We start from the raw sequence: 57,671 nt of genomic DNA, 5'->3' as shown, positions 1-57,671 counted from the left end.
TCCTGCTTGGGGTGGCCTCCCTCTGGGTGGTGGTCGAGGCTCTGGGGCGGTGGCGAGAGCCCCCGGAGATCCGGGGGGGCTGGATGCTGACGGTTGCGGCCGGAGGCCTCCTAGTGAATCTCGTCGCCGCCTGGGTGCTCTCGCAAGGCCACGACAGCAACGAGAACACGCGCGCCGCCCTCGCCCACGTCCTCTCCGATGTGGCGGGCTCGGTCGCGGCCATGGTGGCCGCGGGGCTCGTCCTCTTCCAGGACTGGCGGCGTGCCGATCCCATTATCTCGCTCCTGCTGGCCCTTATGATCCTCTGGAGCGCCTGGAAGCTGGTGTCCCACACGCTCGACGTCCTCATGGAGGGCGCACCCGCGGGGCTGGTGCCGGGAGAACTGGAACGCACGATCCGGGGGACCTCCGGCGTGGCCGACCTCCACGACTTGCATGCCTGGACCATCTCCCAGGGCTTCGACGTGGTAACGGTTCACGTGATCCTGGATGGCACCCGACACGGTACAGACGTGTCCCAGGAGGTGTGTGAGCGCATCCGGGCTGCCCACGGTATCGACCACGTGACGGTTCAGGCGGAGGCCCCTTCCTCCCCGATCTACTACCAGCCCCTCTCGGAGATCGGTCGGAAACGGCGATAGGCCGTCCACCCCTCTCCTTGCCGTTCCCGTCTGCCCCCGACCGGGATCAGCGGGGCGGTCCCGGAGGAACCGGACGGAGAAGTCGTCGGCAGAGATAGACGCTCACCGCAATCTCCTCCCGGCCGCCGCGAAAGAGGGGAACGGTGCCAATGGCCGTGATGTGCTCGAAGTAGGGTGCGTAGCTCACCATCGGCTCCTGCCCGGCCCGGCGACTAGCCAGGAGGAGAACATCCTGACCGAGAAGCGAGCCCTGGCCGGTTTGATAGCGAAAACCACGCGGGTCCGTGCCCACGCAAGACACGGGGATCTGCGGGCCCAGGGCGTAAGCCGCCTTCGCCACATCGGACCAGCTGGCGGCGGCAATGGCGAGCCCGGGCTTGGGATACCCCCATTCCCGGAGTCGCGGGGGGAGCTGACTCCATTGGAGGAGGTCACGGGTAGGGTCTCCTTTGGAGAACAAGCCCGGCACGGCACGGGCCAGCCAGCCGGTCGAGACGTGGGTCACAATCAAGAGGAGGACCAAGAGCAGCCCCGCGAAGGAAGCCCAAAGCCATTGACGTGTCCTCCGGTCCCCGCGCTCGAGGCGCGCGGCGATGGAGGCGCCCAAGAGGGGTAGGAGCATGAAGTATCCGGGGGCCTCCCAGTGGGGGAGCCCCCGGCTGCCCACGGCGGTCAGGAGCGTGAAGAACGCGATGGGGCCGAGGGCGATGCACGCCAGTAGCCAGCGCGGCGGATCCCGGGGCCCCGCCCGCAGGGCTCCGAACAGCACGCCCAGGAGGGGGACCCAGAGCCAAGGCAGCATCCACGCTGCCTGGCCAATGATGGTGTCGAGGAAGGGGGTGCCTTGCGCTTCCTCGACGGGGATGGCGCGGGAACCCTGAAATCGGAAAGAGGCCCACTCATGGTCGGCGTTCCAAATGAGCACGGGAAGAAAGACGGCCAGCGCTAGGAGCAGAGCGGCGTAGGGCCCGGGCCGCCGGAGCCACACCCGGTGACGTGGAGAGGTCACCAAGAACAACCCGCACCCCACGAGCAGGAACGCGCCGTGGTATTTGGAAAGGAGGGCGAGGCCCGTGAAGAGACCGAAGCCGAGCCAGGAGCCGATGCGAGAGGGGGGGGGAGCCGGCGCTCCTCCTCCGGCCCCCCCTCCTTCTGGGTTGGGCGCGGTAAAGAGGGTCGCGCGAACTACAAACCACGTCGCGGCGGTGCTAAAGAGAAGCAATGGCCCGTCCGGGAGAACCCAGCTCGCCGCGTTGACGGTGAAGAACAAGCCTAAGTTGAGGGCGACCGCCGCCCAGAGCCCGGCGCGCTCACCGAAGAGCAGCCCGCCCAGGCGGTAGACCAGCCAGGTGGTGGCCATGAACATGAGGATGAAAGGAAGCCGAACCACGATGCGGTGCTCGCTCCCGGTCAGGCGAGCCGCAACACCGGGAATCCAGAAAAGCAGAGGGGGATGGTCGTAGTAGCTCAGGGCCAGATGCCGCGACATCACCACCGCATACGATTCGTCGACACTGAGACCGATGGGAACGGCCAGCCCCGTGCGGACGACGGCTCCCGCCACAACGAGGGCAAGAACGAGACGTGCCGAGCGTCCCAATCCCGCCTCCTTTCCCACGACCGGCTCTTGGGTGGATGGCCCGGCTCGAGGGGATAGGCTCTCCGTCATGGGCGGACCCTCCTCCGAGGTGCGCGGTCATCCATCACGATTCGGCTTGATCCGCGACACGGAGCGCAAGACACAGGAGTCGAGCGCTGGCGGCCGCTCGCCCGCAGAGCCTATTGCGCGTGGCACTCGGGATCAACTGAGAGACACCGGGCACGCGGGGCTTGAGGGGAGGGCTTCCCGAGGCGCCCACGCCTCGGTGCTAGACTGCTCCGACTGATGCCGGACCTCCCGTCGATCTCTCCTTCCGGCGCTTGGCGCAAGTGGTCCCGGGGTGGTGCCCTTCTTCTCGCCGCCTTCGCTTTCCGGCTGGCTTTCGGCTTGGCCTCTGAGTTCTGGTCCGAGGACGAGACGCAAATCTACCTCCTGGGCCTGCGCTACTTCTCGACTAGGGCTTGGCCTTATTTTGGGCCGGACGTCGTCTGGACGGGGACCCAGATCCCGGGCGCGCTGCAAGGGCTCTTGGTGGGGCTCCCGCTGCGCCTTCTCTCCATCCCCGAAGCGCCCTTCATTCTGTTGAACCTAATCTCGCTAGCCACGATCAGCCTCCTGGCCGTTTTCGTGCGCCGGCGCCTCCCGAATCTGCCGGGATGGTTTGTGTGGGGGTCGTTGTTGACCCTGCCCTGGACGCTAGAGTTCTCCACCCATATCGTCAATCCGTCATATGTTCTGGCCGGCAGCATCGTGTTTTTCGTGGGCGCGTTCGAGGCCCTCCCGTCCCTTCGGCGAGAGTTCCTATCCTTGACCGCGGCCCATTTCATGATGGGATTCGGCCTTCTTTGGGTCGCGCAGCTGCATCTCTCCTGGGTGCTCCTGGTCCCGTTCCTTCTCTGGGCGCTTGGAGCCCGGGCCCGGGAAGGAGCACGCAGCCTGCTCATGGCAGCCCTCGGCACGGCCGCGGGGGCCGCCCTCCCCGGCAGCCTGCTCGTGCCCACCTTTGTCCGCTATGGCCTCTTCTGGGGAGGGGGCGGGCTCGAACAGAACGTCCAGCTGCGTCCCCTAGGTCCCTGGTCGCTCCTGAGCATTGCCGCCAAGTTCCTCTCGTTTGCCAGCTTCGAGGTCAATCGCTTCCTGGGGGTCAACGCCGCCCGGCGCCTCATCCTCTTAGCCCAGAATCCCTGGCTGGTTCCTTTGACGCTGGTGGTGGGTCTGGTGGGGGTCGTTCAGCCCCTCCTCATGGTTTGGCTGGGATTCCGGGGCCGGTCGTCCTATCCAGAGTGGACCTCACTCCGCGTTGTGACCGCGGCCACCCCCGTCCTCGTCTACTTCAGCTACTTCTTTGCCGTGAAGAATCCTTGGGCCCACGCCTTTTACGTGGTCTGCCCGGTCGTGCTGGTCTATTCCTTCTACTGCTGGGACCTCCTCTTGGGTTACCCGTCGTGGCGCCGGGTGGTGGCGGTCCTTCTCTTGACCGAGGTTCTGTTCGAGGTGGGCCTGGTCCTGGCCCGGGCGCCCGAGCGCTCGCTTTACAAGAACCGTCGGGTGGTGGCGGAGGCGATCCGCCACCGGAGCCCGGAGATGCTCGGTCACCGCCGACCCTTCGCGCGGGACGCCGATCCAGGCGCCCCCGGCGCGGTGGTGCGGGCGCCCCCTGACCTCCGGGTCCTGGGCTCGTCCTGGTCGAGAGCGGTCGGGGGCGTAGCTCTCTGGAGAGTGACGGTCCGCAACGAGGGCACAGTTGCCTATCGCGATCTCTGGTTCGTCACCGTCTACCGAGGCGCATCGGGAGAACCGCGGGGCTCGGGCGAGGGGGTGCTGGCGGAGGTGATCCAGCCGGGCGAGTCGCGTACGGTGACGGGGGTGAACGACGGCTTTGTGGCGCCGGAGGCCCAGAGCGGGGAGTTTGCGATCGCGCGCGCGCAGCGCCTGGTCCCCCTTGAGGCCGCCCCCGGCGGGGAGGGGGCGGTCCCGCCTTGAACTGTGGCATCATTCGCCCGTCGCGTCATGAGCAACCCGAGAATGGCTCGGCCGCTGACTGAGCCCCCGCCCATCCGGCTCCGGGCCTATTACCGCACCGCGGGCGCGCTTCTCCGAGAGCTATCCCGCGCCCTCAACCGCGGCCGGACGCTGCTGCGGGCGGAGAGCGGCCTCCCCGTGGGCACGCGCTTGACCCTGGTGATGGTCACCGACGCCCTGAGGGCGCCGATCGAGGTCTCGGGCACGGTCACGACCTGGCGGCGCCGGGGGACGCGCCACGAGATGGCCGTCCGCTACGACTTCGATCCCGCGCTCTTCCGTGGACGGCTGGCCCAGGCCCTGGCCGAACTGAAGCGGGAGACCCGGCCCCCAAGGGTTGCCGCGCGGGTGCCCTTGGCCCTGCCCGTGGATGCGGTCGGCTTGGCACGGACGCTCCGGGCCGTCATCGAGAACGTCAGCCCTGTCGGCTGCCAGCTGGAGCTGCAGGGTCCCCGGGTGCCGAGGCTGGCCGTGGGCAGCCGGCTCGACATGATCCTGAGTGGCAGCGGCGCCGGCCGCCGCTCGCCCCACCGCCTCCTCCTCGACATCCGCTGGGTCGGCCGGCGGCGCCGGACGGCGCGAGGGACTCGCCTGCCCGTAGGGGGTCGTTTCCTGGCTCCGGGCCCGGCGGCCCGCGCTCGGATTCGAGAGATCCTCCGCTTCGACGACCCGAAGCCACGGATCCGGATCCGGGCCGTCCTGCCCCCCGTGGGCAGTCCTCGGCTCCGGGCTGGCCGTGGTAGGTTGAGAAGGGGGCTCCGGGGGGGAAAGTGACGAAGTTCGAAACCTTGACGGACCCGCTGAGGAGGGTGGGCCTGACGGGCCCCTGGCGCACCGGCTTGCAGAGGAGTGCGGTTCGCAGGCGGGACTTCACGCGGATGAGCAGCCGGATCCTCCCCGCCGTGCCTCCCCTTGACCGAGCTGACCTACGAACAGTGACGCGGCTCGCCGCCTCCGAACGCCGCGATCTCCCGCGGACCGGCAACGTCTCCTAGGCAACCCCTGATCCGCGTCCTCTTGGTGGGGGAGGACCCGCTCGCACGCAGCGGCCTTGCCGCTCTCCTGGCCGACCAGCCGGGTCTCGCGGTCGTGGCCCAGATTGCGGTCAGCGAGGACTGGGCCGCGATCCTTGAGGCCTACGATCCGGAGGTCGCGGTCTGGGACGTGGGCCCGGCGGGGTCCTCCGATCGTCCGCCCGACCTCGGGCGCGCGGGCCGGCCCGTCCTGGCCCTGATCACCGACGAGGAACAGGCGGGGGAGGCCCTGGCCGCGGGTGCCCGCGGCGTCCTCTTCCGCGACGCGGGTGGGGAGCGGCTGGCGGCGGCGCTGGCCGCCCTGGCCCACGGGCTCGTAGCCCTAGAGGAGGCGGTGGCGGAGACGTTGCGGCCGCGGGTAACGGTGCCGCCCGCGGAGAGCCTCACCCCTCGCGAGGGGGAAGTCCTGCAGCTTCTCTCCCAGGGGCTGTCGAACAAGCGTATCGCGCAGGCCCTCGGGATTAGCGAGCACACCGTGAAGTTCCATGTGAACGCCATCCTCGGAAAGCTCGGAGTGCAGGGGCGGACGGAAGCGGTGGTGCAGGCCGCCCGGCTCGGCCTCATCACTCTCTGACCCCCCGCCCGGACCTCCCCGATCGGGTAGGTATCGACCTGATCTTTCGGGCGATGTGCGGAGGATCGCGATCCGGTAGCCTGTGTTTGACAAGCGGCGGGGCCGCGAGGAGGCGAGTCGTGAGCGACATTGCGAAGAGCTTGGCCGGGGAGCTGGCCGCGACGGTGGAACGGAGCGGGAGCAGCGTGGTGCGGGTGGCGGGGCGGCGCGTGCCGTCCACCGGGGTCGTCTGGTCGGGGGAGGGCGTGATCGTCACCACCCACCACTCCCTCGAGTGGGACGAGGGGATCGAGGTCGGCCTGGCCGACGGCAGGGTCCTGTCTGCCACCGTTATCGGGCGGGATCCCACAACCGACGTTGCCGCCCTGCGCGTCGCGGCCTCCGGCCTGGCCGCTCCCGCCTGGGCGGATCCGGAGCCGGTCAGAGTCGGGCACCTAGTCCTGGCCGTGAGCCGGCCGGGGCGGAGCGTGCGTGCCAGCCTGGGCATCGTGAGCGTTCGCGCCGAGGCCTGGCGCACGCCGATGGGAGGCCGCCTCGACCACTACCTGCAGACCGACGTCGCGCGCCACCCCGGCTTCTCCGGCAGCCTGCTGGTGACGGCGGGGGGGGAGGCGCTCGGGCTCAACACCTCCGGCCTACTTCGCGGCGCGACGCTGGCGGTCACGGCCTCCACTCTGGGGCGGGTCTTAGCCGCACTCCTCGCCCACGGCCAAGTGCGCCGCGGCTACCTCGGCCTGGGGACGTACCCGGTGCGGTTGCCGGCCGAGCTCGAACGCGCGGTGGGGCAGGCCGCGGCTCTCCTCATCGTTTCCGTGGAGCCCGACACCCCCGCCGCACGTGCGGGGCTGCAGTTGGGTGACGCGCTCGCTCAGTTCGATGGCCACCCCCTACGTCATCCCTCGGACCTCTTGCCCCTCTTGGACGGGGAACGGATCGGGACCGAGGTTCCGGTTCGGATCGTAAGGGCGGGCGAAGTGCGGGACATCCGGGTTACGGTGGGAACGCGGGAAGCTCGGGCCTGAGCCGGAGTCCGGGGCTCCTCCTGTGCGCCGCAGGGTGGACATACGGCGGCTGTCGACCCACACACGATTCACCACCGAGCTCGGCGCGCCCAGAATGGAGGTGGCAAGCGCGCGCCCTGCCCGCTTCTTGGCCGGCATAACAAGGCCATAAAAAGGCTTGACGCCGGGGACGAGGCTGGGGCAAGTTAGCAGCTAGGTGGGTGAGGCGATGAGGCGCAAGAATCGGCCCCAGTCGCACGACGGCAGGTCGAAGGCGGCGCCGCGCTTGCCCTCAATGGAAGAAGCCGGTTCGCGCGAGCGTTCGGCCACCGCGGTGGCGGCGGAGGCTCTCCGTACTGGCGTGCTGCCGGCGGTCGGCCGGCGCCGAGACGAGATCCCGGGCGAGGGGGAAACGATCCGCGTGGGGGATCCGGATGACGACAGCTTAGCCAACGAGTACGTGGGCGAGGAGACGCCGGGGGGCACCACCCCCACCCCCGACCAGAACAGCGTGGATGAGATCGGCCGGGTCTACGGGCTGCAGGAGGAGGATACGGGCGCGCTGCGGAGCGGGGCCGAGGTCCTGGATCGGCGCGACCGGCGTCGGGGAGAACTCCAGCCCCCGCGCAAGCCGTCGTCCTAGATCTCGTGGGCCCCACCCCGGACCCGGCCCCTCATCCGCCCGAGCGACCGTTCCCCGAGAGCCAGTGCCATTCCTGCGCGGCGCCGCCCCGATATGTCACGAGTGATCGGGGCTCGGTGTTCGTTTACTGCCCTATCTTCAAGAAATATCCCGCTCAGCCCGTGCGGGCCTGCCCGTCGTTCGTCCCCGGGGGAGGGTCTTAGAGAGCCCGCCTCCTGCGGTTGGGCCCCATCCTTACCGGAGAGGCAGCGCCGGGCCTCGCCCGCTTAGCCGGTCCGCGGGCGAGGCGAGCAGGCCGGCCAAGGCTCGCGCTCGATGGACGTGCGGGTAGAATCACGAGCTATGCAGTTGAGCCGAGCTCTCGAGGTGGCCCTGGCCGCCGCGCGTGCGGCGGGCCACATACTCGGCGAGGACTTCCACCGTCCGGGCGGCCCGCGCGGGAAAGGCGACAAGGCAGACGCGGACCTCGAGGCCGAGCACGAGATCCGCGGCCGGCTCCAAGCCGCTTTCCCGGAATGGGCGTATCTCGGAGAGGAGACCGGCCGGGGGGACGGAAAGGCGGGAGCCCCCGTCTGGCTCGTGGATCCCAACGACGGGACCCGCGACTACCTCTTGGGTCGGCGCGGGAGCGCGGTGTCGATTGGCCTGCTGGCCGGAGGACGGCCGGTGCTGGGTGTCGTGTTCGCGTTCGTCTACCCCGGCGAGGAAGGAGACCTTTTCGCTTGGGCGGAGGGCTGCGGGCCTCTGCGGCGCAACGGCCTGGACGCGGGCGCGCCGCCCCCCACGCGGCTGCAGGCCTCGGACATCGTCCTCGTGTCCAGCAAGGGAGAAGAGGACCCCGAGGCCAACCTGCGGTGTTCGGAGCCCGCGCGCTTCCGATCCGTGCCCAGCATCGCCCATCGCCTGGCCTTGGTGGCGGCAGGAGAGGGAGCCGCCGCCACCTCCCTTTACGCTCCCGGAGCATGGGACTACGCGGCCGGCCACGCCTTGGTGCGCGCGGTGGGGGGCGTCCTCCTGAACGAGTCGGGCTCCGAGGTGACCTACGACGACCGAGGATCGAGCCAGAGCGAGCGGGCCTTCGCGGGCTCGGCCTCTGTGGCGCGGGAGCTGGCGCGGCGCCCCTGGGAACGGCCGGACAAAGATGGCCGCCGCCCGCCGAGCGACCTCGTCCGGCTCCAGAGGGGAGAGGCGGTCGCGGAGGCCGGGCTGTTGGCACGGGCCCAGGGCTGCCTCCTTGGCCAGATGGCCGGAGACAGCCTGGGCGGCCTCGCCGCGGCTGGGAATGGGGAGGCGGCCGCCCGTTCCCCCCAGGTCCCCCGGCGGCTCGAGGACGGCGGCCGCGGGGGCAGGCTGGCCGGCCAGCCCAGCGCGGACACCGAGCTAGGTCTCGCCCTCGCGCGCTCCATCCTGGCCAAGGGCGAGTACGAGTCGGAGCGGGCTCGGGCGGCCTACGTGGACTGGCTCCGCTCGGAGCCCTTCGACGGGGGGGGCGCGACGGGGGCCGCTCTCGGAGGCGGGCCCGCGACGGAGAGCCCCACCAACGGGGCGCTCCTGCGTGAGAGCTCGCTCGCGGTCTACGCTCAGGCCCTGCCCGCCGCAGGGGCGGTCGAGCTCGCCCAGCGGGACAGCGGCCTCACCCACCCCCATCCGGTGTGCCGCGACGCGGCGGCCGCGTTCGTGATCGCCATTCACCACGCGCTGGGGGCGGGCGACGGTGCGGAGCCTGCGCACCAAGCCGCCCTCTCCTGGGCGACGGCGGCAGGGGCCTGGCCCGTGGTCGAGGCCTTGGAGGCGGCAGCGGCCCGGCCACCCGTCTGCGATGGAGAATCCCCCAGCTCCGTGCTGATTGCGCTCGGCAACGCCTTCTACGAGCTGCTCCACGCTCCCAGCCTGGAGGAGGGGTTGGTGGCCACCGTCCGCCGGGGCGGGGACACTGACCACAACGCCGCCGTCGCGGGAGCCCTGTTGGGAGCGGTCTACGGGCGCGAGGCCGTCCCCGCCCAGTGGCGGCAGATGATCTTGAGCTGCCGGCCTCACCCCCTGCGCACGCCGCGACCCCGTCCGAGGGCCTACTGGCCCGTCGACGTGCAGGAGCTGGCGGAGAGGCTCCTGCTCGCGGGACGGACGCGCTGACCCCCCGCCCCATGTTTCGGGACCCGGGGGCGGAATGGCTGGAGGCGGACGGGCTCGGCGGCTTCGCCTCGGGGACGGTGTCCGGGATTCGGAGCCGGCGCTACCACGCGCTTCTCTTGGCCGCCACACGGCCGCCCGCGGGCAGGATCGTTCTCGTGAACGGCTTCGACGTCTGGGTGGAGACTTCCCGCGGCACCTACCCGATCTCATCGCAGCGCTACGAGGCGGGCGTGGTCCAACCCGACGGGAGTCGGAGGCTGGCCGCCTTCGCGCTCGAGCCCTGGCCGTGCTGGACCTTCGACCTCGGGGACGGCACCCGCCTCGTCCAGGAGCTGTTGGTACGGAGGGGCTCGGCGGCGGTGGCCCTATCCTGGCGGCTCCTGACGCCGGATCCGTCCGCGGTCCTCAGGGTGCGGCCCTTCCTCTCCGGGCGGGACTACCACGCCCTCCACCACGAGAACCCACAATTCCGCTTCGCCGCGGAGACGGTGAAGGGCGGGCTGGCTTGGCGTCCCTACTCCGGCCTGCCCCGGATCCTGGCCCTGACGAACGGGGCCTACACGCCCGAGCCCCACTGGTACCGGAACTTCCTTTATGCGGAGGAGCAGGCCCGGGGGGTCGACTTCCTGGAGGACTTGGCCGCGCCCGGTGTCTTCCGCTGGGACCTCGGGCGGGGCGAAGCCGTCCTGATCCTGGCCGCGGAGGGCGTGGGCTCTCCGCTGCCTTCGCTCCCCCGCGCGGAGGCGCAGCTCGAGGCGTTCCGCTCATCGGAGCGCAGCCGCCGGGAGGCGTTTCCTTCCCGTCTCCACCGCGCCGGCGATGCCTACCTGGTGGCGCGCGGCAGCGGAAAGACGGTCGTGGCCGGCTACCCCTGGTTCCTGGACTGGGGTCGCGATTCCTTCATCTCTCTGCGCGGCCTCTGTCTGGCCACGGGTCGCGTGGACGCGGCGGGCGACATCCTGGAGGAGTGGACGCGCGCGGTCTCGGGGGGGATGCTCCCCAACCGCTTCCCCGATCGAGGGGAAGGGGAGCCGGAGTACAACTCCGTCGATGCCTCGCTCTGGTTCGTGATCGCCGCCCACGAGTATCTCCAGGCGGCGGGCACGAGCGGCCTCCGGGAGGCGCTCCGGCGAACGGTGAGGGCCGTGCTCGAGGGCTACGCCCAGGGGACACGCCACGGCATCCGCTTAGACGCCGACGGCCTGCTCGCCGCAGGCGAGCCCGGCCTGGCCATCACCTGGATGGACGCCCAGATCGCGGAGGGAGCGGTCACGCCGCGCATCGGCAAGCCGGTGGAAGTCCAGGCTCTCTGGCTGAACGCCCTCAAGATCGGGAGCGCGTTCTGGGAGCGGGGGCCAGAGGCGCTCGCGCGGGGCCTAAAGGCGTTCGAGCTTCGGTTCTGGAACGAGGCGCAGGGCTGCCTCTACGATGTGGTGGACGACGGCCATCGGGGGGGGGCGGTGGACCCCGCCTTCCGGCCGAACCAGATCCTTGCCGTGGGCGGCCTGCCCTTCCCCCTGCTCGTGGGTCCGAGGGCGCGCCGACTCGTCGACGCCGTGGAGGAGAGGCTGCTGACGCCCCTGGGACTGCGCTCCCTGGCGCGGGAAGAGCCCGGCTATCGGCCCCGCTACGAGGGTGGCGTCCGGGAGCGAGACGGAGCCTACCACCAGGGGACGGTCTGGCCCTGGCTGCTGGGCCCGTTTGTCGAGGCGTGGGTCCGGGTTCGCGGGAGTACGACCGAAGCGAAGGCGGAGGCGCGTCGGCGCTTCCTGACTCCCCTCCTGCGCCACTTGGACGAGGCCGGGCTCGGCCACGTTTCGGAGCTGGCGGATGGAGACGCGCCCCACCAGCCCCGGGGTTGTCCCTTCCAAGCTTGGTCGGTGGGGGAGGCGCTGCGCCTGGACCGGGTCGTGCTCGGGGAAGGCGCGAGCACTGTCCTCCCGAACCCCACGCCTCCCCCCGAGCCGTGAGGCCCTACCGGAGGGGCGGCTGGGCGAAGCCGCCCTCGCCCCGCTCGCGCTCGCGCAGGCGGTCTGCCTGGTAGAAGGGCCGGGGCAGGACGCCCAGGGCGCGCAGGGTGCTTCCGTACTCGTACCTTAGCGTGACCCGCTCCGATGGGCTCGGCTCGGGATCGAAGCTCACCAGCACGACGGGGTCGTCGGCCCGCTGCCCCCAGCCCGTTCCCGGGAACGAGCGCGGACGCTCAGGGGCGGCGTAGCCTTCGGCCCTCGAGCGCGCGCCCGCGGCCGCATCGGAGGGGCGGTCCTCCGACGGAGACGCCTTGGCCATCGGAGGCGAGGGCTCGGGGAGGGGGCTGGGCGGGGGAGCCTCCGCGCGCGAGGTCTCGTCGCCCTCACGGGGGGAGCGGTTCCAGCCGGGGCCCGCCCCGTCCTTGAGCCAGGGTCGATACACTTCGTGTCGGCGCTCCCGGTAGACCGCGATCTCGATCCAGCCCATCTTGGAATTCGCCTTCCCGGAGCGAGCGGCGTAGGAGGCGCGCTCGTCCACGAACGTGAAACGCCGCACCTCGGCGAGAGACGTCCGCCAGCCCCGGACGGTGGTCTGGTCCCAGGGCCCGAGCACATACATGCGACCGGGGCCGATGTCCGGCTGCCCGCTGATGGCGTTCAGGCCGTCCACCGTGACCACGACCCCCACCCGCTCCCGCGTGCGATTGGCGAGGGTGATGGCGTAGCGGCCTCCCTCCCGCGCCTCCAGATACCAGCGGTCGGAGCCGTCGGGGGCGGGGTAGAGGGGCGAGAAACCGCCGTCCACCTCGACCGAGACGCCGACCATGGTTCCCGGCCGTTCCGGACGATCCCAGGCGGCGGAGACCGGGTAGGCCAACCCTAGGCCCGCCACCGAAACCAGAAGAGTTCGAAGTCCGCTCATGATCCACCCCCACCGATTGGGGCCCGGACAGCCTCGGAGCCGGGGCCGCCCACCGTCGCCCTCTGCCCCTGTCTACAAGGCGGGTGGGAGGTCTATTCCAGAGCGGGCGGGGCCCGGCGGGAGGTGGGACCAAGTCGCGGAACGGGCCTCGGGGAGGCCTTCCTGGGGCTCCTCCGCGAGGGCTAGAGTAAGAGCAGGTTGAGCGTCGAGACCCCCGCCGACGTTGGGCGGGCGCCGCGGGAAGCGTGAACGGCACGTCGAGGACGCCGACGGCGGTCAGGGCTTTCCGACGTGGAGGATCTCCTTGCTGTCGGGCTCGACGACCAAGGGGAGAGGGGCGTGCGTCTGTTGCGCGTCCTTAAGCCGGTCGCGCCACTCCGCGTAGTCAGCGCGCGTCGTTCGCAGAAAGTACATCGAGGGCTCCCGGAGGATGGCGACGCTCAACCGGTCGCCCTCGGGAGCGTTGCCGACACTCTCGATTCGCTTGGGGAGGACGACCAGGATCCGGCGCACGGCCCCGGTGGCAGGGTCCGCCTGCACATAGATCGGGGTGCCGGAGTCCTGCTTGTCTTTGAGCAAGCCAAGCCAGAAGTCGAACCGCTTGTCGCTCCGGAGCAACGTGAAGCGGCTGCCGTCGGCCAGGCGGAGCGTCCCTTCGGAACTGCCCGGTGGGGCCTCGCAGCCGGCCACCTTCCCGATGATCACTTTTTCTTCCATCTCGCCTGCCCTCGCCTGTTGGTGAGTCCCTAACCGGCCCCCCGTTGCCGCTCCTAGGCTGGCCGCGGCCAGGACCAAGCCGCCCGTCACTGGCCATCCGGTCCGGCGAGGAGCGGCCCCCGCTCCACCCGGGAGGCTGCTCCTCATTTCTTCGGACCGGCTTTGTCCTCGAACAACTCCGGGTGGACCTTCTCGCGTTCGTCGCGCCGTTCCGTCATCTCCTTGAGGACTTCCTTGGTGTGCGAGCGGTCGTCGTCCTTGTCCACGTACGGGTTCGTCGCCGGTGTGCCGTCGGCCAGGTTGTCCGGCGTCTTGTAGAACACGTCGCCTCCCGAGAACTCCAGCCGCGACTTGGCGTCGCCCTGCTTCTGCTGCCACTCCTCGGCGGGGATGGGGCCCTTGGCGATGGAGGGATCGATCACCATCTGCTTCGCCCCCCCCGAACCGTCCTGCACCCACACCGAGGGGGCCACATGGTACCGCCAGGTGACTTCGCCGGCGGGATTGTAGGGGGTGGAGACCTTGAGCGTACTCTGGTTGGACTCGAACTGGCTGCCGTAGTTCCAGGCTTTTCCCGCCTCGACGCCGTCGGCCTTCATGGTGAAGTACATCTCGTGGGCCCGGGCGTAGCAGCCGTCGTCGGGGTAATTGAAGGGGACGTTGGGGAGGGCCGCCATCTCCGTAAAGAGGGCCTGGGCCTGGGCCGAAGTGAGCGGGTTGGTCGCGCTGCCGGCCGCCCCCGTCCCGCCGCTCCCGAAGCGCGCGGGCGCGGGCGTGCCCGCGCTCGCGTGCAGCCAGCCCGGATAAGGGATCAGGGGGAGTGGTGCCGGCCCGCCGCTCATCGCACGCCTCCCGGGCGGACCGGACCGCCCCCGCCCGATGCCCGGCGGGGGCACCTCCGCCCCGCGGTCCTCCTGGCGCGAGCGTCCGCCCGAGGATCCATCTACATGTTCACGAACGAGAACTTGGCCAGCAGCTCTCTCACCCGGCCGAGGGCAGCCAGGGCGGTGGTGATCTCGGCGTGGGTCGTGCTCAGACCCTCGTCCAGGGCGTGCTTGCCCTCCTCGCCGATGTCCGCCGTGCACTCTTCGGCCTCGGTGTGCAGGCTTTCCAGGTGACCCTCGAGGGTGGAGAGGAGAGACGAGAGCTGTGCCGCCTCCTCCTGCTCCTCGTGGGTGCACTCCTCCACCGCATAGTTAACGACGTCGCGGGCATGGGCGTGGGCATCCGCAAAGGCGTGCTCCACCATCCCTTCCACTTCCGCGAGCTTCTCCGCCCAGTCGGCGTAGACCTGGTCGAGCCGGGTCTCCTCCTCCGCGATCAAGCTCCGCAGGTGCTCGGAGCGCTCCTTGATCTCCTCCTGCATGTGATGGAGGTCGTTCCCGACCTGGTCCTGCAGGAACTCCCGGGCCTCGCTCAAGGCCTCCTCGAGGGCGGTCTCCGCGGACTGGGCGTGCTCGGCCAGGGCGTGGGCGGTGGAGCTCACCGCCTCCACCATCGACTCCACCCGGGGCTCGATCGAGGCCACGTGCTCGGAGAAGCCGGTCAGGTCGGAGGAGGCCCGCTGCATCGCGGAGTGCGCTTCGCCCTGGGCGGCGTGGGCGGCGGTCGCGACCTCGCCCAGGGAATGGGCGGCGGCTTGGCCCTCCTCGTCCAATGTGCCCTTCTCTTCGTGCACCTTGGCGAGCAGGGCCTGGAGGCGCTCGTCCAGGGTGGCCCAATCGCCGTCCACGTGGCTCGTCACCGTGGAGAGCTGCTCCTCGAGCTCCGCGAGCTCGTGCTGGGCCCGGCTGATCTGGGCCTCCAGCCCCTTGAGCTGGACCAGAAGGTCCGCCGCCGCCGTGTCGAGATCCGCCACCCCTACCTCCCTTACCCCGCTCCCCTCCCGGAGCGGGGCTCACCTCCAGTTGAGGCCCACCTCGTTCGCCGCCTGCTTCACCGATTCCAGCGCCCGGGCGAGCGGGGGCATGGCCTGTTTCAACTCCTCGAACTGCGCATGCACCTCTTCGCGCGCCCGCTCGGAGCTCGCTCGGGCCTCGGCCGCCGCGTGGGAGACCCGGCCCAGCGACTCCATCACCCGGGAGGTGGCCGTCTCGATCCGCGGCCGGAGGTCCGCCTCCGCCTGCTGCCGCAGCTCCTCGATGAGATGGTCCTTCTTGCTGGCCAGATCCGCGGCCGTCTCGCGCACGCTCCCCTCGTGGGCGGTGCGCAGCTCCCGCAGCTTGTCGAGGGTTTGGGCCACCCGTCCCCGGGCCTCCTCGAGGTGGCTCTTCATCCGGTCCCGGAGGCCGCTGAGCTCGCTCGCCACCGCCGTCTGCACCTCCTCCACCGTGTGCTCCAGGGCCTGGGCCTCTTCAGAGACGGTCTTGAGGGCTCCGTCTAGCTCGGCCTGCCCGGAGTGGATGGCGCCCGCCAGGGCGGCCAGGGCCTGCTTGGACTCTCCCTCCGCGGCCCGGGTGCGCGAGCCTCCCTCGCCCAGGTGACTCTCCAGGCTCTTCGTCGCCGTGCCCACCGCGTCCACGCCGTGGTTCAGCTCGCCCTCGTCCCCTTCCAGGGCGTGCAGGCACTCCTGCAGGGCGGCCTCGACGGCCTGCGCGGCCGCCTCCAGGTGGGCGTGCTGCTCCGTCCCATCGGCCTTCAGCTCGGCGAGGGCGGCGTGGAGCTGGGCCAGATCCTGCGCCGCCTCCGCCCGCTTCTCCCCGAGGTCGTGCAGGAAGGCCTGGACCGACTGCTGGACCTTGGCCCCCTCCTGCATGATCGGGGCGAGATGGCCGCTCAGGGCGGGGGCCATGGTGTGCACGAGGGAGAGCGTCTCCTTGAGGGTGGTCATGATCAGTGATCCATGGCTTTGATGAGCTCGTCGACGTGCTGGATCACGCCCTCCGCGACCTCGAGCTCGCTGGCCAGGGGGGGCAGCTCGGCCGCGATCTCGTGGCCGGCGGTGAGCATCGAAACCTGCTCGCCCAGCTCCCCTACGAGGGGCGGGATGTCGTCCGTGGCCGCCTTCTCCGCGGGCTCCTCCACCCTCTCCGACCCCAGGGTGGTGAGGGCGTCCGCGGAGGCCTGGAAGAGGGAGCTGACGGCGTCCATGAGCTCCTGCCCCTCGCTGTCGATCTCCGCCCCCCAGCCCTCGTAGAGCTGCTGCATCTCGTCCCCGACCGCGGTGCACTCGCCGTCCACCTCGGGCCCCAGGGCGTGGAATCCCGCCCCGCACTCCCCGGCCTCCGCCTCCACCCCCTGCCGGTCCCCTTGGTCAATGGCCTCCGCGGCCGCATCCAGGGCGCGCTCCGCTTCGGTCATGGAGGTGTGCAGCTCCTGGGTGAGGGTCGGCACCGCGCTCTCGAGGCCGGCCCAGGCCGCCTCGGCGTCCGTCCGGGAGGCCTCGACCTCCTCTTCCACCTCGTGGAGGGCGGAGGCGAGGGCCTGGAATCCCTGGTCGTGGAGGCTGGAGCAGTCGTGGTCGAGCGCGCCCTTCGCTCCCTGGACGGCCTGGTCGAGCGCGGTCTCCGCGTGCTCGATCTCATCGAGGGCGGCGGCGCAGCGGGTGTCGGCCACCGCGTGGGCGGAGGTGGCCACGCCCTCGAGCTCGGTGTGGGCGGCCTCCGTGGAGGCTTCCAGATCGGCCTGGAAGCCCTGAAGGTCGTGGCCGAAGCTCCCCAGTTGGCCCTCGACCTCCTCCGCCAGCCGGTCGAGGGCGGCCGTGTCGGACTCGACTTGGTTGGTGCTCTCCGACACGTGCGCCCCCGTGTCCCTCAGGAGGGCGATGAACTGCTCGATCTGCTCGGCGGTCTGTTCCACGTCAATGCAACCGGTTGGCGCTCTCGAGAGCGGGCTTGATCTCGTCCAGGATCCGAACCACCTCGTGAACCTTGTCCAGGACCTCCCGGGACTTCTCCTTGAGGGCGGTCTCGCGGTTGGCGGCCAGCTCGCCCAGGGCCTCGATCGCGCTCCGCAGGGGGGCGGCCGCGCTCAAGATCCGCTCCTTGGCCTCCTCCGCGAACTTCTTCTTCGCGGCGGCCATGGCCTGGTTGTGCTCGGTCAGCATCCGGTTGGCCATGTCAATGAGGTGGGTCGCTTGATCGTTCAAGAGGGCGTGGATGGCGTCGGTCAGGGTGTGGATCTGCTCCGCGACCGTGGTCTCCAGATCCTGGACCGCGTGGTGGAAGTGCTCCTTGCGCTGGTCGACCTCGCCGCGGGCGGCGGCCACCGCGTCATGGAAGCCGTGGATGGCCTGGCCCGCCGCCTGCAGGTGCTGGTCGGTGGCCGCCTCCACGTCGCCGATCCGGTGGGCGAGCTGCTCGAACTCGGAGCCGGCCGCGTCCACCTGGGGGTCGAGTTCGGCAAGGAGGTGCTCCCGGTGGGTCTCCAGGTCGTCCAGGTCCTTGTGGACCGCGCCCAGGAGGTGGCCCACGCGTTCCCGGACCTCGCCCGCGCGCGTGCCCAGCTCGGCCAAGTGGCTTCCCGCGTTGCGGCCCGCCCCTTCCAGCCCGTGCTCCGCCTCCGCCAGGTGCGCGGTCAGGTCCTGGCAGAGCCGGTGGGCCTGGTCCGCCCCGCTCGTGAGGCGCTCTCCGAGATGGTCCGCACGGTCGATCAGGCTCCCGATCGCCTCCGCCGCCTCGGCCGTCCCCTGCGAGAGGACGGTGCACTGGGCTACGGCCTCCTCGAGGAGCTCGTTCATGAGCGCCATGGTCGCCCTCGTTTACCGCTCGTCCGGCTCGTGGAACTCAGGACGAGCCCGGACCGCGGCGTCACCGTGATCCGCGTCACGCCGCCGGCCCACTAGGTCTGGGATCCCAGGAAGTAGACAGCGGGGAATCTAGGGCGGCCTCCAAACCTTGTCAAGGGTAGCGCGCGCCGCTTTTCGCTCTGGAGCGCAGCGATCTCGCCTCCCCGGCCCCCCGCGCGCGGAACGAGAAAGCAGGGCTATCATTCCCTTTTCCCTTCCGGCGGAGGAGCCGCGGGCATGGATAAGGACTGGTTGGGCCTGTTCGAGCCGGCCCTCTCCCGCATGAGCGCCGACCTCGAGGCCCTGGTCTCCATGGAGAGCCCTTCCGAGGACGCGGGCCGCGTCTCTCTTCTCGCGGGGTGGATCCGCGACCGTCTCCGTGAGCGGGGGGTCGGGGCCGAACTCCGGCCCTGTCCGCCCCGGGGGGAAGCGCTGCTGGCCTCGGTGGGGCCGCGGGACGGCCGGACCCTCCTCCTCGGGCACCTGGACACGGTGTGGCCGGTCGGCTCCCTCCTCACCAGCCCCTACCGCGTCCAGGGCGAGAGGGCCCAGGGCCCGGGCGTCTTCGACATGAAGGCGGGGATCGTGGTGGCCATGGCCGCGCTCGCCGCCCTGGGCCGGGAGCGCCATCCCCCCGCGGTCTCGCTCCTGCTCGTGCCCGACGAGGAGGTGGGCACCCTGGCCTCCCGGGATCTCCTGCTGAGCGTGGCCCGCCGCCACCGTCAGGTGCTGGTGCTGGAGCCCTCCCAGGAGGGGGCGGTCAAGATCGCGCGCAAGGGTACCGGCCTCTTCCGGGTGTCGCTCACCGGGCGCTCGGCCCACGCCGGGCTCGATCCCGAGAAGGGGGCATCCGCTTTGGCCGAGCTGGCGCGCTTCGTCCTCTTCCTGGAGACCCTGGGCGACGCCGCCCAGGGCACGAGCGTCACCCCGACCGTGGCCCAGGCCGGCTCCGTCACCAACGTGGTGCCCGAGAGGGCCACCGTTTCCGTCGACGTGAGGGTATGGTCCAAGGAGGAGGCGAGGCGGGTGGAGACGGCCATCCGCGAGCATCGGTCGGCCGACCCCCGCGTGTTCATCGCCGCCGAGGGAGGGTTCGACCGGCCGCCCATGGAGCCCACCCCCGCCTCCCAGGCCCTCTACGCGCGGGCCAAGAGCATTGCCCTCGGCCTCCGCTTCGAGCTCGGCGCGGCGCGGGTGGGGGGGGCCTCCGACGGCAACCTCACCGCCGCCGCTGGCCTGCCCACCTTGGACGGGCTGGGCCCCGCGGGGGGAGGGGCCCATGCCCGCAATGAGTACGTTATCGTCCCCGACCTGCCCCGTCGGGCCGCGCTCCTCGCCGGTCTGGCCGTGGAGCTGGACTGACCCTCAGCGGGCCCCCGCCTCCAGGGCCGCGATCCGTACTTCCAGGGGCGGGTGGCTGGCGAGCAGGAGGCCCGGGCCGCCGGCAATCTTGAAGTTGGCCAGAGCGGGGTGGGTGTTGTCGACGAGCTTCTGGTTATCCTGGAGCCGCCGCAGCGCCCCGATCATGTTCTCCCGCCCGGCCAGGACGGCGCCCCCCGCGTCCGCCCGGAACTCGCGCTGCCTCGAGAACCAGCGGATGATGAGAAGGCCCAGGAAGCTAAGGCCGATCTCGAGGACGATCTGGACCAGGAAGGCGACCATGTTCGCCATCCGCGAGTCCATGGCCTGGCGGATGAAAAAGGCGACGATGCGGGCGAAGAACATGGCGAAGGCGTTCACCACGCCTTGGATGAGGGTCATGGTGACCATATCCCCGTTGGCGATGTGCGTGACCTCGTGGCCGAGCACGCCCTCGATCTGGGCATGGTCCATGGTGCGCAGGAGGCCGCTCGAGACCGCCACCAGGCTCCGTGTCTTGCTGGGTCCGGTGGCGAAGGCGTTGACCTCCTCGGATTCGTAGGTGCCCACCTCGGGCATGGGCAAATTCGCCTGGCGGGTCAGGTTGCCGACCGTATTGAAAAGCCAGTCGAGCTCCGCGTTGCCGGTCTGCCCGTTGATGAGTTCGACCCCCACCGCGCGCTTGGCCACCCAGCGCGACATCAGCAGGGAGATGTAAGACCCCCCCATGCCCCACACCGTGCAGACGACGGCCAGGGCGAAGAAATTGAGGCCGCCCCCGGGGTGGATGTAGCCGGCCACCCCGAGCAGCCGGAGGACGATCGACAGGGTCACGATGATGGCCACGTTCGTGGCCACGAAGAGGAAAATCCGCTTTCCCATCGGCTTGCTCTCCTTTGATTGTTGCTTTCCCGGCCAGTCTACCCAGGAAGGTCGGGCCTGACAAGATCCGCTCAGCCCCCGTCGCGCTCGCGCTCCTCCCCGGAGATGCCGCGGCGGGACGAGCGCACGAACGCGATCATCTCCTCGACGAGCGGATCCGAGAGCGCGGCCATCCGCTCCAGGGCGGCCTCTCGGGGCAAGGAAGAGCGGAGGAGGAGTCGGTAGCCCTCCTTGAGGGCCCGCACCTGGGCCGGGCCGATCCCCGCCCGCCTGAGCCCCACGCTGTTGAGGCCGCGGGCCCGCCCCGGCGCCCCGTCCGTGACCACAAAGGGCAGGCAGTCCTGCACGATCTTGGCGTTGCCCCCGACCATGGCCAGGCGGCCGATGCGGCAGAACTGATGAACGACCACCCCCCCCGAGAGGAAGGCGCGATCCGCGATCTCGACGTGGCCGGCCAGGGCCACGTTGTTGGCGAGGATGACCCCATCCCCGATGCGATCGTCGTGGGCCACATGGGCGTAGGCCATGAGGAAGCATTCCGAGCCCACGACCGTGGCCCCGCCGGGAGCGCTGGAGCGGTGGAGGGTCACGCCCTCGCGGATGCGGTTGCCGTCCCCGATGCGGAGGCGGGACTCGCCCCCCGCGAAGGCCACGTCCTGGGGCTCGCCTCCCAGGACGGCGCCTTCGTGCACGGTGTTGTCGGCGCCCAGGTGCGTGAAGCGCTTCACCACCGCGTGGGCCCGGATCTCGCTCCCCTCCCCGATGACCACCTGGTCCTCCACCACGCAGTAGGGGCCGAGCACGACCCCCCGTCCCAGGGTGGCGCCCGGGCTCAGGATGGCGGTGGGGTGGACGCTCATGCGCGGATCAAGGAGCGCCCCGATATCCGGGGCCCTTCAAGGCGCGGCCCGGCCGGGCGGCGGTGATCGCCCCGCCGTCGACCACGAGCTCGCCGTTCACGGCCACGTAGGGGATGCCTTCGCTGTAGTGCAGCGGGTCCTCGAAGGTCGCCCGGTCGCGGACGGTCTGGGGATCGAAGGCCACGAGGTCCGCCGCCATCCCCGGCCGGAGGATCCCGCGCTCGGAGAGCCCCATCCGCGAGGCGGGCAGCGACGTCATCTTGCGGATGGCTTCCTCGAGGGGGACGAGTTTCTCCTCCCGAACGTACTTCCCCAGGATGCGGGCGGCGGAGCCCCAGGCCCGGGGATGCGACTTCTCCTCGGAGAAGATGCCGTCCTCCGCCACCGCCCCCGAGTCGGTGCAGAGCGAAACCAGGGGGTGACGCAGGGCGGTCCGGACATCCTCCTCGCTCATGATGAAGACGACGTTGGAGGTGTTGGCGCGGTCGGCGATGACCAGATCCATCATCACGTCCCGGGGGTCCTTCGCCTCCTCCTTGCCGATCTGCTCCAGGGTCTTCCCCTCGTACTTCTTGAGGCTCGTGTTCACGACGCTGACGATGAGCACGCTCGCGGCCCCCCCCGAGCCCAGGTACTGGTTCTCCCAGCTCGGGTCGTCCCGCTCGAGCTCGGCCTTGACCCGCTCCCGCACGGAGGGATCCTGGAGGCGCGCGATCATCTTGTCCTTGCCCCCCTCCCGCACCCAGAGGGGCAGGCCGGCGTCGAGGCCATTCTGGCCCGCGAGGTACGGATACTGGTCGGCGGAGACGTCCAGCCCCTGCGCCCGCGCCCGTTCCAGGCGCTGCAGCACCTCCGGCATCCGGCCCCAATTCTTCCGGTAGGCGGTCTTCAGATGGTAGATCTGAGCCGGGATCCGGGCCTCGCGGGCCACCCGGAACACCTCGTCCAGGCTCTCGTCGATGAGGCTCGACTCCGAGCGCTGATGGGAGATGTAGCTTCCCCCGTAGCGGGCGGCCACCCGGGCCAGGCTGACGATCTCCTCCGTGGAGGCGAAGCGATCGGGCACGTACTGGAGGGAGGTGGAGAGGCCGAGGGCGCCCTCCTCCATGGCCCGGGCCACTGCCTCTTCCATGGCCGCGAGCTCGGAAGGGGTGGCCTTCCGCTCCTCCTGCCCGATCACGAAGTCGCGCACCCCTCCCGCCCCCACGAACGTCCCCAAGTTGATGGCGGGCCGCGCGCGCGCGAACGCCCTCCAGTAGCCCTCCAGGGTCGTCCAGTCGGGCGTCACCCCGTAGCGGGCGTAGGTCTCCTTGTTGTTGGCGATCATGCGGGCGTTCAAGGGGGCGATGGAGGTGCCCTCGCCCGTGATCTCGGTCGTGATGCCCTGGGTGATCTTGCTCGCGGCCCGGTTGTCGACGAGCACGTTGTACTCGGACTGGCCGAGCATGTCGATGAAGCCGGGGGCCACCACCAGTCGGGAGGCGTCGATGCGGCGCCTGGCGGGCAGGCGGGCGAGATCGCCCACCGCCGCGATGCGGTCCCCGCGCACGCACACATCGGCCTGGAACCAGGGGGCGCCGGTGCCGTCCACGACGCGGCCGCCCGCGAGGAGCAGGTCGCAGGCCGCCGGGGGCGCCGCGGCGGCCCCGTGGGGAAGGGCGAAGGGAAGCGCAGCGGCCAGGGCGTAGAGCAGCTTTCTCAACACTCACCTCCGAGGGCCCGATTCTAGCCCGGGGCGCGGAGAGGCGCCGCTTGTCAGGGGGGGGCCCCGGGTGATAGCAGTTGCGCGTGGTCTCGCGGCTCCCCGGCCTCCTCCTCTTCCTGCCCGTCCCCCTCGTGCTCTGGCTCTTCACCCGAGCTCCCCTCGGCCTCGCCCCCTCCCTCGGCCTGGGAGCCGCCCTCGTGGTCACGCACCGCTTCTACGCCCGCCCCTACTCGCGGCGGCGGGCCCAGGCACGGTGCCTTTGGTGCGGGGGACCGGCGGCGAGCGGTCCCAGCGTGCAGGCCGCGGAGCCCCTCGGGATCACGACCTGGCGTGCCTGCGGCCCCCCCCACGCGCGGCGCCTGGAGGGGGTCTTGGCCTGGGCCGGCCGCCACGCGGGGTTTCTTCGGCTCGGCATCCTCGGCACGCTCGTCGCCTTCCTGCCGGGTGCTCTCCTCGCTGACCGCGGCCGCCTCGGACCCCTGACCGCGGCCGACGCGGTGGCATTCTTCCGCGCCGGCGTCGCCCTCACCGTGCTTCCGTTGGGCTGGCTGTCCTCGCCCGCCGACTCGCCCTCGCCCGAGCCTCCGCGGCTGCCCTTCCCCCTCCACATCCAGGCCCTGGTCGGCACTCTCACCGTGGTGTGGCTGTTCCGGCTGGTGGGCCTTCTCTGGCTGGGCCTGGGCCTTGGGCACGCGCTGCGCCGGCTGGGCTGGATCTAGGGAGTTCTAACGGATGGAGGCGGTGGGGGGCACCATGCTTTCTGGGGGGCAACGACCTGTTGCGGTGAACCTCGAGGCGTGATGGCCCTCCGGGAGCGAGGGGGCGTTGGCCTAGGGGGAGCCGACCGCGGCCGCGATGTTCACCCGCGCCCCGAGCACCGTGCGCAAGCGCTTCGGGGGGGCGGACTTGAACTGAGACCCTTTTCCGCGCGATGAGTTCGCGAGCCCTGAGAGGAACCGAGCCGGGCGGGGGGACCGCCCGGCTCGTCACCCGACTACTTGGCGGCCGGGGCCGACTCCTTCTGCTTGACCGTCTCCAGGTTGATGCTCACGCTGACGTCATCCCCGAGCAGCGTCCCTCCGCTGTCCAGGAGCTTGTTCCAGATGATCCCGTAGTCCTTCCGGTTGAGGGTGGTCGAGGTCTCGAAGCCGGCCCTCTCGTTGCCCCAGGGATCCTTGACGAAGCCCAGGAAGGTGACGGGCAGCACCACGTCTTTGGCGACCCCGTGGATGGTGAGGGTGCCCGAGACGTTGTAGTGGTCCTTGCTGGTGGCCACGATCTTCGCGCTCTTGAACGTGATCTCGGGCAGCTTCTCGACGTCGAAGAAATTGGCGGAGCGCAGGTCCTTGTCGCGGTTGTCGTTGGCGGTGTCGATGCTGGCCGTCTTGATCGTGAACTCCACCGAAGAGAGTTCGGGCTTGGCGGGGTCGGCGTGGATGGTCCCGGAGAATTCCCGGAAGCGGCCGCTCACCTTGTTCACCAGATGGCGGACCTGGAACACGGCCTCGGAGTGGCTCTTGTCGACATTGTAGGTGTCGGCGGCGAGGACGGGGGTAGCGGCCAGCACGAATGCGGCCAGGGTCGGAAGCTTGCGGATCATGATCTTCTCTCCTTGTCTAAATGCATGGGGGGTTGGGGGCCGGCCTCGCCGTTCCGGATGACGTCCAGCAGGCGTATGAGCCGGCGGGTGTGGGTGATGCCCAGGGGACGAAGGAAGCTCTCGGTGGCCTCGTTCATGGGCCGGTCCAGGTTGGCGAGCAGGCGGAGGCCGGAAGAGGTGATGCGGCAGAGTACCCGGCGGCGGTCACGGGGGCAGCGCGCTCGTCGCCCCAGGCCCTTCTCCTCGAGCCGGTCGAGAAGCCGGGTCACCCCGGGGGCCTGCTCGATCATGCGCTCCGCGATCTCCAGGGTGGGGAGGCCTTCGCTTCCCGCCCCGCGGAGGATGCGCAACACGTTGTATTGCTGGGGGGTTATACCCTGGGGGTCCACCACCCCCGCCAGCGCGCGGCGCAGCAGGTCCGCGGTGCGAAGGAGGGCCACCGCCCCCTCCTGGGACGGGGAGGGGAAGGGACGGCGCTGACCGATCTCCCGCTCGATGCTGCCCACGCCAGAGAACTTAATGGATCAATCAATGACTCGTCAAGTAAAACTCCGTCAAAGGGCCAAGAGGAGCACCGCGACCCCGATCACCGTGGCATGATGGGGGGGCTCGAGTTCGAGCGGGGGAGGGAGGATGGGCGAGGGGCTGCTCGGGGCTCTGGCGGTGGCGGCGGCCACCGTGGGCTCGCTTCATTCTTTGGCCCCCGACCACTGGGTTCCCTTCGCGGCCGTGGCGCGGGCCCGGGGCTGGTCCGCCGCCCGCACGGCCCGGGTCACCCTGCTGTGCGGGTTCGGCCATGTCACCACCTCGGTGGCCTTGGGCCTGCTCGGCCTCTTCCTCGGGTTTCGGGTGCTGGAGGCCTTCGGACGCCGACTGGAATCGGTGGGAGGGATCCTTCTCCTGGTCTTTGGCCTGCTCTACGGGGCCTGGGGGCTCCGGCGGGCCGCCGGCCGGCGCCTCCACGGCCACGCTCACTCCCACTACGACCACGTCCACGATCCCTCGGGGATCACGGTCTTCAGCCTGTTCCTGCTCTTCTCCGCCGATCCCTGCGTGGCCGTCGTGCCCCTGATGATGGCGGCCGCTCCCGGGGGCCCCCTGCGTCTGGGCGCCATCGTGATCGTTTACGAGCTCGCCACCCTGGCCGCCATGGTGGCCCTGGTGCTGCCGGCACGGGCGGGGGTGAGCGTGATCCGCGCGGGCTGGCTGGACCGCTACGGGGACGCGGTCGCGGGCGGGCTCATCGCCGCGGTGGGGCTGCTGGTCACCGGGCTGGGCTGGTAGGGCCCCCTCTGGCCCCGCCCCCCCTCTCACGTTACACTACCGCGCGCCATGCATAAGAGAACGAAGAGAAGCCTGCTGGTGGGCACGGCCTTGGGGCTGGCGGTCGTCGCGGGGGGGGCAGGGGCGTACATGTACCTCGTCCGCAAGGGGATCCTCCGCTACAACAAGTACGATCGCCGCGCCGAGGGGGCCCTGAGCGTCGGCCAGACCGCACCCGATCTCAAGCTCGAGATGTTCGAAGGCTCCCCCGTCCAGCTGTCCGGGCTTTGGAGCGAGAAGCCTCTGGTCCTGGTCTTCGGGAGCTGTACCTGACCGCCCTTCCGCAAGAAGATCGGTGATCTTCATCGCATCTACGACGCCTACCGCGACCGCGCCCAGTTCCTCACCGTCTACATCACGGAGGCCCACCCCGAGGACGAGTGGTCGATGGAGTCCAACGTCAAGGACGGGATCGTCTTCAAGCAGCCGCGGCGGATCGAGGACCGGCAGGCGGCGGCCAAAATCCTGGTCGATCGCCTGAAGTACCGGATCCCCGTGGCCATCGACCCCATGGATGGCCCGGCCGAGAAAGCCTTTGCCGCCTGGCCGGAGAGGATCTACGTCCTGGGGGTGGGAGGCCGCGTTCTCTACAAGGGGGAGATGGGACCCTTCGGCTTCCTCCCCGAAGAGGCCGAGAAGGCGCTGGCCGACCACCTGGCCCGCGCGGCCCGGTTGTAAGAGAGCCCCGCCCGGGCAATAGATAAGGAAGGGCCGATCCGGCCATCCGCGGCCCGCTCGGCCCGACTCGATCCCGACCCCGACTATTGCACGGCGAACACCAAGTCGTCGTGGTCGTCGTACGCGCCCGTGCTACAGGCCGACGCGCGGCCCTGATACCGGAAATTCGCGCGGACCGCCTGCAGGCTGCCCGTGGGCAGCGTGTACGTCGCGGATAGGTTCTGGACCCCGCCCGCAGGGGGGACGATCGTGGCGATGAAGACCCAGGTGGGGCTGCTGGCGTTGGCCGCGTAGTAGAGGTCGAGGGCGTCGGACGACCCCGTGCTCCACGCCCACACCGTGGCCGTGATCTTCACCGTCTTGCCGTGGGCCAGGGGGCTCCCGTCCGTGGTGGCCACGACAATGCGGTCGTTGGACTCGTCGGAATGGAAGGTTCCGGAGGTCCCGTCGGCGCAGGAGTTGTTGATGGTGTTGGGTTGGTGCGCCTCCGCGCCCCCGGACATGTTGTCGCGGCCCAGGAGCAACGACGCTCCGGAGTCGCAGGAGCTCCCCACCGTCGCGCACTTCGGGGCTTTCAGGGTGGTGTCGTAGACCGCGCTCTGCGGTCCCCCCCCCGGGGTGTTGACGGTGAGACTCAAGGTCGTGCTGTGGGTGAGCGAGCCGGAGATCGCGCTTAGGGTCACCGTCGCCGGCCCCGTGGTCGCGGAAGCGGAGGCGGTCAAGGTCAAGGTGGAGGTGGCGCTGCCGTTGGCGGGCGGCGTCACCGGCGTCGCGGAGAAAGCGGCGGTCACGCCGCTCGGGAGCCCGGATGCGCTCAGGCTGGTGGCGGAGCTGAATCCGCCAAGGCTGGCGACGGTGAGGGTGCTGGTCCCGCTCCCGCCCTGGGTCACGGTGACCGACGCCGGGGAGGCCGCGATCGTGAAGTCGGGACTACCCGCGCCCACTGCGAAGATCAAGTCGTCGGCTTCGTCGTAGGACCCGCCGCTGCAGGGAGAGGCGCTACCCAAGTAGCGGAAGTTGGCGCGCACCGCCTGCAGGCTGCCGCCCGTGGGCAGGGTGTAGGTCGCGGAGAGCGCCTGGGCCCCGCCCGCGGTGGGGACGATGCTGGTCTGGATGGGCGTCCAGGTCGGGCTGGTGGCGTCGGCCGCATAGTAGAGATCGAGAGCGTCCGAGGATCCGGTGTTCCACGCCCACACCGTAGCCGTGACCTTCACCGTCTTGCCGGGGGCGAAGGCGCTGCCGTCCGTGGTGGCCACCACGATCCGATCGTTGGACTCGTCGGAGTGGAAGGTCCCGGAGGTGCCGTCCGCGCACGAGCTGTTGACGTTGTTGGGCTGGTTCGGCTCCGCCCCGCCGGACATGCTGTCGCGACCCAGGAGCAGCGAGGGGCCGGAGTCGCAGGAGTTGCCCACGGAGGCGCACTTCGGCGCCTTGAGGGTGGGGTCGTAGGTGGCGGTCAAAGCCCCGCCGGGGCTGGTGATGGTCAGGGTGATGGTGGCGCTGTGGCTGGTCGAGCCGGAGGTGCCGGTGGCGGTCACGGTGTAGGTGCCGACGGCGGCGCTGACGGAGGCGGAGAGGGTCAAGGTGGAGGGGGCGCTGCCGTTGGCGGGGGGCGTCACGGAGGCGGGCGAGAAGGAGGCCGTCACCCCGCCCGGTTGGCCGGTAGCGGAGAGGGAGGCCGCGGAGCTGAAGCCGTTCAGGCTCCCCACGGTGATGGTGCTCGGGCTGCTCCCCCCCTGGACGACGGTGACCGAGCTGGGCGAAGCCGACACCGAGAAGTCGGGGGCCGCGGTCACGGTGAGGTTCACGGTCGCGGAATGAGTGGTCGACCCTGAGGTCCCGGTCACGGTCACGACCGCGGTGCCCGTGGTGGCCGAGGAGGAGGCAGTCAGGGTGAGGGTGGACGCCCCGCTGCCGTTGGCGGGGGGCGTGACCGAGCCCGGCGAGAAGGAGGCCGTGACCCCGCTCGGCACCCCGCTCGCGGAGAGGGAGACCGCGGAGTTGAAGCCGTTCAGGCTGCCCACGGTGATGGTGCTGGTCCCGCTGCCCCCCTGGGCGACGGTGACCGAGCTGGGTGAGGCCGACACCGAGAAGTTGGGGGCCGTGGTCACGGTGATGCTGACGGTAGTGGAATGAGTGGTCGACCCGGAGGTGCCGGTCACGGTCACGACCGCCGTGCCCGTGGTGGCCGAAGAGGAGGCGGTCAGGGTGAGGGTGGACGCCCCGCTGCCGTTGGCGGGAGGCGTGACCGAGACCGGCGAGAAGGAGGCCGTGACCCCGCTCGGCACTCCGCTCGCGGAGAGGGATACCGCGGAGCTGAAGCCGTTCAGGCTGCCCACGGTGATGGTGCTGGTCCCGCTCCCCCCTTGGGCGACGGTGACCGAGCTGGGCGAGGCCGACACCGAGAAGTTGGGGGCCGCGGCCACGGTGAGGCTGACGGTGGTGGTGTGGGTGGTCGACCCCGAGGTCCCGGTCACGGTCAGGACCGCGGTGCCCGTGGTGGCCGAGGAGGAGGCAGTCAGGGTGAGGGTGGACGCCCCGCTGCCGTTGGCGGGGGGCGTGACCGAGACCGGCGAGAAGGAGGCCGTGACTCCGCTCGGCACCCCGCTCGCGGAGAGGGAGACCGCGGAGCTAAAGCCATTCAGGCTGCCCACGGTGATGGTGCTGGTCCCGCTCCCCCCTTGGGCCACGGTGACCGAGCCGGGCGAGGCGGACACCGAGAAGTCGGGGGCCGCGGTCACGGTGAGGCTGACGGTGGCGGAGTGGGTGGTCGACCCCGAGGTCCCGGTCACGGTCACGACCGCGGTGCCCGTGGTGGCCGAAGAGGAGGCGGTCAGGGTGAGGGTGGACGCCCCGCTGCCGTTGGCGGGAGGCGTGACCGAGCCCGGCGAGAAGGACGCCGTGACCCCGCTCGGCACCCCGCTCGCGGAGAGGGAGACCGCGGAGCTGAAGCCGTTCAGGCTGCCCACAGTGATGGTGCTGGTCCCGCTCCCCCCCTGGGCCACGGTGACCGAGCCGGGCGAGTCCGAGACCGAGAAGTCGGGGGTGGCGGTGGTCGCGCAGGAGGGGAACTTGAACGTCGCGATGCGCGTGCTCCAGTTGAAAGCCCCCGTGCTCTGCTCGTACTCCTGCGTGTACCAGAAGGTGCAGTCGTCCGCGGGGTCGATCTGCATGGCGCTGTAGTCGCCCCAGCGGGTGAGGCTTTGCCCGCTCTGCGATCCGTTGCCGGTGACGACCACGGTTTCCGCTTGCAGGGTGTTCAGGGGGTCGGTGGAGAGTCGACCCGTGACCCGGACGCTGGGATGGAGCGAGGAGCTGGAGGCGCTGTAGCCGAGGAGCATGTTGCCGACGTGGTCCATGGCGACGCTGCCCATCCAGCGGTAGGTGGCGTCGGGCTGGAACGTGGACTGCTGGGTGACGGCGGGTGTCCCCCCCGGGGAACGGATCTCATACCAGCGGACGCCGGAGACGCCGGCGGAGGTGACGGAGTGATTCGTGACCAGCGCCTCGTGATCGCCGAAGTTGCGATAAGCCAGGCGGTACATCATTCGATCGGCGAGCGAGTCGACCTGCTGCGACGTGCCGGCCTGAGGGATGCAGGTGCCACCGTTGCAGGCCTCGGCGAAAGCGGCCACGGGCAGGCTGGTGGGGCCGGTGAGGGTGGAGTTGCTGGGGGTCGTCCAGTCGACGTGGAACTTCCAGAGGTTGAGCGCGCTGAGACTCACGTCGTCGAAGGCCAGCACGTACTCGGGGGAACCGACGGGAGGCGGGGTTGCGCCGTCCAGGTCCCCGGGCAGGAGCCCCCCGTAGTTCGAGGAGAGCTGAAAGCATTGCTGGGTGGCGGCGGTGCCGTTCAGCATGGCGCTGCGGTCCATTGCGCAGACCTGGGCGCCGCTGAAGGTCACCCCTCCCGCGAACATGTTGTAGGTGACGTAGTAGGCGTCGGGCCAGACGCCGCCCTTCGGATAGTCGTTGAAGTCGGCGAACTGGTAGGAGTAGCGGTTCCAGGTTCCGGTCGCATCGGAAGTCGTGGAAACGGCGACGCACTGATAATAGGGCGGGCCGCCGGTGACGGCGAACTGCATCATCAGCCAGCGGTTGGCGGCCTTGTCGTACATAACGATGGGATCGCCGTCGTTGTCCGTCTCGCACGACCCTCCGAAGCCCTGCCAGACCGTGTTGCCAGCCACGGGGCCGTAAATCACCGCGCCCGTGGACTTATTGAAGACGGCGAAAGCGGTGTTGACCCATTGGACGTACTGGGTCGCGCCCACCGCGCCTTCGGTGTCCGGGGGGGCTCCCGTGGGGGTGTAGCTTGGAACGCCCACACCGTCGAAATTCAGACCGGCGCTCGCGCTGAGGGCGGGCGTGATCGCGCTCGTCAGGGCGGCTTGGCGGGCGGGGTCGGCGAAGAGCATGAGCTGCGCGGGGGTGAGCAGGGGATGCTGGTGGGCCCACCGCTTCACCTCGTGCCGGTCCAGCTCGGCCCAGTTGGGGGCGATCTCCGGCATCTCCCGGAGCGGGGGCGACTGGTCGAAGTGATCGGGGCTGAGGAACGCGGGATTTGTCATCCGCTTGATCGGATGGGTCGTGTTCTGGGCGGCGCGAGCGGGACCGTCCGAGGACATGAGGGCCAACGCGCAAAGACCCAGGCCCCCTCCCACGAGTAGTCCGGCGGTTCTCCTCATATCTCCTGCCCCCTCGCAGTCTGGAGTGTCGTTGACCCCCGCCGAGAGCCCTGCCGGCGGGGAAGGTGTGCGGACGCTACGCCCCTGGGTGGCGGGCCGGCGGTGGGCCCGCTCACATCGCGCTTTTCTGGGGGAAGACGGCGAACGACGTGCACTCCCGCAAGACCCCCTGTCCGCTAGAAACCCCGGACGGGCCCGGAAGAACCTCGCGGACCCCACTTCGTTGGCTGGCCCGCAGCAACTCTCAACTAAGTCGGGGGATTTTCAGCCCGCCCCGTCGTCCTGTCAACAAAAAATTGAATGAATTGAATAAAAGCACGCGGCGGACGTATCTTGAAGGACATGACCGCGATCGGTGGCAGAAGGGTGCTCGCGGCCCTGCTCGTGCTCGGCGGCCTATTCCCCCCTCCCGGGGCGGAGGCCGGGACGCGCCTGGCGAGCGGAGAGTGGGGCGGACAGCACGTGCGCATGTCGGTGGGGGAGACGGGGGCCCTCCTGGAGTTCGATTGCGCCCACGGGAGCATAGGCGAGGCCATGGTCCTGGACGAGAGAGGTCGGTTCGAAGCCAAGGGTCGCTTCGTCCGCGAGCACGGTGGCCCCACCCGCAAGGACGAAGCCGAGGGCGGCGCTCCCGCCCTCTACCGTGGGTCGAGCGAGGGCACGAACCTGGTCTTGGAGATCGCCCTCGAGGAGGGCCCCTCCTTGGGTCCTTTCCACCTGACCCTCGGGGGGCGGGCCCGCCTCGTCAAGTGCCGGTGAGCCCTAGGCTCTCACCCCGTGTTCCGCAGCCCGGCCGCAATCCCGTTGACGCTGAGGAGCACCGCCTCCTTGAGCGCGTCCGCCTCTGGCCCCCCGGGTGCGCTGCGCAGCCGGCGCAGGAGCGCCACCTGGATGTAGTTCATGGGATCGATGTAGGGGTTGCGGACGCGGATGGAGCGCTGCAGCCAGGGCTCGTGGTCCAGCAGGTCCACCTGGCCGGTGAGCCGGCGGAGGGCGGCCTCCGTCCGCTCGTACTCGGCGCGCAGGAGGGGAAAGATCTCCCTCCGCGTCTCGGGGTCGGCCAGGCCGGCGTAGACGTCCGCGATCAGGAGGTCGGCCTTGCGGAGGGAGACCTGCGCGTTGTCGACGAGGGTTCGGAAGAACGTCCACTCCCGGTACATGGCCCCCAGCAACTCCCACTCCGCGCCGGTCTGGGCCCAGGCCTCGAGGGCCGCGCCCAGACCGTACCAGCCGGGCAGGGTGAGCCGGCTCTGCGTCCAGGCGAAGACCCAAGGGATGGCCCTTAAGTCGGCGATGCCCTCTCCGGGGTGACGCCGGGCGGGGCGGCTCCCGATGTTGAGCTCCCCGATTTCGTCCACGGGCGTGGCCGCGCGGAAGTAGCGCAGGATCGCGGGCGAGCCGTGGACGAGCGATCGATAGGCCTGCTCGGCCCGGGGCGCGAGGGCGTCCAGGGCCTCCTGCCAAGCCCCCCCCCGCGAGGGGCTGCTCGTCCTCGACCGCTTGCCGCTGGTCACGAGCACGGCGTGGACCAGCTGCTCCAGGTGCCGCCGGGCCAGATGGGGGTTGGCGTAGCGGGTGGTAATGGCCTCCCCCTGCTCCGTGAGCTTGAGCCGGCTCCCCACCGATTCCGGGGGCTGGGCGAGGATGGCCCGATTGGTGGGTCCACCCCCGCGGCCCACGGAGCCGCCCCGGCCGTGGAAGAGGGTGAGGGTCACCCCGTGGCGGGCGCAGAGGGCGGCCAGGGCGCGCTGGGCCAGGTGCAGCTCCCAGTTCGCGGTCAGGTAGCCCGCGTCTTTATTGGAGTCGCTGTAGCCGATCATGATTGCCTGGGCGCGCCCGCGGGCCTGGAGGTGGCGGTCATAGGCGGGGTTTTTGAACAGCCGTTCCATGGTCTGGGGGGCGGCGTGCAGGTCGGCCACCGTCTCGAAGAGGGGGACCACGTCGAGGGCGTCGGCCACCCCCGCGTCCTTGGCCAGGAGGAGCGCGGCCAGGAGGTCGCTCGCGTCCCGCGTCATGCTGATGATGTAGCTGTCGATGGCGGCCGCTCCCATGCGCTCGTGGGCTCGGCGCACCAGCCGGAAGAGCTCCAGCGTTTCGCTCGTGGCCTCGCTGAAGTCGAGGCGGGCGGGAGTGAGGGGCCGGGGGTTCAGGAGCTCCGCGGTCAGGAGCTGGACCTTGGCCTCTTCCCGCCCGGCTCCGAACGCGTCCGCGACGGCGTAGCGCTGGAAGATCTCCGAGAGCGCGCTCGTGTGCCGCTCGGCGTGCTGGCGGAGGTCGAGGGTGGCCAGGTGGAACCCGAAGATCGCGACCTGGGCCGCGAGGGTGGCCAGGCGGCCTTCCGCGAGCCGGCTTCCCCCGTGCGTGCGCAGACTGTCCTGGAGAAGACGGAGGTCGGCCCCGAACTCGTCGGCGCCGGCGTAAGTCCCCGGCCGGGGACGGTGGTCGATCCGCCAAGGGCGCTGGCTGGCCTCCAGGGTGGCGGCGAGCTTGCGGTAGACGAGGGCCAGCTTCTGGCGGTAGGGCTGCCGGCGATAGCGCTGGGCGGCCCGCTCCGCGGCCTCCGGGAAGAGGGCGGCGTCCCTCTCGAGGCTGATCCTTAGCTCGGGGCTCACCCCGTAGCGCTCGGCCGTGCTCAGGTGGCCATGCATGCGCTCGAGGGCCCGCAGGTGGAGGCGGAGCGCTGCCGCCTTATGTTCGCGAAGGGTCTCCTCGCTTGCCCGCGGAGTGACCAAAGGGTTGCCGTCGCGGTCGCCGCCGATCCAGCTCCCGAACCGCAGGAAGTTCGGCACCGCGAAGGAGTGGCCGGGGTAGTACTGATTGAGGGCCCGCCGCAGCCGGGCCGGGATCTCGGGGGCTAAGTCGAAGAGCGTGGCCTCGAAGTAGTAGAGGCCGTTGCGCACCTCGTCGAGGACGCTCGGGCGGTAGGCGCGGGTCTCTTCCGTTTGCCAGAGGGACACGATCTCTTCGCGGAGAAGGCTCAGGAGTGCCTCCGACTCCTCGGGAGTGGGGGAGTGGAAGTCGAGCGTGTGCAGGGCCTCCGCGATGCGGCCGAGCTTGGTGAGGACGGTGCGGCGCTTGGCCTCGGTGGGGTGGGCGGTGAAGACGGGCATGACCAGGAGGTCGCGCAGGAGGGCTTGCATCTCCTCCGGGGAGAGGCCCTGCGCGTGGAGCTCACGGATGGCGGCGGGGACCGTCTCCGCCACGGAATCGCCGTGGGCGTGGGCTTCGCGGGCCCGGCGGCGCAGGACCCGCACCCGTTCCTCTTCCTCGGCCAGGTTCACGAGCTGGAAGTAGGAGGCGAAGGCCTTGACCACCCCCCGCGCCTCCGCCAGGGGCAGGGCCTCCACCCTCCGGAGCAGCCGCTCGCCGGCCGCGCCGTCGCCTCCGCGGTGGGCCTTGGCCAGGGCCCGGATCTCCTCCACGAGGTCGAAGAGGGGCTGGCCCTCCTGCTCCACAAGGGTCTGGCCGAGGAGGTCGCCCAAGAGGTGGATCTGCTCGCTGAGGGCGTCGCGGTCGCCGCTCATCGCGCTCTCCCTGGGCCCGGACGCCCTAGGCGAAGCCGCCGCCCCCGCGTGGGCGGCATCGAGGAGCGGCGCGAGGGGGCGTCCTTCGAAGGGCAGGGGCGGAGGGCGCGCCCGCGGGGGGCGGGAGCCGCCCCGAAGACGGCGGTAGGGGAAGGGGACACCTCAGGGGGTGGCATGGGGACGACTCCCGGGGAAGGTCTCCTGCCCCGGCCGGTACTCCCGCTCCAGGTGCTCCCGAATCTCGGCCTCGTTCAGCCACACGGGCTTCAGCTCCCGCCGCACGAAGAGCGGGGCCTGGTCGGCGTAGTGGGGCGATCGCTCGTCGAGGGTGGCGCTTCCGTACTGGTGGATGCTGCGCGAGCGGACTCGGCCCGCGGGGTCCCACTCCACCTGCAGGACGTAGCTGTCGCCCGCCCAGCCCACGAGTCGCCCATCCGCGGCCGGGCGGGCATAGACCGCGTGGAGGGTGTCCGGACCGCCCCCCACCGGCAAGTCCACCGTCCCGCGGCGCAGGCGGTGGACCTCGCCCCAGGGCACGTCCAGGCGTCCGTACGTCTGCCTTAGAGTTCGGGCCGCCTCTTCCAGGCGGGCCAGGAGCGCGAAGCGCTCGAGGGGCGGCGGTTGGTCGGCGTCCCCGGGCCGGAGCGTCAGCAGGGCGAGGGCGGCCGCGGGGTTCGCGGGATCCGTGTCCAGGTTCCAGCGCCGCAGGAGGTCGGCCGCCTCCCGCAGGAGCGGGTCGTCGGGAAGGCGGCCGTCCACGATCTCGTGGAAGCGGCGGGCGGTCGTCGAGTCGGGAGAATAAGCGGTGTCGAACTTGTAGCGGTCGAAGGCCTCCCGGGTCACGGAGCTGTCTCCCCCGAAGAGCTCGAGGGCCCGCCGCGCGCGGTTGGTCAGGTGCGTCTCGATCCCGAGGCTTGGAGGGTAACGCGCGGGGTCCGGGTTGCCGGGGCCGAGGGTGGCCTGGAAGGGGGAGCTGTTGGAGTTGATGACGAAGCCCGAGGGGGGATTGGTCACCCGGGGCAACTCGTCGAAGGGAAGGTACTCCGTCCAGAGAGTGGCCGAGGTGTCGCCGGCGAGATAGCCCTCCCCGCCGTCGGTCTCCCCGCGGAGGGGCAGGCGTGCGTTGTAGACGTACTCGATGTTGCCCTCGCGGTCCGCGTAACCGCAGTTGAACATGGGCAGGGCGCCCATCCTCATGGCCCCGTGCCACTCCTCCAGGCTGCGCGCCCGGTTCATGCGGTACCACTGCTCCACTTGCCGGACCTCACCCATGCCCGCGAAGCGGATCGCGTAGGTGCCGTGGGGTCGCCGCACCACCGGCCCGTGGACGGACCACAGGGTCTCGCGCCAGAACGTCCAGTGAAGAGGCCCGAAGAGCTTCACCTCGATCGGCACCGTGCGCACCTCGAGTTCCCGCCAGGCCCCGTCGAAGCGGTACTGGTTGCGGTTTCTGGGGTTCGTTTCCAGGAGGTAGACGTCGATGAGGCGGGGCCGGTTCACGGTGTGGGCCCAGCCCAGGTCGCGGTTGTGGCCGTGGAGGACGACCGGCGCCCCCGGGAATACCCCGCCCACCATGTCCCAACCCTGCTCGCTTCTGAGGTGCACCTCGTACCAGGCGACGGGACCCGCCCACGGCTGGTGGGAGTTCACGGCCAGCCTCGTGTAGCCATCGGCCGAGCGGCGGGGGGCGACCGCGATCGTATTGGATCCCAGCGCGGCCTCGTTCTCCCCCGGAGGATCCGCCCGCGCGCGGCGGGAGGGGGCCTCGGGGCGCGTCGGTCCGAAGAGCCCGCCCAGCACCCGGTCCAGGCCGAAGAAGAGCGGCAGCTTGTGGACGAAGCCGGCCACCACGTCCTGCCCCCGCACCGGGTAGAGGCCGGGAAGGGCGGCCCCGGGGTGGAGGGCGGCGTAGTGGTTGATGCCGTCCGCGTAGGCCTCGCAGATCGCGCGCGCCTCCGGCGAGAGGTCCTTTTCGTATCTCGCCTCGACCACGTCCCAGACCCTGAGCAGGGCCACCATGTAGTCGTTGGGCGCAGCGGGGGGGCCGAAAACGGAGGCCAGCCGGCCGCGGGCGGCCAGGAGCGCACCCTGGATGGTGGGGAAGTCGTCCTCGGCGTGGGCCCAAGCCAGGCCATAGGCCGCGTCGGCGTCGGTCTTGCCGAACACGTGGGGTACGCCCCAGCTGTCGCGCAGGATGCGGACGTCGTGCCGCAGGGCGGCGGCGGCCAGACGGGGCGAGGGCCGCGCGGGCGGACGGGGCGCGAGGACGACCCAGAGGGCGAGCAGGGTGGCGGTGAAGGCCACGATGCGAGCAAGCCAGCGGGTTTTGGCGCGCGCGGGCATGACGGCCCCGGAGTTTACTCCACGGTATCCGCTCGGGGATACTGGCCGCGGCCCTTTGGCCGCCGCGACGGGGGCGGGCCCGCTTGGGAACCGATTTTTGATAGGATGCGACGGAAGCGCCCATGACCGACCCATGAGGAGAGTGACCGCGCGGAAAAGAACCGTCCGCCCCACCCAGTTCGACGTGTGGGGTAGCCGCGGATCGCGCAGCCTCCTCCCCCGCCGCTCCCGAATCGCCAACAACACGTCCTGCTACTCCGTCCTCCACGGGGAGGACCTCTTCCTCCTGGACGCGGGACGCGGCTTGGCCGCCCTCGGCTGGGCGATGAAGCGACGGGCCCGCTTCGCGGTGGTCCGCAACGTGCACGTGCTCGTGAGCCACGCCCACCTCGATCACTGGGAGGGCCTGAAGGACGCGGACTGGTTCTGGGAGAAGGGGAATGGGCTCGACATCCGCGTCCTGGGGTCGACGCAAGCCCTGCGCGCGATCCGCACCGCCTATGGCCATCCCCTCTACGTGGCCCTGGAGCTTCTGGGGGCGGGCACGGTGAGAGGCGTGCGCTACCAGACCCTGAAGCCGGGGGAGCGGCGGCGCTTCGGGGACTGGCGGCTCGTGACCCAGCCCCTGCGTCACTACAGCGGGGCCGGCCGCTCCGTCTGGGCTCTCGACACCCTGGGCTACCAGCTCACCGCCCCCGACGGCGCCACCGTGGCCTACCTCTGTGACCACGAGCCCAACCGCCGAACCCAGGCCGTGGAGCGGGCCCTCCTGGGCGAGGCCCACCTCGCCGTTTACGATGCCCATTTCCCGGACATCCAGCACCAGGAGCACGGGCACGGCTCCCAGGAGCACGCCTCGCTGATGGCGCGCGCCCACCCGCGCGTGCTCGTGCTGGCCGGACACCACGGGCCCGTCATGAGCGATGCCGAGATCCGGCACGCCCACCGCCGGCACGGGCGGGGGGCCTCGAACTTCCAGCTCGCGGTGGAGGGTGTGACCTACCAGTGGAATCCCCGCCACGCGGCCTTTGCGAGGCGGGCCGGTCGGGGCTGACCTCGTCTCGGGCCGACCCGGGGGCCCGATCTCGGATCCGAGGGCAGCGCCGCCTTGCGGCCGCCGCGCGGGGTCAGGGGCGCGGGGCCGCGCAGCGCCGGAGCCGGTCCATGATGGCGCGGCCGATCCCGGTCTCGGGGCAGGGCTCGGCGAGGAGGATGTCGAGGCCGAGGGCATCGAGCCGACGCAGAGCGGCAAAGAGGTTGGCGGCGGCGGTCGTGCCCTGGCCGTCCGGCGCCAGCACCTCCACCGCCGCGTAGGAAGCGCCCTTAGGCGCGTGCGCGAAAGCGAGCAGGCCCACCCGACCCGCTCCGAACGGCGGCGCTCCCGCGTGACCGGTCAGGATCGTAAGCGGCGTGCGGGTGGCGTAGTGGCGGAGGAGCTGGCCGGGGGCGGTGGGCCGGTCGGTCGGACCGGCTAGTTCAATCGTCTGGCCCAGGGCCGATTCCAGGTCCTCCCGACTGACCGCGCCCGGCCGCAGGAGGCACGGCGGCTCGACCGTGAGCCCGAGGATGGTCGACTCCAGCCCCACCCGGCAGGGCCCACCGTCCAGGATGAGGTCGACCCCCTCCCCGAGCTGCTCCGCCACGTGGGCGGCGGTGGTGGGGCTCACGTAGCCGAAGGGGTTGGCGCTGGGGGCGGCAAGCGGTGTGCCCGCCTCTCGGATGAGGGCGCGGGCCGCGGGGTGGTCGGGCACGCGCACGCCCACCGTCTCCAGGCCGGCGGTGACGAGGTCGGGTACGGAGGGCAGCCGGGGCAGGACCAGGGTCAGGGGACCCGGCCAGAAGCGCGCGCCCAGCCGCGCCACCCGGGGGTCGGCGGTTGTGGCCACCCGCGAGACCGCCTCCGCGTCCGCCACGTGGGCGATCAAGGGGTCGAACGAGGGCCGGGCCTTGACCTCGAAGACGCGGGCCACCGCCCGCGGATCGAAGACGCTGGCCCCCAGGCCGTAGACCGTCTCCGTGGGGAAGGCCACCACCCCCCCGCCCCTCAGGACGGCGGCCGCGTCCGCGATCGCGCCCGGCTCGTCGGCGCGGCGGACCCGCGCGGTCAGGCCGGCTCCGGCCCGGCGAGGGCCCGGCCGCCGCTGGCCCGGGAGGCAAGCATCCCGCAGGCGGCGTGGATGTCGGGGCCGCCGGAATAGCGGCGGACGAAGGGGATGCGGTTTGCGGCCAGGGCGGAAAGGAACCGGCCGCGCTCCTCGGCGTCGGCACGCCGGAAGCGGCCTTCGGGATCGTTCACGTCGATCACGGAGAGCCGCAGGGGGACGCCCGCGAAGAGCCGGGCCAGCTCCCGTGCCTCGTCGGCTCCGGAGTTGATTCCCGCCATCAGGACCCAGGCCAGGCTCACCGGCCCCCCCCGGACGGCGGCATGCCGCCGCATGGCCCCGGCCAGGGCGGGCACGTCGTAGCGGCGGGTCAGAGGCACGAGCTGGGCCCGCTTCTCGGAAAAGGCGGAGGTGAGGGAGAGGATCAACCGGTAGGGATGCCCCTCGTCCGTGTAGCGCTCGATCTGGGGGAGGAGGCCGACGGTGGAGATCGTGATGCGGTCGCCGCGGATGCGCCCCCCCGAGGGATCGCGCAGGATCTCGGCCGCCCGCATCACGTTCTCGTAGTTCTGGAAGGGCTCGCCCTGTCCCTGGAAGACGACCCCGGTCACCGGTCGCTCCGGGGACTCGCGGCGCACGGTCAGGACCTGCTCCACGATCTCCCAAGGCTCCAGGTTGCGGGCGAAGCCGAGGCGACCGGTCTCGCAAAACGTGCAGGCCAAGGCGCATCCGGCCTGCGAGGAGACGCACACGCTCCAGCGCGGCCGATCCAGAGGGATGCGGACGGTCTCGAAGGAATGGCCATCCGGGGACCGGAAGAGGTACTTCACGAAGGGATCGACCGCGCTCTGCCGCCGATCGAGCACCTCCAGCCGGGTGGTGCGGCCGCGGGTGAGGAGCTCGCGGGCCAGGGTCTTCGACAGCCCCCGCACGCCCGCAAGGTCATCCCCGTCTTCCCAGACCAGCCGGCTCACGACCCGCCGGGACACCCCGGGGTCGATCCCTAGGTCGGGCCAGAGCGAGGCCAGGCTCAGGGGCGTGTGGTTGCGCAGGTGCATGGGCGATCCTCAGAACCGGATGACCCGACGCTCCCCCTTCACCTCGATCTCGACCTCCGTCTCCCCGATGCGGAGGACGCGCACGCCCTCGAAACTGTCCCCTTCGCGGACGATCCGGTCGTTGAGCACCGCCACCGGGTGGCCGTCCTGCACCGTGATGGCGTTGAGACGGAACTCGGCGGCGGCCTCGGGGGGGCGGGGAGGCGGGAGCGCGTGGACGGAGGAGGGGGTCGGTGCCGTCGCCGCGGGGGCGGAGAGGGCCACGGTCGGAGAGGGAAGGACAGGCACTCCCACCCGCGGGGGGAGGGCGGCGAGGGTGGGGGTCGGGGTGGGCCCGACGGCTCGGGGGGCCGCGGGCCGAAAACGCCACAGGAGGAACGCGGCCGCGGCCAAAGCCAGGACGAGCGCGACCAGACCCGCGGCCCGCGCCCCGGCCTTGCCGGAGCGCGCCCAGGGGAGGTGGGCGAGGACGAGGAAGCCGCGCTCCGGCACCCCTTTCTCCCGCTCCAGCTTCTTCAGGGCCTCGAGGATGAGGCTCACGAGGCGCCTCCGGGGCGGGGCACGGACGCCTTCAACCGCGGTCGGGTGTAGGGTCCCAGGCTGTAGAGGGTCATGAGCGTCCGACTCCCGATCACGCCGTCGGCGATAAGGGCGGAGTCGCGCTGGAAGCGGCCCACCACCGTGCTCAAGTCGGCCTCGGAACCAGCATAGCCGAGGCGGGCCAGCGAGTCCTTTGCCCACGCTTCCGTCCGCGCCCTCCCCTCCGGGCGAACGAGGCCCTGGAAGTCGCGCCAGAGGAAGATGGCCTCGTGGGTCCAGAGCCGGTCCAGGTCGGCGACGCCGACCCGGAAGGGAGAGTCGGTGCCCACCGCCACCAGGGCCGTGCCCCCTTCCAGCCCGAGCAGGGCCAGGAAGCAGGTGTCCCGCCGGGAAGGGTGGAACATCTCGAGGATCACCGGCAAGTCGAGGTGGCGCACCTGGTCCAGGTGGGTGCGCAGGGAGGTCCTCTCGAGGGGCTCGTTCCCCCACTGGGCCTGCACTTGGGAGAGGGCGGCCTCCCGGGACGCGTCGTGGGGGATGGCCAGGAGCGCCGGCTCCAAGCGGGAGACGGCGGCGGGTGCGGTGGGGGGCGCCTCCGGCTCGGGGGCGCGCAGGGTCCGCGGCGCGGCCAGGGTCACCACGAGCGCGAGGGCCACGGCCACGCCCCCCGCGAGGAGGGCGTAGGCACGGGACGGGAGCCAGGGGGCGGGGCCATCACCTTTCACCTCGTCCGCCGCTCGCCGCACCATGCCGGCCTCGATCACCCGCGTCCCGGAGACGAAGCCCGCGAGCAGCGAGCGGTCGCAAATGAGGTTGATGAGCCGGGGGATCCCGGCCGCCCGGCGATGGACGGCACGTAGGGCGGCGGGGGTGAACGTCACCTTGCCCGTGCCTCCGGCCACGGAGAGGCGGTGGCGGACGTATTCCTCCGTCTCCGGACGCGAGAGCGGCGAGAGGTGGTAGCGGGCGGTCACCCGCTGCGCGAGCTGCCGCAGCTCGCGGCGGGCCAGGAGCTCCTGCAGCTCCGACTGCCCCATGAGCACGATCTGGATCAGCTTCTCCGTGTCCGTCTCCAGATTGGAGATGAGGCGGATCTGCTCCAGCACCTCGGCCGAGAGGTCCTGCGCCTCGTCGATGAGGAGCACCACCTCGCGGCCCCGGGGGCGGGAATCCAGGAGGAAGCGGTGGAGAGTGTCCACCAGCTCCTTCAGGGAGGTCCCGGGAGCGGGGACGTGCAGGTCCTCGAGGATCGAGCGGAGCAGCTCGGCCGCGGTCAGCGCCGGGTAGAGGACGACCGCGGTGGCGGTGTTCTCGGGCAGGCGCCCCAAGAAGTAGCGGGCGAGGGTGGTCTTGCCTGTTCCCACCTCGCCCGTGATGAGGATGAAGCCGCCCCGCTCGCGGCGGCCGAACTCCAGGTGGGCGAAGGCCTCGGCGTGGCGCCGGGACAGATAGAGGTACTTGGGGTCGGGGGTGAGGTTGAAGGGCTTCTCCACGAAGCCGTAGTACGCCTCGTACACGATTCTTCGAGTGTACCACCCGGCCAGAGCGGCGGCGGCTCTTCCCGGCTATCCTGGGCGGAGCCATGGGCACGGAAGAGGTCCGGATTCCCGTCGGGGAGGGGGCGGTCACGGCGTCGGTCCACGGCGCCGGCCCGACCGCGGTCGTCCTCGGTCACGGGGCGGGAAGCGATCGTCGTCACCCCCGCCTGCTGGAACTGGCCGAGGTCCTCGCCGCCTCCGGTCGGCGGACCGTGCTTTTCAACTTCCCCTACAAGGACCGGGGCGGGCGCGCTCCGGATCCGGCCCCCGTGCTCGAAGCAACCACGCGCGCGGTGGGGGAGTATGCGCAGGGGGTCCTGGGGGCGGCACGGCTGGTGCACGGCGGGAGGTCCATGGGCGGGCGGATCGCCTCCCAGGCGGTGGCGGCGGGCGCCCCCGCCCACGGTCTGGTCTTCCTCGCCTATCCGCTGCATCCGCCGGGCCGGCCGGAGATGCGGCGGGACCGCCACCTCCCCGGAGTCACCGCGCCTATGCTTTTCGTCCAGGGAACCCGCGACGCCTTCGCGCGCTGGGACCTCCTGGAGGGTCTGCTCGCGCGTCTGGGCGACCGGGCCTCCCTCCATCGCATCGAGGACGGGGACCATTCCTTCGCGGTGCGCAAGCGCTCGGGGCGACTCCCGGAGGACATTCGGGCCGAGGTCCAGGACGCGGTCCTGAGCTGGCTCTCGGCGCGGGGGTTGTGACCGAAGGGGGCGTGCTATGATCCCGGCGTCGAGCCGGAAGCCGCTTCCGGGGGCGCAGGCGGGCGCGCGGAGCACTGGCCGCGTCCGTCGAGCCGGGCGGTAGGGCGCGGCCGGGGCTGGCCGGCCCCCGATTTTCCGAGGGGGACCAAGTGGAGAGCTGGTGGCCCGCCCTTCGCGTGGGGGATCTCGTGGGCACCCTCACGGACGAGGAGCACGCGCGCCTCCTCGCGGCCATGGAGCCCTGCACGGCCGAGTCCGGAGACCTCATCTTTCAGAAGGGGAGCCCGTCGCGAAGCCTCCTCGTGGTCGAGGAAGGGCAAATCGAGGTCTTCGACGAGGTGATGGGCGAAGTCGTCGTCCTGGCCTCCGTAGGCCCGGGGGGCGTCGTGGGCGAGGTGGGCTTCGTGGACGGCCGGCCCCGCACCCACCACGTGCGCGCGCAGGGTGCCTGCCGTCTTCGTCGGCTGACCCGGGAGGGGCTGCTCGATCTCGTGAAGGGGGATCCCGCCCTTTTCGCCAAGCTCACGATCGCTCTGGCCCAGCTCCTGGCCGAGCGCTTCCGGTCCGCGATGGACGAGCTCGAGCCGGTGCGAGCTTTTGCTGCGTCCCTGCGCGAGCCCCTGGAGCCGGAAGAGGGTCTCGAGTTCGAGCCGATCGACGAGCCCCTGCCGGAGGCGGACCCCGCCGAGTCCGATGCTGCGGGCGCGGTCAAGCTCATCAAGGACGTGGCCCGCCGGGCACGCAAGAAGCGAGGCCCGGCGGCGGTCTGAAGGCGCGGCGAGGCCCGTGCGAGGCCACGGCCTCAGTAGCAGAGCTGCCGGCGGCCCCCGCCCGTGGAGACCGCGATCCCGAGCCCGTCGGGCGGGGGGGCGCCCCCCGCCAAGCAGGGGAGCGAGCCCGACTCCGCGGGGCCGAACGAGAGTCCGGGCAAGTGGGCCGCATAGGCCTGGCAGACGGCCTCGGCCAGGCGGTCGCAGCGAACGTTGAAGAAGGGCGCTCCTGCCTCCAGGGCACGCTCGATGCCGGTGGGGCCGAGGGCCCGAAGGGCCCGGTACTCGGCCGGGCTTCCCGTCACGAAGCTCGTGCCGAGGTCCCGCACGCCGAGAGCGGCGTTGGAGACGAGCAGCGCCCAGATCAGGACCTGCCCTCCCCGGGGCAGGGCGGGTAGCGCGAGACCCAGGGCCAGGGCCAGGAAGAGCGGCGCGAACAGGATGTTTCGCCAGAAGGGCGTGCCCGCCAGGCCGAGGGCGGTCAGGGTCTCCGCGACGAGGAGGAAGGATGCCCCCGCGGCGAAGGTGAGGAGGAGGAGCCGGTCGCGGAAGCGGTCAGGCCGCCGCCGGGCCAGGACCGCCCCCCCCATGGCCAGGAGCAGGACGCCCACCCCCGTGGCTGTGCTCGGCACATTCGCGAGACGACCGAGGAGGCCCAGAGAGAACCGGCCGGGGAGCGCGGCCCCTCGCCAGCTCTGGCGCTGGGCGAGCATCGCGGGGAGGACGGGAGCGTAGAGCAGGAGAACCAGGGCCAGGCAGGCCAGGCCGGCCAGGGACACCGCGACGGCCGCGCGCCGAAGGTCGCGCCCGCAAAGCGCCGCCCCGGCCAGGGCTCCCGGAACCGCGTAGCCAAACGTGGGCACGGTCCAGGTCGCGAGGGCGAGCAGGACCACGGTCCCCCCCAGAGACCGCCCCTCCGCCGCCCAGACCAGAGAGGCCAGGAGGAGGAGGGTGCCTAGGAGATAGCCCCGGGCCAACAGGAGGTAGGTGGTGAAGAGGGGAGCGGAAAGGAGCGCGCAGAGGGCGATGAGGGTGGCGGTCACGGGCCCCGTGCCCTGGCCCAGGACCCGGACGAGTAGGGCGAGGAGGGCCGCGCCCACCAGCAGGTTTGGGATCCGCAAGAGCGGGGGCCAGGTCTCCACGAGCGTCGCCGGCAACGAGATCGCCTGCAGGGCGGTGAAGGCCACGTGGTTGTTCGGATTGGGGTAGTGGCTGATCACGTAGACGACCCCGTGGGAGGCGACGTCGGTGAAGTTCCAGGCCTCGTCGTAGGTCAGGGGCACGTGGCCCCGCAGGGAGAGGGTGGTCACGAGAAGGAGCCAGATGCCCGCCAGGGGAGCGGCGCGCCACCATCGGGCCGGGTCCGGAGGGGGGGCGGGTGCGGCCGACAGATGACCCAAGGAGGCTCTAGCCTCGGACCTCGACCTCGGTCTGGAGGGCCTCCCACTGACTGAGGAGGTCGCCCACCTCCCACATGAGCTTCTTGTGCGCCTCCGCGGCCTCCTCGGCCCGGGTGCGGTCCTCGTAGAAGCCGGGGGACGCCATTCGGGCCTCGAGGTCCCGGACCGCCTTCTCCTTCTCGGAGATGCGCTGCTCCAGGTCTGCTAGGCGGGCTTTCATCCGCTTGGCTTCCCGGTCGCGCGCCTGGCGGTCGGGGGGGGCCCCCTTCGGCCGCAGGCGAGGGGCGAGGGGATCCGGGGGGATCCCTTCTGGGTTCGCGGGAGGTGTCGCTGCGGGCCGGCCGTTGGGACCGCCCTTCGGGGAGGCGGCGGGCGGAGGAGCCTTCGCGGCCCGCGGCACGGCCGGGGTCGCCCGGGCGGGCTTGCCCGCGCCCGAGGCCGTCTCCGCATCTTCATCTTTCGGGGCCTTCGCGCGGCCGGGCATCGCGACCTCAAGCCCCGCCGCCCGCTGCTTCTTCCAATACAGGAAGTCTTCGTAGCCCCCGGGGTAGAGGGGGGCCTCGCCCCCCCCGACTTCGATCACCTTGCCCGCCAGCCGGTCCACGAAGTAGCGGTCGTGGGAAACGAAGATGAGGGTGCCTGCGTAGTCGCTGAGGGCGTCGAGCAGGACCTCCTTCGAGTCCAGGTCCAGGTGGTTGGTGGGCTCGTCGAGGAGGAGGAGGTTGCTGGGGTTCAGGAGCATCTTGGCCAGGGCCAGTCGGTTCCGCTCGCCCCCGGAGAGGACGGCCACGCGCTTGTTGATGTCGTCCCCCGAGAAGAGAAAGCCGCCCAGGATGTTGCGGATCATGGGCACCATGGTGGTGGGGCTGGCGCTCGACATCTCCTCGTAGACGGTGCGGGCGGGGTTCAGGACCGCGGCCTGGTCCTGGGCGAAGTAGTCGAGGACCAGGCGGTGACCCTCGATGCGCGCTCCCCCATCCGGGCGGTCGACGCCGGCCAGGATCTTCATCATCGTCGATTTCCCCGCCCCGTTCGGGCCCAAGAGCGCGATGCGGTCTCCGCGCTCCACCATCAGGTCCACCTCGCGCAGGACCACGTTGTCACCGTAGACCTTCCGGATTCCTTTGAGCTCCAGGATCACCCGCCCGGGACGGGGAGCGTCCGGGAACTTGAAGCGGATCCGCTTGCGCTGGGGCGGGATCTCGATCCGCTCCACCTTGTCCAGGAGCTTGATCCGGCTTTGGACTTGGCGGGCCTTGGTGGCCTGGTAGCGGAACTTGTTGATGAAGGCGGTGACCTTCTCGATCTCCTCCTTCTGCCGTCGGTGCGCCTCGTGGAGCCGTTCCATGCGGGCCTCGTGCTCCACCAGGTATTTCGAGTAGTTGCCGTGATAGTCGGTGAGGGTGCGCAAGCCCACTTCCGTGATCCGCTTCACGGTGGCGTCCAGGAAGTAACGGTCGTGGGACACGAGAACCACCGAGCCCGGGTAGTCGGCCAGGTATTCCTCCAGCCAGTTGCGCGCGGACAGATCCAGGTGATTGGTGGGCTCATCCATGAGCAGGAGATTGGGCCGCGCCAGAAGCAGCTTGGCGAGGGCGATCCGCATCTGCCAGCCGCCCGAAAACTCCTCCGTGCCCCGCCCCTGGTCCTGCTCGGAGAAACCCAGGCCCTTAAGCACCTCCGCCACCCGGGCCTCCATCTCGTAGCCGTCCAGGTGCTTGAAGCGCTCCGTGATCTCCGCGTAGCGGAGGAGCAGGCGCTCATGCTCGCCGCCATCGTCGTGGGTGGCCTGGGCCAGGGTGTCCTCGATCCGGTGCTGCTCCTCCTTCAGGGACAAGAGCTCCGCGAAGGCCTGGATCACCTCCGCGTGGACGGTCCGGCCGCGGTGGACCAGGCCGTCCTGGGGGAGGTAGCCGATGGTGGTCTCGGTGGCCATTCGAATCGAGCCCGCGTCCGGCTCCTCGAGCCCGGCCAGCATGCGCAGGAGGGTGGTCTTCCCGCTGCCGTTGGGCCCGGAGAGGCCGATGCGGTCCTGCTTCCGGACATGCCAGGACACGTCCTCGAGGAGGACCTTCTCGCCGTACCGCTTGCTGAGGCCCTCGACGTGGATCATTCCGGCAGGTTCAGGTTGCGCTGGGCAAAGAGGAAATCGAGGGTGGCCTTCTTGAGCATCTCCCGGTGCTGGGGGTCGAGGAAGTTCAGACGGTACTCATTGATGACCTTGACCTCCGTGGCCTCCCACTCGCCCCAGCAGGACTTGCAAATCGAGGCCAAGACCCGTTCCCGGTCGGGTCCGGAGAAGCCGACCCGGTGGGGGGGCGGGGGCTCCCCCGTCGTTCCGCAGCGGCTGCACGTGATGGACATGCCTTCCTCCACCAAACTTGAAATTATATCGCGCCCGGGGGCGCCTTGCGAGGCGGCCCCTCTGCATACGATAATGAACGGTTATGGAAATTGCCGCGCCGGTATCGAAGGGCACCTTCGCCGCTCTTGACCTCTCCGCGGAAACGCTGGCCAGCTTGGAGGCCAAGGGCTACGCGGCCCCCACGGACGTGCAAGCGGAGACCATCCCCCGGGCCATGACCGGCCGGGACCTCGTCGTCCAGTCCCGCACCGGCACCGGCAAGACGGCTGCCTTCGGGATCCCCATGGTGGAGAAGGTGGAGGCGGGGCGGGAGGGAGTGCAGGCCGTGGTGTTGGCTCCCACCCGCGAGCTGGCCCTGCAAGTCTCCCAGGAGATTGCGGAGATCGGCCGCGGCCGGGGGGTCAAGGTCGAGGTCATCTACGGGGGCGATTCCATGGACCGCCAGCTCGAGGGCATCCGGGCGGGGGCCCACGTGATCGTGGGCACTCCGGGCCGGGTGCTCGACCACCTCCGGCGCAAGACCCTGCGCTTCGACAGCGTCAAGATGCTGGTCCTCGACGAGGCCGACCGCATGCTGGACATGGGCTTCGCGGTGGAGATGGGCCAGATCATGGAATACATGCCCGCCGAACGGCAGACCCTGCTCTTCTCGGCCACCGTCCCCCTGGGCATCCGCGGTCTCATCTATCACTACCTCGCCGATCCCGAGTGGGTGCTGCTCTCCGAGGACCAGATCTACGTTAAAGAGGTCCAGCACCTCTATTGCCTGACCCCCAAGCTCCACAAGGAGGGCACCCTCTACAAGCTGTTGGAGTACGAGAACCCCGCCTCCTCCATGGTCTTCTGCAACACCCGGGAGGAGACCCGGCTCGTATACACCTTCCTCGCCGGCAAGGGCCTGCCCGCGGCCATGCTCTCCTCCGACTTGCCCCAGCGCAAGCGGGAAACGGTCATGGCCCGTTTCAAGGGAGGGGAGATCCGCCACCTGGTCACCACCGACGTGGCCTCGCGGGGGATCGACATCGAGGATCTCTCCCACGTCTTCATCTTCTCCACCCCCGACTCCCCCGAACAGTACATCCACCGCGCGGGCCGCACCGGACGGGTGGGGAAGAGCGGGCGGGCGATCAGCCTCGTCTCCGCCCACGACCTCATGAACTTCAACCGCCTGGTCAAGCGGTACCACGTGGAGGTGGGGGAGCTCGCGGTGCCGTCGGATCAAGAGGTGCAGGCCCGCAAGGAGGAGCGGATCGTGACCCGGCTGGCCGCAGAGGGCCAGACCCTCCCCCTGGAAGACTTCGCGGAGTTTGCCCCCATCGCCCGCCGGGTGTCCGATCACGAGCACCGGGACCGGATCCTGGCCCTGCTCCTGCGCCGGTACTTCCAGGCCCCGGCGGCGGAGGCGGACGACGAGGAGCAGGCCCGGCTCGCCCCGCCCCCAAGCCGCGGGGGCGGAGGCTACCGGCACCGCCGCCGGCGTTAGGAAGCGTTCCTCACTTCAAGTATTCCCAGGCCGACCAGTTGTCGAAGCGGTAGGTGGCGAGGGGTGGCCCCAAGGCGCCCTCCACCACATCCTTCTCTAGACGTTCCGGCTCGCCCGTGATGAGGAGGATCCCCCGGCCCTGGCTCTGGGCGAGCTCGCGGGCTTGGGCCAAATAGCCCGGATCGCGCGCGAACTTCCGGCTGAAGAGCACGGCCTGGGCGGGGTCGCCGAAGAGGTGGGCGATGTAGTAGGTGCCCCAGGAGGCGTGGAGCTGGATGGTGCTCCGGTCGAGGCCGGACTCCCGCACCCAGGCCAGGAGGCGGTCCTTGGCGAAGTTGCTCCGCGGGTCTACGAGCACGCCGGGCGCGCGCCAGAGGAGGGAGGCCCAGAAGAGCCCGACAAGGAGGGCGCCCGCCCCGGCCGGGATCCGGTTTTGGCCCGGGGGCCCGAGGGCGGAGGCGAGGGCCAAGATCAGGAAGGCGAGCGCGAACGCCAGGTGATGGGCGGCCAGGGCGCGCCCGCTCAGGATGGTGACCCCAAAGGTGAGGAGCGCCGCGGCCAACCAGGAGAGGACGTCCCGGCGTCGGGGGCTGGCCAGGCCCACGGCCAGTAGCCCCAGGCTCAGGAGGGCGGGAAGGAGGTCCAGCCCGCTCGGGGGCCACAGCATGGAACGGGGGACGACCGAGGAGCCGTTGCTCAGGTAGGCGGCCAGGCCCGCCGCCACCGACCCCACCGCCTCCGGCTCGAGCGAGAAGCGGCCCTGGCGCAGGATCTCGTAGTAGGGGGTGCCCTCCGCGGTGACGGAGGAGAGGAGCCAGGCCGTGGGCAAGATCCAGGCGGCCAGGAAAGCGCCCACCGCCTGGGAGGGGTGGGGGGGCGCCTCGGTCCGGGGTGCACGCCCTCGGTAGGCCCGCGCGGCGATGGCGACGATCAGCGCGGGAAGGCACCAGACGAAGACGAGCTTGATCCACACCCCGAGGAAGCACAAAAAGCCCGCGGCCGCGGCCCGTGCGTTTCGGCGGACGGGGTCGCTCGCCTCGCCTGACGCGCGAATGAGGAGGAGGGCTCCCAGCAGCAGGATGAGGGACAGACCGACCGGCCCCGTATCTACGAGGAACGCGCCCGCGAAGAGGGGGAAGACGAGCCCGGCCAGAAGGGCGCGCAGAAAGCCCACGCCCAGGAGCCGAGCCAGGAGGTGGAGGGCAACCAGGAAGAAGAGCGCACCCTGGACGCGCACCGCCACGGGGTCCCGGAAAAGGCGCCAGAAGGGGTAGAAGGACACCACGGGCAGGCTTCCCACGTACACATAGGACCGCAGGGGGAGGAATACCGGAACCAGGGGCGGCCGCAGCCGGTACTCCTGGCACCCCTCCCGGTAGACGTGGTACTGCCGGCTCAGGGGATAGACCGCGCACCCCAGGGCGTGGTAGGCGTTGAACTCATCCATGTCGAAAGGAACGAAGCGGGGGGAGAGGAACCCCGCGGCGAGGACGAGGCCCCAGGCCACGACGACGCCCCAACGCGACTCGCGCCCCGCTCTCAGGCCAATTTGCCCTTTGGGATTTTCCAAGAAGGTCGGGGGGCTGTTGCGGCGACTGGCGGCCTAGGGAGGACCCGCACGGGTCTATCGTACTACGCTGCCAAACGCTCGCTCCAGCGAACGGAAAAGGGTGGCGACCTTAGCGGGACCCCGAACCACATTCCGCTATTCATTGTCCGAGGCTCTGTGCGGGTAGCATAGAGCACGCTCTCGATTTCACGCTTGGAAACAAACGGGACTAGCGGAATTGGCTGAAGGTCTTAAGCAACTTCATGGTTGATTCGTAGTCGAGCCGGTCGCCCTCAAAGTCACACCGGTAAAGCCCTTGCAGGTTTGAAGGGAGCGCGACGCCCTTTTCTACTAGAAGAACGACCTTCTTACCGTATAGAGCCATCGCGGCTCCGATCTCAATCAACACGTTGTCGTTGATCTTCGAGTGCTCCTTCCCGTCTCGATCAAGGTAGCTGCCTTCGGCCCCAACGTGGATCACGCCAGCACCGCATGACCGCATATCCTCGAACACCTTTTCTGGAACCGGTATCGCGGTGGACTCTCGTTCAACGGATACGACCGGTTCGAAACTTCCGAACGTCAGGAGTTCCTTCAATTGACCAACGATTCCGTGCCGTTTGCCGTGTGAGATGAAGACGCGATTGCTCTTGGGATCGAAACCGGGCGTTGGCGGTGCCGGCCTTGGCGGTGCGCCTGCCTGGGCTCCAGGAGGCGTCTCAACCTTTTCGGGTTCTGCATGATCCTCGTGCTCGGCGATTTCAGGTGTGGCAGTTGGTGCGGGTACACCCGGCGAGTCCAAATTGACGAAGGGCCCGGTGGGTGTGTCACGAATGATGCCGGCGTATCGGCCATTTGCTTTTACGATTTCGAGCGCAGACTCAACCCGCTCGGGAGGCAATCCAAGACTCTTAAGTACGTTGCCCGCGACGGCATCAACTGGAAACTTGGCTCGCCGGTATCGCTCAAAAAATTCCCTCAGGATGCGTGGCTTTAGGATCGCTTCGCGACGTGCCGTTAGGTCTTCACCTTCAGCCTCAGGCGAAACAAGCTTCCGTCCGAGCCCCAGAAGCTTGATCTTGCTGGCGTTGACGCCGCCCTCGGTCAAACCGTAGGCGATTGCGCTACCAGTCAGCGTTGGCCATGACCGCACGGTAGGACTAATGCCGAGGACCAGAGCGAGATCTGGCGGGGACGCATCTTTGCCTGCATAGTTGTCTACTAGAGCCGACGCGATTTTTTGAGCTTGCTGAAGCGACGCCTCCGGAAAGTCCGCCTGTTTGAAGTAGGCCCTCTTTTCAGCAGCAGGGGGTTTCCCGTCGGCTCTGGCCTTCCTGGGTCCAGCCATTTTTCCGCTCCTTTACTCGTGCGACTGTGCCCTAGCGCGATGGGTGAGATTCAGGGCTTCAGCGTTGGGCCTTGCGGGCCTGATGATTGCATCCTCGCCGTTGCTGCTTCCTGGCGACCGCATGCCCCTGTGGAAGGGTAGCAGGTTTCCGTGCCCCCGCGCCCGCCCAACGTCCCGCGACCGGCCTTCCGTGGCCGCTAGCCCGCCTAGCTGTGGGCGGACCATGAGAGAGTCGCGTAGCGAGCCCCACGTCCGAATTCTCTTGACGCATCGAACCGGTCTGCTAGGCTCTAAGTAGAGGTTCGGCGGCCCCATCCGGGCGCGACACAGGACGCGCAGGGCATAAGTCGGGGTAAGGTCCATCAACGACGGCGAGCGAGGACATCCTGGGCTCGCCGTCGGACAAGCCAAGGCGGGCCGCCGCAGCAGCGCGCACAGAACCCCACGTCTCGCGCGAAACCCATTCCGTCAAATCGCCGGCCATCGGCGAGGAGGGTTTCGTGTTGAAGAAGACCAGGACTGAGAAGAAGAGCGCTCAGACAGCGCCGCAAGATCGCGACCGGATGCCCCTCGGGCAGCTACCCACTAACACCATCGACTTGAGCGGGAAAACCGCCCTCATCAAGAGCCTGTGGAGAAACCAGGTTGTGGCGTACGTCGACATCGGACAAGAGCTTAACAGGGCCAAGGATCTAGTGGACTACGGGGAGTTCGCGAAGTGGGTGGAGCGCGAGCTCCCGTTCTCGGTGCGCACCGCCGAGCGGCTCATGGCGTTGGCCCGGAACGCGGTTCTGGCAAATCCGACGCATGCGTCGCATTTGCCGCCGCACTGGGACACCCTTTACGAGCTGTCACGGCTGGACGAGCTGGACTTAGAGAAAGCTATAGTCGACGGCAGAGTCACCCCCCGGACGGAGCGAAAGGACGTGGCAAGGCTTTGGCCGCCCAAACCGGAGCGCTCCCCGTCCCCACCATCGCAACGGCAAAAGCGCGAACTAGCCGAGCGGACCCTCCGAAGTCTCGTCGGTGCGGTCGCCAGCGTCGGTAGGGTGGACGTCCGCGACCTCCTGGCTCCGCAGCAGGCTGAATGGGAAGCCCAAGTGGGGAGCGCGCTCGTGATCCTTGAGCGAAAACAGGACGAGTTGAAGACCGCGATGGGCAAGGAGGACGGGCTGGAGGATACGGTCCCCCAGGCCCCGGCCGCGTTTGACCTGAACCACGTACCGGCTCAGGGGGGAGCGGCCCTGTGACGGGGCCCCCGATTCGCCTTACGCACGCGGACCTCATGCTGGACGCCAAGAAGTTGGCCGGCCAGTTCCTAGACGCGCGGCACTACGACCGCGTGGTGCGGGACGACGCCGTGGTCCTGCGGCCCGACGGCCGGCTGCTTCTCCTGTATGCCGGGGACGTGCTCCCCCCTTCGTTGTGCGAAGCGGTTTTTGAGGCCAGCAAGCACTTGCACCCGACTTCGGATAACCGCGGCACGGCCGCCGGGGGCCATAGGAGGATAGCGCCGAGCGACGTCTTCGGCTTCCTCGACCGCTACCCGACCAACCCCTATTGCCGCATGACTGGCTTCACAATCGACCACGACGCCGAGTACGAGACCGCGCTGCCGCTGTTCGTCGCGATCAGCCGCAAGTATCAAGAGCTCGCGCCGCACCACTGGGAGGTGCAGCACCGGTTCGCGGACACGGTGTCGCCGGACTTCGTCATACCCGGAACGACCTTCACGAGCGTGACCATCAATCGCGACTTCCGCACCGCGGCCCACACAGACAGCGGGAACTACCGCCCCGGTCTGGAAGCGATAGCAGTGCTCGCCGGCGGGCGCTACGAAGGCTGCGAGCTTGTCTTCCCCCGGTATAGGACAGCCGTGGACATGCGCATGGGTGGGTTGTGTTTGGCCGACATGCACGAGCTCCATGGCAACGCGCCGCTGGTCGGGCGCGGGCTGCGGCTCTCGCTCGTCTGCTACGCGCGGGCGGGGATGTGCCGTTGCGGAAGCGCGGAGGAGGAGTGGCGACGCGCGGCGCGGCTGCGGAGCGCGAGTCAGTCGCCGAGAATTCTTCCCGTCTTGGGCAAATAGAACTTGCCCTCCTAGCGGGGGTGGGGTAAAAGTGAAATTGACGTAAGGTCGGTCTCCCCCGCGTCGACGGGACCGACTGCTGCTACTGCGGCGGGTGTGCAGGCCCGAGACCCAAAGGAGGTCTCGTGGCACGCGCACCACAACCCCGCAGCTGTCTCAACCCCCACTTCGTCACTGCTGTCCTTCTTTCCCCCATCAAGAACCAGGAGCTCGCGCGACTCGCGGGTTTTGCGCAGCCCGGCCACTTCTCGCAGCTCCTCCACGCCGTGTACGTGGTCCCGTCACTAAAGACCGCCATCCGGCTGGAAGTCGTGGCGCGCATGATCGGCTTCGAGGGGAAGGTCCTTCTTGAGGAGCGCCCACCGGTCACGGCCGACGCCTACTCGCTCGACTCGTTGCCTGGACCCGGGGTGGAGCAGTGACCCCGCTCGCGGGGCTCGGGGGACAGAAAAGCAACCGTTCGTACGGCGCCGCGGTTCTCCTGGCCCCCGCGTTCGCCGCCGCGGTCCGGGGGAGCGGCATGCTCGACAAGCCGCCGCGGTTCCGGTTCGTGTGGGGCTGCACGTGGGCCGCCGAGGACGGGCGGGCCATTTGGCTGACGGCGCTCCAGCGGGCTCGGCTGCGGGACGTGGTCCGCGAGCTCGGGCTGGACCCGGACGAGGTGGTTTTCGTGGCGGAGGACGCGTGGCCGGAAGCAGCGTGGCGGGGGGCCGCGTGAGCATCCCAGAGTTCGTCCCCCCGGAGCTCCGCGCGGCGCACCGCTGGGTGGCGTGGCGGCCCTTGGACGACAAGAAGCCCCCCGTGGGCGACGACGGCCGCGCGCTCCAGGAGTGGAACGCGCCCGAGAAGCTCCTGTCGTACGAGGCGGCTGTCGCGCGGGCAGCACGGCTCGCGGACGGTGGCGTGGGGTTCGTCCTGGGAGACGGCATCTCGGGGATCGACATGGACGACTGCCTCGACCCGGCCACGCACCAGCTGCACCCGGTCGCGGACGACATCCTTTTCGGGACAGCGGTCGGGTGCTACGCCGAAGTCTCGCCGAGCGGCACGGGGGTCAAGGTGTTCGGCCGCTCCCACCTGCCGCCTGTAGAGCTGAAATTCAACGGCGACGGCACGCCCACCTTCGCCACGGACGCGAGGCCGCCCTACTTCACCGTCACCGGCGACTGCGTGAACACCGAAGTACTCGGCGACGTGACCAAAGTAATCGACTTCTGGAGCGCGCAGCGACGCGCGGCCCGCTCGACCAAGGCCCCGGACGGGGTCGTCGGCCAGGGCGAGCAGCACGACGCACTCATCCGCGAGGCGGGCTCTCTGCGCCGCCGGGGCCATGACGACGAGGCGACATTCGCCATGCTACGCGGGTGGGTAGATGCCCGCTTCGACCCGCGGCCGTCCGACAAGGCTATACGTGAGATCGTGCGCTCTACTCGGCCGTGGCAAGAGGAGCCGCGGACCGCGGAGTCGCTTGGCCTTGATGCCGAATGGCTCACCGACGCCACCCTCGTGGCCGCGGAAGGGCGGGACATCGCCGAGCAGGGCGTGCCATATGTCCTCGGCGGTATCGTCCCTGCCATCGGCACGCTCGGGATGCTCGTGGCGTACACGAAGGTCGGCAAGACCACGCTGGGGCAGGCTCTCGGCGCGGCAGTCTCGAGCGGCGTCCCGTTCCTCGGGCGGAACACCACCAAGGCGCGAGTTCTCTACATCGCCGCCGAGGACCCGCCCGAGTACACAGCGTGGGTAGCTCGACACCTCGTGGCCGAGCCCGGCGCCATGACGTTCTACCGGCGCGGCGTAGTCCTCAACGATCTGGGGCTCGCGGCCATCGCCGAGACCGTCAAGGCCGGCGGCTACGGGCTCGTCCTAATCGCCTCCTGGCAAGCCGTGATTCGCGGGGAAGTCGACGACGAAAACGACAACGCGGGTGCCGTCATGGTGGTAGAGCGGGTCAAAGCCGCCACTCGCACGCTCGGCGTCCCGTGGCTCATCGACGCGCACGCGGGCAAGGGCGAGGACCAGGAGGACGAGGCCGACCCCACACGTGCCCTGCGGGGCGCGTCGGCAGCTGCCGGGGCCGCTGACTACATCCTCTCGCTTCGGTACGCGGACGGAGCGTTTGGCAGCCTGCGGCGGCTGAGCGGCAAGGGGCGGTTCGTGTCGCTGGAGCCGCAGACTATCCGCTACGACCCAACCACCGGGGTCTACGAAAGCCTTGGGGCCACGAAGAACGCGGTGGCCAGCGAGACGTGGAAGCTCATCGTGAAGACGAGAGCACTCACGAGCGAGCCTCGGACCGTGGACGTGATCGCGAAGGCCGCGGGGCTCGTCAGTGCCAGCGGCAACGTCACCGGGGACGCTAGGCGCAAGGTCCGCGACGCACTGCGAGAGCGGGAGGGCGTCACTAGGACCGAGGAGAAACGTCGCGGGCAGAGGACCATTCTCTACAGCCTGCTCGTGCAGCAGATGGAACTGGAGGCGGGGTCGTGACCCCGGCCGGCCGACTGCGCCCCGGATGGGGGAGGGCTGAGTGGGGCGGGCCGGTTTCCACTCCGCCCACTGCGCCCACCCCGCCTATAGGGGACTGCGTTGGGCGCAGTCACCCCGGCGGGCCGGGCCGGGCCTTTTTGACTGCGCCCCACTGCGCCCAACTGCTCCCAACATGGGTTTGGGCGCAGTCGCAGTGCCGGGGCAAGGTCCACGAAACCGGCCAAAAGGCCCGCCCGCCCCGGCCGGCCGCCGGCTTCCCGCGCGCGCGAGCCGGGGACCCTATGGAGCTCGGCACCCCATCAACCCGTGGCGTTTCCGACCAATGCCCTCGGGCATTGGCACGCCCAAAGAGAGGACATGAGCGCTAACCCCTTCGCACTGGCCCGCACATGCCGCGCCACGAATCGCGCCGGCCAGCGCTGCGGCCGTCCTCCGATGCTCGGCGGGTTCGTCTGCAGGTTGCACGGCGGGGCTTCGCCGCAGGCAATCCGCTCGGCGCGCGAGCGACTCCGCGCCATGGTGGACCCGGCGCTCGACGCGCTCCTCCGCATCATCGAAGCTCCTCATGGACTCTGCCCACTGTGCCAGCGTTCAGACGACATGTCCGCGGTAACCAAGGCCGCCATTGCGGTGCTGGACCGCGCGGGCCACGGGCCGCACGCAACGTTGGCCTTGGAGCGCTCGCCCGAGCCACCGCTCCCATGGCCGGCGCTAACCGAGCCGCAGATGGACACGGTCAAGGCCGGGCTCGCCGCCGTAAAGGCCGTCGCCTACCTCTCGGACGAAGAGGCGGCGGCACTTCGGGCCATCGGGGAGGCGGTCACAGCGCGCATCGAGGCCGCGAAGGAGGCGCATTGAAGCCTGCCCCCCAGGCGCCCTCCGCGGCGGAGTTCGTCGCCGTCACGACCGAGGCACGCACCCGGCTCCACCGCGCGCTCCGGGCCGGCGACGCCGAAACGGCGCTGGCCCTGCTGCGCGACCTGGATCCACTGCTGGACGCGGCCGTCGAACGGATGGCCGAGTGGCTCACTTTCAAAGGAGAAAAACGTGAATGACCCGCTCTTGAAGACATCGCTGCCCCTGCTGCTGGAGCAAATTCGCAAGGCCGCACCCGCGTTCGCCGCGGACGCCGAGCGGAAGTTGACCGCACTGCTCGGGATCTCCACCGCTTGCAAGACCGCCCTCGACCAAAACAAGGTCGACCCCAACTTGAGCGCGCAGGGGCGGCGTAATGCGGCCGAACCCATCGCCCGTCGGGCATTGCAACAGCTGGCCGACTGGGAGGCCGCG

General features: G+C 70.2%; 50 protein-coding genes and 1 pseudogene (1 of these 51 running past the window's edge). 26 read left to right on the top strand and 25 right to left on the bottom strand.

Features of this window, described 5'->3' with window-relative positions:
• Window positions 1–641 carry the 3' portion of a cation diffusion facilitator family transporter gene (locus VN461_17895; GenBank protein HXB56646.1) on the top strand. 271 nt of this gene lie to the left of the window's left edge, so the window shows 641 of its 912 coding nt (coding positions 272–912); the start codon falls outside the window, past its left edge; the stop codon is at window positions 639–641.
• Window positions 642–687: 46 nt separating this feature from the next.
• Here the strand turns inward: VN461_17895 and VN461_17890 are convergent, their stop codons facing one another.
• Window positions 688–2,310 carry a glycosyltransferase family 39 protein gene (locus tag VN461_17890; GenBank protein ID HXB56645.1) on the bottom strand — a complete coding sequence of 541 codons (1,623 nt, stop codon included), beginning with the start codon at window positions 2,308–2,310 and terminating at the stop codon, window positions 688–690.
• A gap of 216 nt (window positions 2,311–2,526) precedes the next feature.
• On the opposite strand from VN461_17890, the gene VN461_17885 reads away from it, so the two are divergent.
• The 7 genes from VN461_17885 to VN461_17855 all read left to right on the top strand — a co-directional run bounded on the left by VN461_17885 (window position 2,527) and on the right by VN461_17855 (window position 11,618).
• Complete coding sequence (locus tag VN461_17885) at window positions 2,527–4,224, top strand: hypothetical protein (protein HXB56644.1); 1,698 nt, start codon at window positions 2,527–2,529, stop codon at window positions 4,222–4,224.
• Between the two features lie 42 nt (window positions 4,225–4,266).
• Window positions 4,267–5,037 (top strand): hypothetical protein, encoded by a 771-nt coding sequence (locus tag VN461_17880; protein ID HXB56643.1) that lies wholly within the window; start codon window positions 4,267–4,269, stop codon window positions 5,035–5,037.
• A 246-nt stretch (window positions 5,038–5,283) separates the two neighbouring features.
• Window positions 5,284–5,871 carry a response regulator transcription factor gene (locus tag VN461_17875; GenBank protein ID HXB56642.1) on the top strand — a complete coding sequence of 196 codons (588 nt, stop codon included), beginning with the start codon at window positions 5,284–5,286 and terminating at the stop codon, window positions 5,869–5,871.
• Window positions 5,872–5,990: 119 nt separating this feature from the next.
• Window positions 5,991–6,893 carry a trypsin-like peptidase domain-containing protein gene (locus VN461_17870; protein ID HXB56641.1) on the top strand — a complete coding sequence of 301 codons (903 nt, stop codon included), beginning with the start codon at window positions 5,991–5,993 and terminating at the stop codon, window positions 6,891–6,893.
• Window positions 6,894–7,167: 274 nt separating this feature from the next.
• On the top strand, window positions 7,168–7,515 hold the full coding sequence (locus VN461_17865) for a DUF6335 family protein (protein HXB56640.1): 348 nt from the start codon (window positions 7,168–7,170) through the stop codon (window positions 7,513–7,515).
• A 348-nt stretch (window positions 7,516–7,863) separates the two neighbouring features.
• Window positions 7,864–9,648: an inositol monophosphatase family protein gene (locus VN461_17860; GenBank protein ID HXB56639.1), complete on the top strand. Its 1,785-nt coding sequence runs from the start codon at window positions 7,864–7,866 to the stop codon at window positions 9,646–9,648.
• Window positions 9,649–9,659: 11 nt separating this feature from the next.
• On the top strand, window positions 9,660–11,618 hold the full coding sequence (locus tag VN461_17855) for an amylo-alpha-1,6-glucosidase (protein HXB56638.1): 1,959 nt from the start codon (window positions 9,660–9,662) through the stop codon (window positions 11,616–11,618).
• Between the two features lie 4 nt (window positions 11,619–11,622).
• On the opposite strand, the gene VN461_17850 is transcribed toward VN461_17855, so the two are convergent.
• The 7 genes from VN461_17850 to VN461_17820 all read right to left on the bottom strand — a co-directional run bounded on the left by VN461_17850 (window position 11,623) and on the right by VN461_17820 (window position 17,944).
• Window positions 11,623–12,540 carry a hypothetical protein gene (locus tag VN461_17850; protein ID HXB56637.1) on the bottom strand — a complete coding sequence of 306 codons (918 nt, stop codon included), beginning with the start codon at window positions 12,538–12,540 and terminating at the stop codon, window positions 11,623–11,625.
• Between the two features lie 276 nt (window positions 12,541–12,816).
• A complete protein-coding gene (locus tag VN461_17845; protein ID HXB56636.1) occupies window positions 12,817–13,257 on the bottom strand; it encodes a hypothetical protein in 441 nt (146 codons plus the stop codon).
• A 143-nt stretch (window positions 13,258–13,400) separates the two neighbouring features.
• The gene (locus tag VN461_17840; GenBank protein ID HXB56635.1) at window positions 13,401–14,099 is read right to left on the bottom strand and encodes a protein-glutamine glutaminase family protein; all 699 of its coding nucleotides are present in this window, start codon (window positions 14,097–14,099) and stop codon (window positions 13,401–13,403) included.
• A 101-nt stretch (window positions 14,100–14,200) separates the two neighbouring features.
• Entirely contained in the window at window positions 14,201–15,115 is a 915-nt protein-coding gene (locus VN461_17835; GenBank protein HXB56634.1) for a hypothetical protein, read from the bottom strand.
• A gap of 39 nt (window positions 15,116–15,154) precedes the next feature.
• Window positions 15,155–16,087: a hypothetical protein gene (locus tag VN461_17830; protein HXB56633.1), complete on the bottom strand. Its 933-nt coding sequence runs from the start codon at window positions 16,085–16,087 to the stop codon at window positions 15,155–15,157.
• Between the two features lie 2 nt (window positions 16,088–16,089).
• Window positions 16,090–17,055, bottom strand: a complete 966-nt coding sequence (locus VN461_17825; protein ID HXB56632.1) for a hypothetical protein — start codon at window positions 17,053–17,055, stop codon at window positions 16,090–16,092.
• 1 nt (window position 17,056) lies between these two features.
• The gene (locus VN461_17820) at window positions 17,057–17,944 is read right to left on the bottom strand and encodes a hypothetical protein (protein HXB56631.1); all 888 of its coding nucleotides are present in this window, start codon (window positions 17,942–17,944) and stop codon (window positions 17,057–17,059) included.
• A gap of 276 nt (window positions 17,945–18,220) precedes the next feature.
• On the opposite strand from VN461_17820, the gene VN461_17815 reads away from it, so the two are divergent.
• Window positions 18,221–19,345 carry a M20 family metallopeptidase gene (locus VN461_17815; protein HXB56630.1) on the top strand — a complete coding sequence of 375 codons (1,125 nt, stop codon included), beginning with the start codon at window positions 18,221–18,223 and terminating at the stop codon, window positions 19,343–19,345.
• Between the two features lie 3 nt (window positions 19,346–19,348).
• Here the strand turns inward: VN461_17815 and htpX are convergent, their stop codons facing one another.
• The 3 genes from htpX to VN461_17800 form a co-directional block, all read right to left on the bottom strand.
• On the bottom strand, window positions 19,349–20,224 hold the full coding sequence (htpX, locus tag VN461_17810) for a protease HtpX (GenBank protein ID HXB56629.1): 876 nt from the start codon (window positions 20,222–20,224) through the stop codon (window positions 19,349–19,351).
• 71 nt (window positions 20,225–20,295) lie between these two features.
• Window positions 20,296–21,084 (bottom strand): acyl-ACP--UDP-N-acetylglucosamine O-acyltransferase, encoded by a 789-nt coding sequence (gene lpxA / locus VN461_17805; protein ID HXB56628.1) that lies wholly within the window; start codon window positions 21,082–21,084, stop codon window positions 20,296–20,298.
• Between the two features lie 7 nt (window positions 21,085–21,091).
• Complete coding sequence (locus VN461_17800) at window positions 21,092–22,786, bottom strand: D-aminoacylase (GenBank protein ID HXB56627.1); 1,695 nt, start codon at window positions 22,784–22,786, stop codon at window positions 21,092–21,094.
• Between the two features lie 86 nt (window positions 22,787–22,872).
• Between VN461_17800 and VN461_17795 the strand changes: the two genes are divergently transcribed.
• On the top strand, window positions 22,873–23,508 hold the full coding sequence (locus VN461_17795; protein ID HXB56626.1) for a hypothetical protein: 636 nt from the start codon (window positions 22,873–22,875) through the stop codon (window positions 23,506–23,508).
• Window positions 23,509–23,783: 275 nt separating this feature from the next.
• Here the strand turns inward: VN461_17795 and VN461_17790 are convergent, their stop codons facing one another.
• Together VN461_17790 and VN461_17785 are read right to left on the bottom strand one after the other, a co-directional pair.
• Window positions 23,784–24,389, bottom strand: coding sequence for a YceI family protein (locus tag VN461_17790; protein HXB56625.1), 606 nt, complete (start codon window positions 24,387–24,389; stop codon window positions 23,784–23,786).
• A complete protein-coding gene (locus VN461_17785) occupies window positions 24,386–24,895 on the bottom strand; it encodes a MarR family transcriptional regulator (GenBank protein HXB56624.1) in 510 nt (169 codons plus the stop codon). The genes VN461_17790 and VN461_17785 overlap by 4 nt, the downstream gene beginning before the upstream one ends.
• Before the next feature lie 127 nt (window positions 24,896–25,022).
• On the opposite strand from VN461_17785, the gene VN461_17780 reads away from it, so the two are divergent.
• From VN461_17780 to VN461_17770, 3 genes and pseudogenes are all read left to right on the top strand, one after another.
• Window positions 25,023–25,673, top strand: a complete 651-nt coding sequence (locus tag VN461_17780) for a hypothetical protein (protein ID HXB56623.1) — start codon at window positions 25,023–25,025, stop codon at window positions 25,671–25,673.
• Between the two features lie 48 nt (window positions 25,674–25,721).
• Window positions 25,722–25,985, top strand: coding sequence for a hypothetical protein (locus tag VN461_17775; protein ID HXB56622.1), 264 nt, complete (start codon window positions 25,722–25,724; stop codon window positions 25,983–25,985).
• A 12-nt stretch (window positions 25,986–25,997) separates the two neighbouring features.
• Window positions 25,998–26,390 (top strand): annotated as a pseudogene (locus tag VN461_17770) (deiodinase-like protein).
• An 83-nt stretch (window positions 26,391–26,473) separates the two neighbouring features.
• Here VN461_17770 and VN461_17765 read toward each other — a convergent pair.
• On the bottom strand, window positions 26,474–31,078 hold the full coding sequence (locus tag VN461_17765) for a hypothetical protein (protein HXB56621.1): 4,605 nt from the start codon (window positions 31,076–31,078) through the stop codon (window positions 26,474–26,476).
• 342 nt (window positions 31,079–31,420) lie between these two features.
• Between VN461_17765 and VN461_17760 the strand changes: the two genes are divergently transcribed.
• Complete coding sequence (locus VN461_17760) at window positions 31,421–31,837, top strand: hypothetical protein (protein ID HXB56620.1); 417 nt, start codon at window positions 31,421–31,423, stop codon at window positions 31,835–31,837.
• Between the two features lie 11 nt (window positions 31,838–31,848).
• Here VN461_17760 and ppc read toward each other — a convergent pair whose 3' ends face one another.
• Together ppc and VN461_17750 are read right to left on the bottom strand one after the other, a co-directional pair.
• Window positions 31,849–34,602 carry a phosphoenolpyruvate carboxylase gene (gene ppc / locus VN461_17755; GenBank protein ID HXB56619.1) on the bottom strand — a complete coding sequence of 918 codons (2,754 nt, stop codon included), beginning with the start codon at window positions 34,600–34,602 and terminating at the stop codon, window positions 31,849–31,851.
• A gap of 162 nt (window positions 34,603–34,764) precedes the next feature.
• On the bottom strand, window positions 34,765–36,945 hold the full coding sequence (locus VN461_17750; protein HXB56618.1) for an acylase: 2,181 nt from the start codon (window positions 36,943–36,945) through the stop codon (window positions 34,765–34,767).
• Window positions 36,946–37,087: 142 nt separating this feature from the next.
• On the opposite strand from VN461_17750, the gene VN461_17745 reads away from it, so the two are divergent.
• Window positions 37,088–37,999, top strand: coding sequence for an MBL fold metallo-hydrolase (locus tag VN461_17745; GenBank protein ID HXB56617.1), 912 nt, complete (start codon window positions 37,088–37,090; stop codon window positions 37,997–37,999).
• 73 nt (window positions 38,000–38,072) lie between these two features.
• Here the strand turns inward: VN461_17745 and VN461_17740 are convergent, their stop codons facing one another.
• The 4 genes from VN461_17740 to VN461_17725 are packed head-to-tail and all read right to left on the bottom strand — an operon-like array spanning window position 38,073 to window position 42,162.
• Window positions 38,073–39,053, bottom strand: a complete 981-nt coding sequence (locus tag VN461_17740) for an L-threonylcarbamoyladenylate synthase (GenBank protein ID HXB56616.1) — start codon at window positions 39,051–39,053, stop codon at window positions 38,073–38,075.
• Entirely contained in the window at window positions 39,050–40,105 is a 1,056-nt protein-coding gene (locus tag VN461_17735; GenBank protein HXB56615.1) for a radical SAM protein, read from the bottom strand. The genes VN461_17740 and VN461_17735 overlap by 4 nt, the downstream gene beginning before the upstream one ends.
• A 9-nt stretch (window positions 40,106–40,114) precedes the next feature.
• Window positions 40,115–40,645: a hypothetical protein gene (locus VN461_17730; GenBank protein ID HXB56614.1), complete on the bottom strand. Its 531-nt coding sequence runs from the start codon at window positions 40,643–40,645 to the stop codon at window positions 40,115–40,117.
• On the bottom strand, window positions 40,642–42,162 hold the full coding sequence (locus VN461_17725) for an AAA family ATPase (protein ID HXB56613.1): 1,521 nt from the start codon (window positions 42,160–42,162) through the stop codon (window positions 40,642–40,644). Before VN461_17725 ends, VN461_17730 begins: the two co-directional genes overlap by 4 nt.
• Window positions 42,163–42,227: 65 nt before the next feature.
• Here VN461_17725 and VN461_17720 point away from each other — a divergent pair, with 65 nt between their 5' ends.
• Together VN461_17720 and VN461_17715 are read left to right on the top strand one after the other, a co-directional pair.
• Entirely contained in the window at window positions 42,228–42,887 is a 660-nt protein-coding gene (locus tag VN461_17720; protein HXB56612.1) for an alpha/beta family hydrolase, read from the top strand.
• A gap of 149 nt (window positions 42,888–43,036) precedes the next feature.
• Entirely contained in the window at window positions 43,037–43,657 is a 621-nt protein-coding gene (locus VN461_17715; GenBank protein HXB56611.1) for a cyclic nucleotide-binding domain-containing protein, read from the top strand.
• Between the two features lie 32 nt (window positions 43,658–43,689).
• Here the strand turns inward: VN461_17715 and VN461_17710 are convergent, their stop codons facing one another.
• Genes VN461_17710 through VN461_17700 form a run of 3 tightly spaced genes read right to left on the bottom strand, consistent with a single transcriptional unit; the run spans window position 43,690 to window position 47,421 of the window.
• Window positions 43,690–45,057 (bottom strand): hypothetical protein, encoded by a 1,368-nt coding sequence (locus VN461_17710; GenBank protein HXB56610.1) that lies wholly within the window; start codon window positions 45,055–45,057, stop codon window positions 43,690–43,692.
• Between the two features lie 7 nt (window positions 45,058–45,064).
• Window positions 45,065–47,170, bottom strand: coding sequence for an ATP-binding cassette domain-containing protein (locus tag VN461_17705; GenBank protein ID HXB56609.1), 2,106 nt, complete (start codon window positions 47,168–47,170; stop codon window positions 45,065–45,067).
• Window positions 47,167–47,421 carry a Fe(2+)-trafficking protein gene (locus tag VN461_17700; protein ID HXB56608.1) on the bottom strand — a complete coding sequence of 85 codons (255 nt, stop codon included), beginning with the start codon at window positions 47,419–47,421 and terminating at the stop codon, window positions 47,167–47,169. Before VN461_17700 ends, VN461_17705 begins: the two co-directional genes overlap by 4 nt.
• Before the next feature lie 83 nt (window positions 47,422–47,504).
• Between VN461_17700 and VN461_17695 the strand changes: the two genes are divergently transcribed.
• Window positions 47,505–48,905: a DEAD/DEAH box helicase gene (locus tag VN461_17695; protein HXB56607.1), complete on the top strand. Its 1,401-nt coding sequence runs from the start codon at window positions 47,505–47,507 to the stop codon at window positions 48,903–48,905.
• 10 nt (window positions 48,906–48,915) lie between these two features.
• Here VN461_17695 and VN461_17690 read toward each other — a convergent pair whose 3' ends face one another.
• Window positions 48,916–50,412, bottom strand: coding sequence for a hypothetical protein (locus VN461_17690; GenBank protein HXB56606.1), 1,497 nt, complete (start codon window positions 50,410–50,412; stop codon window positions 48,916–48,918).
• 271 nt (window positions 50,413–50,683) lie between these two features.
• Window positions 50,684–51,802, bottom strand: a complete 1,119-nt coding sequence (locus tag VN461_17685; GenBank protein HXB56605.1) for a TIR domain-containing protein — start codon at window positions 51,800–51,802, stop codon at window positions 50,684–50,686.
• A gap of 500 nt (window positions 51,803–52,302) precedes the next feature.
• Here VN461_17685 and VN461_17680 point away from each other — a divergent pair, with 500 nt between their 5' ends.
• The 8 genes from VN461_17680 to VN461_17645 all read left to right on the top strand — a co-directional run.
• On the top strand, window positions 52,303–53,052 hold the full coding sequence (locus tag VN461_17680) for a DUF3102 domain-containing protein (protein ID HXB56604.1): 750 nt from the start codon (window positions 52,303–52,305) through the stop codon (window positions 53,050–53,052).
• Window positions 53,049–53,891: a hypothetical protein gene (locus VN461_17675; protein ID HXB56603.1), complete on the top strand. Its 843-nt coding sequence runs from the start codon at window positions 53,049–53,051 to the stop codon at window positions 53,889–53,891. Before VN461_17680 ends, VN461_17675 begins: the two co-directional genes overlap by 4 nt.
• Window positions 53,892–54,016: 125 nt before the next feature.
• The gene (locus tag VN461_17670) at window positions 54,017–54,313 is read left to right on the top strand and encodes a hypothetical protein (protein ID HXB56602.1); all 297 of its coding nucleotides are present in this window, start codon (window positions 54,017–54,019) and stop codon (window positions 54,311–54,313) included.
• On the top strand, window positions 54,310–54,609 hold the full coding sequence (locus VN461_17665; GenBank protein ID HXB56601.1) for a hypothetical protein: 300 nt from the start codon (window positions 54,310–54,312) through the stop codon (window positions 54,607–54,609). Before VN461_17670 ends, VN461_17665 begins: the two co-directional genes overlap by 4 nt.
• Entirely contained in the window at window positions 54,576–56,381 is a 1,806-nt protein-coding gene (locus VN461_17660; protein ID HXB56600.1) for an AAA family ATPase, read from the top strand. The genes VN461_17665 and VN461_17660 overlap by 34 nt, the downstream gene beginning before the upstream one ends.
• Before the next feature lie 357 nt (window positions 56,382–56,738).
• Complete coding sequence (locus VN461_17655) at window positions 56,739–57,239, top strand: HGGxSTG domain-containing protein (GenBank protein ID HXB56599.1); 501 nt, start codon at window positions 56,739–56,741, stop codon at window positions 57,237–57,239.
• A complete protein-coding gene (locus VN461_17650) occupies window positions 57,236–57,436 on the top strand; it encodes a hypothetical protein (protein HXB56598.1) in 201 nt (66 codons plus the stop codon). The genes VN461_17655 and VN461_17650 overlap by 4 nt, the downstream gene beginning before the upstream one ends.
• A partial coding sequence (locus VN461_17645; protein HXB56597.1) for a hypothetical protein occupies window positions 57,429–57,671 on the top strand: 243 nt, incomplete at its 3' end. The genes VN461_17650 and VN461_17645, both read left to right, overlap by 8 nt.

The organism is Vicinamibacteria bacterium (genome assembly GCA_035570235.1).
GTDB lineage: Bacteria > Acidobacteriota > Vicinamibacteria > Fen-336 > Fen-336 > DATMML01.
Note: the sequence above shows the minus strand (reverse complement) of the source record. Positions and strands in the feature narration are given on the sequence as shown.

Coding starts and splice junctions, on each gene's coding strand:
- VN461_17890 (HXB56645.1), bottom strand. CDS start 2,310: ATGACGGAGAGCCTATCCCCTCGAGCCGGGCCATCCACCCAAGAGCCG.
- VN461_17885 (HXB56644.1), top strand. CDS start 2,527: ATGCCGGACCTCCCGTCGATCTCTCCTTCCGGCGCTTGGCGCAAGTGG.
- VN461_17880 (HXB56643.1), top strand. CDS start 4,267: ATGGCTCGGCCGCTGACTGAGCCCCCGCCCATCCGGCTCCGGGCCTAT.
- VN461_17865 (HXB56640.1), top strand. CDS start 7,168: ATGGAAGAAGCCGGTTCGCGCGAGCGTTCGGCCACCGCGGTGGCGGCG.
- VN461_17855 (HXB56638.1), top strand. CDS start 9,660: ATGTTTCGGGACCCGGGGGCGGAATGGCTGGAGGCGGACGGGCTCGGC.
- VN461_17850 (HXB56637.1), bottom strand. CDS start 12,540: ATGAGCGGACTTCGAACTCTTCTGGTTTCGGTGGCGGGCCTAGGGTTG.
- VN461_17845 (HXB56636.1), bottom strand. CDS start 13,257: ATGGAAGAAAAAGTGATCATCGGGAAGGTGGCCGGCTGCGAGGCCCCA.
- VN461_17840 (HXB56635.1), bottom strand. CDS start 14,099: ATGAGCGGCGGGCCGGCACCACTCCCCCTGATCCCTTATCCGGGCTGG.
- VN461_17830 (HXB56633.1), bottom strand. CDS start 16,087: ATGACCACCCTCAAGGAGACGCTCTCCCTCGTGCACACCATGGCCCCC.
- VN461_17820 (HXB56631.1), bottom strand. CDS start 17,944: ATGGCGCTCATGAACGAGCTCCTCGAGGAGGCCGTAGCCCAGTGCACC.
- VN461_17815 (HXB56630.1), top strand. CDS start 18,221: ATGGATAAGGACTGGTTGGGCCTGTTCGAGCCGGCCCTCTCCCGCATG.
- htpX (HXB56629.1), bottom strand. CDS start 20,224: ATGGGAAAGCGGATTTTCCTCTTCGTGGCCACGAACGTGGCCATCATC.
- lpxA (HXB56628.1), bottom strand. CDS start 21,084: ATGAGCGTCCACCCCACCGCCATCCTGAGCCCGGGCGCCACCCTGGGA.
- VN461_17790 (HXB56625.1), bottom strand. CDS start 24,389: ATGATCCGCAAGCTTCCGACCCTGGCCGCATTCGTGCTGGCCGCTACC.
- VN461_17780 (HXB56623.1), top strand. CDS start 25,023: ATGGGCGAGGGGCTGCTCGGGGCTCTGGCGGTGGCGGCGGCCACCGTG.
- VN461_17775 (HXB56622.1), top strand. CDS start 25,722: ATGCATAAGAGAACGAAGAGAAGCCTGCTGGTGGGCACGGCCTTGGGG.
- VN461_17765 (HXB56621.1), bottom strand. CDS start 31,078: ATGAGGAGAACCGCCGGACTACTCGTGGGAGGGGGCCTGGGTCTTTGC.
- VN461_17760 (HXB56620.1), top strand. CDS start 31,421: ATGACCGCGATCGGTGGCAGAAGGGTGCTCGCGGCCCTGCTCGTGCTC.
- ppc (HXB56619.1), bottom strand. CDS start 34,602: ATGAGCGGCGACCGCGACGCCCTCAGCGAGCAGATCCACCTCTTGGGC.
- VN461_17750 (HXB56618.1), bottom strand. CDS start 36,945: ATGCCCGCGCGCGCCAAAACCCGCTGGCTTGCTCGCATCGTGGCCTTC.
- VN461_17735 (HXB56615.1), bottom strand. CDS start 40,105: ATGCACCTGCGCAACCACACGCCCCTGAGCCTGGCCTCGCTCTGGCCC.
- VN461_17720 (HXB56612.1), top strand. CDS start 42,228: ATGGGCACGGAAGAGGTCCGGATTCCCGTCGGGGAGGGGGCGGTCACG.
- VN461_17705 (HXB56609.1), bottom strand. CDS start 47,170: ATGATCCACGTCGAGGGCCTCAGCAAGCGGTACGGCGAGAAGGTCCTC.
- VN461_17700 (HXB56608.1), bottom strand. CDS start 47,421: ATGTCCATCACGTGCAGCCGCTGCGGAACGACGGGGGAGCCCCCGCCC.
- VN461_17695 (HXB56607.1), top strand. CDS start 47,505: ATGGAAATTGCCGCGCCGGTATCGAAGGGCACCTTCGCCGCTCTTGAC.
- VN461_17685 (HXB56605.1), bottom strand. CDS start 51,802: ATGGCTGGACCCAGGAAGGCCAGAGCCGACGGGAAACCCCCTGCTGCT.
- VN461_17655 (HXB56599.1), top strand. CDS start 56,739: ATGAGCGCTAACCCCTTCGCACTGGCCCGCACATGCCGCGCCACGAAT.